The following is a 57,671-nucleotide window of genomic DNA, read 5'->3' on the forward strand; positions in this document are numbered from 1 at the left end:
CCTTACGGGTGGCACGGCGACGGGCACGCGGCGCGGGAGCCGCGGGCTCCTCCACCGGCGCCGCCTCGGCGGGCGACTCGGCGGCGGGCGTCCCTACGACGGCCTCTGCGCTGGTGGTGTCCCCGGTGACCGGGGGTCCGGCCGGCCGGGAGGCTGCGCGGCGCCTGCGGCGCGGCGGCAGCTTGTCACCAGGTGCGTTGTTGTTCTCTTCGTTCGGCTCGAGCATGCGGGGTTTCTCCCGTCACGCTCCCGGGCGCCGCGTCTTGGTCCGGTCCGGCGGCACGATCGCGCGAGGTGCGCGGTGCCGCCGTCCGGGGCGCGGGCGCCGCACGGGAGCTGATGTCTGGCTCGCCGGTTCCCTACGCGTGATGTACGTACGGCCTGGCGAAAGTCTCCTGGTCTGCGCGCTGCCCGACCCAGGTGGCTCCCGAGTGCCAGGGCTGCGCTACAACGACCGCTCCCTACGCGGTACCGGCACCCGGCGCCGTCGCTGAGGCGGTCGCGGCGGCCGTGGGTGGAGCGGCCGTGACTGCCTCGCGGTCGGGCGCGAGCGGGTCGGTCACCGTGCCGGACTCCTCGTCGAAGAGCCCCTGCGCCAGCCTGGTCACCGCAGCGGGGACCGGCGGCGCCAGGTCGGCCACAGCTCGGAGACCGGACAGGACGTCGTCGGGTCGTACGGCAGGTGTCACGTGCCGAACAACCAGCCGCAGTATCGCACAGGCATTGTCCAGTGGCCTATCAGCCAGGGAACGCGCCTGTGGATGATCGGCGACGAGGTCGGCGACGGCGGAACGGGCGTCGAAGGTGCGGATGCCGTTCTTGGTCTTGCGCTGCACTTCCACGGTCTCGGCGGCGAGGAAGGACTCGACGGCCTTCCGCACCTCCTCGACGGTGACGCCGTCGAGCCGCAGCTCCCACACGGAGGCGGTGAGCCGGTCGGCGAGTCCGGAGGTCCGGGCCTCGACGGCATCGGTGATGTCGAGGCCGGCCGGGAGCGACTCGTCGAGCAGCGCCCGCAGCGTCTCCGGATCCCGCGCCTCGGTGAGGGCGATCTCCAGGTACTCGGCCTCGGAGCCCGTACCCGTGGGGGCGGCGTTGGCGTACGACACCTTGGGGTGCGGGGTGAAGCCGGCCGAGTACGCCATGGGCACCTCGGCGCGGCGCAGCGCCCGCTCGAACGCGCGCTGGAAGTCACGGTGGCTGGTGAACCGGAGGCGGCCGCGCTTGGTGTAGCGCAGTCGGATGCGCTGCACCGCCGGTGCGGGCGGCGGGCCTTCGGGCTGTCGCTTGCCCAGTGGTTCTTCTCCTCGGTGCGGGGCGGGCGCGGGTGGCGCACCGCCCACGAAATGCGGGTGGCCTCTGGGGGTGCCGACCGGCTCACCCCCGCTTTCGCGGGGAGATCTCGGGTGCGGGCGCCGCGCCGGAGGCGGTTGTTGTACTACCCAGAGTACGCGTTAGGGCCACCGCCGGTTCCCCAGGCTCGGTCGGCCGGGGTCCGCCGACCAGCGCGTGCCAGGCGTCCCGCCGGGCCTGACGCACGGTCGCGCGCACGGATCCGAGCGCGACGCGGACGGCGCGCCGCGCTTCCAGGGCGGCGTTGCGGGCCGGAGCCCACACGCCGTCCCGCAGCCAGTGCCCCACGGGGACGCACACCGCCCGGTAGATGCGGACGGCCGGCCTGCCGAGCAGATTCCAGGCCACCCAGGCGAGGGCCCGGCCCACGGCCCGGGAGACGAACCCGGCGATCCGCCAGCAGACCAGGAGGGCGGCGACGGTCTCGCGCCCGACCGGCGCGAGCACGTACCGCCAGAGCAGGCCGAGCGGAAGGACGACGCCGTACCGGACGACCGGCACCACCCCGTACCGCCACAGCCCCACCCACGGCCACACGAACACGGCCCTGGCCAGCCAGGTGAGGAGCCGGGCCAGTCCCCGCCCGAGCGGGGTGAGCACGGCGGCGTTTCCATCCACCGACGACGGCCAGACCCCGGAGGAACGGGGCCACGACGGCCCGGCCGATCCACACCAGCGGAACGGCCACCTGCCTGCCGAGCCACCCGAGCCCCCGCCCCAGCGGCCCCAGCACCACCCGCTCGACGCCCCGCCCGCAGGCGGCCAGCACGTCCCGGACCATCCGGACCGGCACGACGACCACGAGAACGACGATCCGCACCGGAACCCTGACGACCACCGCGAGACAGCCCTCGGGCCTGGGCGGCCGAGACTTTTCCATGCTCATGCACACCATGACGCGACGGCCCGGCCAGGGGTTTCCCCCAGGGCCGGGCCGTCGCCGGAGTGTGACCGGAGCTACTTGTTCACGACCGAGAGGGGCAGGAGCTTCTTGCCCGTCGGGCCGATCTGGATGTCCAGGTCGAGCTGCGGGCACACGCCGCAGTCGAAGCACGGCGTCCAGCGGCAGTCCTCGACCTCGGTCTCGTCCAGCGCGTCCTGCCAGTCCTCCCAGAGCCAGTCCTTGTCGAGACCGGAGTCCAGGTGGTCCCAGGGCAGGACCTCCTCGTACGTGCGCTCGCGGGTGGTGTACCAGTCGACGTCGACGCCCCGCTCGGGCAGCGTCTTCTCGGCGCACGCCATCCAGCGGTCGTAGGAGAAGTGCTCGCGCCAGCCGTCGAAGCGGCCGCCGTCCTCGTAGACCGCGCGGATGACCGCGCCGACGCGCCGGTCGCCGCGCGAGAGGAGGCCCTCGACGATGCCGGGCTTGCCGTCGTGGTAGCGGAAGCCGATGGAGCGGCCGTACTTCTTGTCGCCGCGGATCTTGTCGCGCAGCTTCTCCAGGCGGGCGTCGGTCTCCTCGGCGGAGAGCTGCGGCGCCCACTGGAAGGGGGTGTGCGGCTTGGGTACGAAGCCGCCGATCGACACCGTGCAGCGGATGTCGTTCTGGCCCGACACCTTGCGGCCCTCGGCGATGACCTTGACCGCCATGTCGCCGATCTGGAGGACGTCCTCGTCCGTCTCGGTCGGCAGGCCGCACATGAAGTACAGCTTCACCTGGCGCCAGCCGTTGCCGTACGCCGTGGAGACGGTCCGGATCAGGTCCTCCTCCGAGACCATCTTGTTGATGACCTTGCGCATGCGCTCGGAGCCGCCCTCGGGGGCGAAGGTGAGGCCGGAGCGACGGCCGTTGCGGGTCAGCTCGTTGGCGAGGTCGACGTTGAAGGCGTCGACGCGGGTCGAGGGGAGGGACAGACCGATCTTGTCCTCCTCGTACCGGTCGGCCAGGCCCTTCGCGATGTCACCGATCTCGGTGTGGTCCGCCGAGGAGAGCGAGAGCAGGCCGACCTCCTCGAAGCCGGTCGCCTTGAGACCCTTCTCGACCATCTCGCCGATGCCGGTGATGCTTCGCTCCCGCACGGGGCGCGTGATCATGCCGGCCTGGCAGAAGCGGCAGCCGCGGGTGCAGCCGCGGAAGATCTCGACGGACATCCGCTCGTGGACGGTCTCGGCCAGCGGGACCAGCGGCTGCTTGGGGTAGGGCCACTCGTCGAGGTCCATGACCGTGTGCTTGGACACGCGCCACGGCACGCCGGAGCGGTTGGGCACGACGCGGGCGATACGGCCGTCGGGGAGGTACTCGACGTCGTAGAAGCCCGGGATGTAGACCGAGCCGGTCCTGGCCAGCCGGAGGAGGACCTCCTCTCGGCCGCCGGGGCGGCCCTCGGCCTTCCAGCCGCGGATGATCTCGGTCATGTCGAGGACGGCCTGCTCGCCGTCGCCGATGATCGCCGCGTCGATGAAGTCCGCGATCGGCTCGGGGTTGAAGGCCGCGTGGCCGCCCGCGAGCACGATCGGGTGGTCGACGGTCCGGTCCTTCGACTCCAGCGGGATGCCCGCGAGGTCGAGGGCGGTGAGCATGTTGGTGTAGCCCAGCTCGGTGGAGAAACTCAGGCCGAAGACGTCGAACGCGCCGACGGGGCGGTGGCTGTCCACGGTGAACTGCGGGACGCCGTGCTCGCGCATCAGCTCTTCGAGGTCCGGCCAGACGCTGTAGGTGCGCTCGGCGAGGACGCCCTCCCGTTCGTTCAGCACCTCGTAGAGGATCATGACGCCCTGGTTGGGCAGACCGACCTCGTACGCGTCCGGGTACATGAGCGCCCAGCGCACGTCGGCGGACTCCCACGGCTTGACCGTGGAGTTCAGCTCTCCACCGACGTACTGAATCGGCTTCTGCACGTGCGGGAGCAGAGCTTCGAGCTGCGGGAAGACAGACTCGGCAGCAGACATCTCGAACCTTCGTGAGCTGGCAGGGGGCGACTCTCAAGCGTACCCGCTCCTCAGAAGGTGACCGCCGCCCTCAGTCCGGGGTCCGAGGCCCGCTCCCAGACCTCGGGGAACTCGCGTTCCCGGGCCGCGCCGAGCGCTTCCTCCTGGCCGTGCAGCAGCCCCCAGGTGAACGCCGACTCCCCCGCCGCGTGGGCCTGGATCGCCAGCGTGCGAAGGGTCTCCCGGGCGACGACGCTGTCCTGGTGGTCGCCGAGGACGGACTGGACCGCCTTGAGCCGCTTGGCGAGGCGCTGGGCGGGTTTGCCGAGTGCGGGGGTGGCGGCCTCGGCTGCGTAGCGGGCGCGTTTGGCGGCCTTGCGGGCCTCGTGCATGGCGAGGTCGCGCTCGGGTCCGGGCTCCAGGGGGAGCGCGCGGCCGGCCCGCCCGGCGAGGCGGTCGTAGTCCTTGTGGACCGCCTCGGCGAGGACGGAGGCGTCCCGGTGGGCGGCCTTGCGCAGCGGCGGATCGGCGAGCAGGGCGTGGAGGGTCCTCAGGAGCTCCAGGTGGCGGTCGGAGTCGAGGGCGGCGAGGACGGTGCGGCGGGCCTCGGTGCCGAGGGAGGCGTCCCAGATCTGGAGGCGGGCACGGACGGGGCCGAGGAGCAGGGTGTCCGGGACGGCGTCGAGCCGGTCGTTCAGGTGTGCGGCGAGGACTTCCTGGTCGCGGGCCACGCCGAGCTCGCCGGCGAGCCATTTGAGCTCGTCGCCGATGGGGTCGGTGACGGTCCGGTCGAGGACCTTCCGGTACGTCTTGAAGGCGCTGCGGAGCCTGCGGGTGGCGACGCGCATCTTGTGGACGGAGTCGGGCAGGTCGCGCCGGACGGCGGGGTCGTAGCGGACGATCGCCTCGATCTGTTCCCGTACGTACGCGAGGACGCGGGCGCCCGCGGTGTCCTCGGCGGGGGTGCGCTGCCGGGCCGGGCGGGTCTTGTCGCGCGCCGTCTTGTCCGGCGTCCGCTTCGGCCCGGTCCTGGCGGCCTTCCCGTGCGCTTCCTTCGGGGTCGTCTCCTCCAGGGCCCTGGCCAGCTTCGACGGGGCGGTGGAGGGCCGTACGCCCGCCTTCCTCAGGCGTTTCTCGACGGCGTCGAGGAGGTCGGGGTCGGCGCCGTCCGCCAGCTCCACCTCGATCTCCTTCCAGGAGGCCGTGGCTCCCCCGCTCTCGCCGAGCCGCTCGGCGAGGACGGTGTCCACCGAGACCTCGGCCAGCAGGGTGCCCTTGTCGTCCACCAGATGGCGTACGTCGCGGGAGGAGAGCAGCCGGACGGCGGGGACGATGTCCGCGCCGAGGGTCCGGGAGCGCAGGAGGTCGGCCAGCGGCTCCGGCAGGGTGTCCGCCAGCGGGGCCCGGATCTCGTCGCGGACTCCGGGGGCGACGGGCAGTTTGAGGTGCCAGCCGGCGTCGCCGCCGCCGGTGCGGCGGCGCAGGGTGAGGGAGTCCGCGGCCAGGCGCAGGTCGGTGGTGTCGTAGTAGACGGCGTCGAGTTCGTCGACGCCCTTGTCGAGGACGGCCGACACCCCGGGGGCCCGGGTGAGGTCCGGCAGCCTCGTCTCGTCGGTGGCTTCGTACTTCCGCTCGATCTCGCGTTTCGTCTCGGCCATGCTTCGAATCTAGCCGCCGAGAGGGCTTTCATGCGGAACGGCTTGGAGCCTCAGGCGGTCATGGGCCGCTGGACCCTGATCGACTGGAGCAGTCCGATCGCCACCCAGACGGCGAACATCGACGATCCGCCGTAGGAGACGAACGGCAGGGGCAGGCCGGCCACCGGCATGATGCCGAGGGTCATGCCGATGTTCTCGAAGGACTGGAAGGCGAACCAGGCGATGATGCCGGCGGCGACGATGGTGCCGTAGAGCTCGGTGGTCTCGCGCGCGATGCGGCAGGCCCGCCAGAGGATCACGCCGAGGAGGCCGAGGATCAGGGCTCCGCCGAGGAAGCCCAGCTCCTCGCCGGCGACGGTGAAGATGAAGTCGGTCTGCTGTTCGGGCACGAACTGGCCGGTGGTCTGGTGTCCGTTGAACAACCCGGCGCCGTAGAGCCCGCCGGAGCCGATCGCGATGCGGGCCTGGTTGGTGTTGTAGCCGACGCCGGAGGGGTCGAGTTCGGGGTTGGCGAAGGCGGCGAAGCGGTTGAGCTGGTACTCGTCGAGGACGCCGAGTGCGGCGACGAGGAGGGCGCCGGTGATGCCGGCGGCGATGAGGCCGAGGACCCAGCGGTTGGAGGCGCCGGAGGCGAGGAGCACGCCGAGCACGATCACCACCATGACCATCACCGAGCCGAGGTCCGGCATCAGCATGACGATCCCCATGGGGAGCGCGGCCAGGACGAGCGCCTTGGCGACGGTGAGGTGGTCGGGGTGGATCTGGTCGCCCGCGTCGACCTTGGAGGCCAGCAGGACCGCCATCACCAGGATGATAGTGATCTTGACGAACTCGCTGGGCTGAAGCGAGAAGCCGCCGCCGATGACGATCCACGCGTGCGCGCCGTTGATGGTCGCGCCGAGCGGGGTGAGGACGGCGAGGATCAGCAGGATGGAGATGCCGTAGAGGACCGGGACCGCTCCGCGCAGGGTGCGGTGGCCGAGCCAGACGGTGCCGATCATCAGCGCGAGGCCGATGCCAGTGTTCAGGACGTGGCGGAAGAGGAAGTAGTACGGATCGCCCTGGTTGAGCTCCGTGCGACCCCGGGTGGCGGACCAGACGAGCAGGGCGCCGAGGAGGGACAGGGCGATGCTGGAGAGCAGGATCGGCCAGTCGAGCCGGCGCACCACCGAGTCCCGGGCGGTGAGCTTGGCGAGTGTGCCGCGTTCGGGGGCGTACCGGGAGACGGAGAAGCCGTGGGGCGCTGTCATCGGGTCAGTCCCTCCAGGTGGGAGGCGGGCCCGCGAGGGGCTCCTGCCCGCCTTCCCGCTTCTTGTTCGGGTCGACCAGCTGTGACGCGGGGTCGTACGGCTTGATCTCGGGGGTCTCGATGGTGCCGTCGGACTGGATCTTCGGCAGGGCCGCCTGGGGCTTGGGCAGCAGGGCGCGCTTGAGGTCCTGGTTGCCCTCGTCGTCGAGGCCGTAGAGCGCGTCGTAGATGTTGCGCACGGCGGGGCCGGAGGCGCCGGAGCCGGTGCCGCCCTGGGAGATCGTCATGACGATCGTGTAGTCGCGGGTGTAGGTGGCGAACCACGAGGTGGTCTGCTTGCCGTAGACCTGGGCGGTGCCGGTCTTGGCGTGCATGGGGATCTTGTCCTGCGGCCAGCCGCCGAACCGCCAGGCGGCGGTGCCGCCGGGCTCGACGACGGAGCGCAGGCCCTTGTCGAGGTCCTTGATGGTCTGGGCGTCGACCGGCAGCCTGCCGTGGGCCTTCGGCTTGATCTCCGTGATCTTCTTGCCGTCGGGGCTGATCACGGCCTTGCCGATGGTGGGGTTGTAGAGGGTGCCGCCGTTGCTGATGGCGGCGTAGGCGGTGGCGAGCTGGATGGGGGTGATGAGGACGTCACCCTGTCCGATGGCGAAGTTGATGCTGTCGAAGGCCTTCAGCTGGTTGCCTTCGAGGCAGCTCTCGTAGGCGATCTGCTCGACGTACGAGCCGCCCTTCTTGCCCTGCTTGCACCAGGCGTCCTTGTTGGCTTCCCAGAAGCTCTTCTTCCACTGCCGGTCGGGGATGCGGCCGCTGACCTCGTTGGGCAGGTCGATGGAGGTCTCGGAGCCGAAGCCGAACTCGTGGGCGGTGCGGTAGAACCAGTCGTGGGCGTCCTTCTTGGGCTTGATGCCGCCGTCGCGGTTCCACTCCTGGTGGCCGAGACGGTAGAAGACGGTGTTGCAGGAGAACTTGAGGGCGTCTCCGAGGGTGATGGGGCCGTGCCCCTTGGACTCGAAGTTGGCGAAGCTGCGGTTGCCCATGCTGTACGAGCTGCTGCAGTTGTAGGTGTCGTTGAAGGGGTAGCCGGCGCGTACGGCCGCGCTCGCCGAGACCACCTTGAAGACGGAGCCGGCGGGCGCCTGGCCCTGGATGGCCCGGTTGAGCAGGGGGTAGTTGGACTTCTTGTCGGTGAGCCGGGCGTACTCCGTGGCGGAGATGCCGCCGATCCAGGCGTTGGGGTCGTAGTCGGGCTGGGAGGCCATGGCGACGACGCGGCCGGTCCGGGACTCCAGGACGACGACGGCGCCCGCGTCGGCCTCGTAGGGACGGCCGGTGATCTTGTCGGTCTCCTTGCGGACGGTCTCCATGGCCGCGTTGAGCTCGAACTCGGCGACGGCCTGGACGCGGGCGTCGATGCTGGTGACGAGGTTGGAGCCGGGCACGCCGGGGTCGGACTCGCTCTGGCCCATGACCCGGCCGAGCTTGTCGACCTCGTAGGAGGTCACGGCCGCCTTGCCGCGCAGCTGCTTGTCGTAGGTGCGCTCCAGGCCCGAGCGGCCGACCTGGTCGGAGCGCAGGTGCGGCGAGTCGGTGTCCTTGGCCTTCTCGATCTCCTCGTCGGTGACGGGCGAGAGGTAGCCGAGGACCTGGGAGGAGCGGGCCTTGCCGGGGGCGGGGTAGCGGCGTACGGCGGTGGGTTCGGCGGTGATGCCGGGGAAGTCCTCGGCGCTCTCACGGATGGTCAGGGCCTGCTGGGTGGTGGCCTTGAGGGTGACCGGGATCGGCTGGTAGGGCGAGCCGTTCCAGCAGGGCTGGGGCGTCTGGGAGTCGCAGAGCCGGACCTTGTCCATGACGTCCTTGGGCTTCATGCCCAGGACGCCGGCGAGCCGGGTGAGGACGCCCTTGCCGTCGTCCTTCATCTTCATCAGGGCGGTGCGTGACGCCGAGACGACGAGCCGGGTCTCGTTGTCCGCGAGGGGCACGCCGCGGGCGTCGAGGATCGAGCCGCGCACTGCGGGCTGGACGACCCGCTGGACGTGGTTGCTCTTCGCCTCGTCGGTGTACTCCTTGCCGTTGCGGATCTGGAGGTACCAGAGGCGTCCGCCGAGGGTGAGGAGAAGGGAGAAGACGAGGACCTGGATGACGACGAGCCGGATCTGGACCCGCTGTGTCCGTCCGGTCTCCGGGATGTTGCTCATACTGCCGGTGCCCCCTCGGTCACAGTCGCTTGACTCCCTTGATGCGTCCGGCCCGTGAGGCTCTGCCCCGGGCCGCCTTGACGAGCAGCCCTCCTCGCTGGGCGCCGATCCGCAGGCCGGTGCCGGAGGAGAGCCAGCCGGAGGACACGTCGGTGACCGCGCCGCCCGCGTCGGCGAGCGGGTCGTTGTCCACGCGCCGGGCCAGGGCCATGATCAGCGGCACGGTGAAGGGCGCGAGGAGGAGGTCGTAGACGGCCGCCGTGAACAGCAGGTAGCCGAGGCCGACATGGCGGGCGGCCGTGTCGCCGACGAGGGCGCCGACTCCCGCGTACAGCAGGGTGGTGCCGATCGCGGCGGCGACGACCACGGCCATGGGGCCGCTGGCGGACTTGAGCCGGCCGTTGTCGGGGCGGGCGAGTCCGGCGAGGTAGCCGATGACGCAGAGCACGAGGGCGTAGCGGCCGACGGCGTGGTCGGCGGGCGGGGCGAGGTCGGCGAGGAGGCCGGCCCCGAAGCCGATGAGGCAGCCGCCGACGGGTCCGTAGACGAGGGCGAGGCCGAGGACGGTCAGCAGGACGAGGTCCGGGACGGCTCCGGGAAGCTGGAGGCGGGCGAGGACGGAGACCTGGATGACGAGGGCGACCACGACGAGGGCCGTGGAGAGCAGGATGCGGTTGACCTTCATGTCCTCAGTCCCCCTGCTCTTGGTTCTGTCCGTCGGCCGGTTCCTGCGCCGGTGGTTGGCCGTCCTGCGCCTGGTCCTGCTGCTGCCCGTCCTGTTGCTGCCCGTCCTGCGCCTGGCCGTCCTGCTGTTCGCCGGCCGCCTGGCCGGGCTGCTGGCCGGGCGGCGGTGGCGGGGTGATCGTGACCGTGACGGTCGGTGCGGGCTTGGCCTTGGGCGGCAGGACCGTGTCGCGCGGGTCGGTGCGCGGGGCCTGGACGACGACGCCGACGATGTCGAGCTTGGTGAAGCCGACGTACGGGCGGACGTAGACGTTGCGGGTGAGTCCGCCGCCCGGCGGGTCGACGCGGACGACCTCGCCGACGGGCACGCCGGGTACGAAGGGGCGGCTGCCGTGGGAGCCGAAGGTGACCATCCGGTCCCCCGGCTTCACCTTGGCCTTGCCGTTGAGGAGCTGGACGAGGAGCGGGCCGTTGCCCTGGCCGGTGGCGAAGCCGAGTTCGTCGGTCTTCTCCATGCGCGTGCCGACGGTGAAGTCGGGGTCGCTGGCGAGGAGCACGGTCGCCGTGGAGGGGCCGACCGTGGTCACGCGGCCGACGAGGCCCGCGCCGTTGAGGACGGTCATGTCGCGCGTGATGCCGTCGTTGGCGCCGGCGTCGATGGTGACGGTCCAGGAGAAGCCCTGGGCCGACCCTATGGCGATGACCTGCGCACCCTTGATGCCGTACTGCCCGGCACCGGCCGTCTTCAGCATGGTGTCGAGCTCGCGGACGCGGCTGCGGTTGCGGTCGTCGCTGCCGAGCTTGGCCTTGAGGGCGGCGTTCTCGCGTTCCAGGGCGGCGATCCGGGTGTGGCGTTCGCCGGAGTCGCGTACCGCCCCTATGGCGTTGCCGATCGGGTCGACGGCCGCCGCGACGCCGTTCTCCACCGGTCCGAAGACCGCGGCGGCGGCCTGCCGGGCGCCGTCGACCGGTGACTCCTGACCTCCGCGGATGTCCACCGTGATCAGTGCGAACGCGATGGCGATCAGCAGCACCAGGAGCAGCCGGCTCTCTCGTGTGTCCCTCACGTGCGGCGGCCGTGCCTTTCCTCTTGGTTCGGTTGTTCCGTGCGGTCTGTGCCGGTGGACCGACGCTCCGCTGTACGGGTGTTCCTATCACCCGGCCGGCGGTCCCCCAGGCCGCGGGGGGCCTGGGGGGTGTCGGCGCGGACGGTCCCGGAACGGTCAGCGGCGGGGCTGGGCGTCCAGCACCTGCTGGAGCGCCTCGAACTCCTCCACGCACTTGCCCGAGCCGAGCGCCACCGAGTCCAGCGGGTCCTCGGCGATGTGGATCGGCATTCCGGTCTCGCGCCGCAGCCGCTCGTCGAGGCCGCGCAGGAGAGCGCCACCACCCGTGAGAACGATGCCACGGTCCATCACGTCACCGGAGAGCTCCGGCGGGCACTTGTCGAGCGTGGTCTTGACGGCGTCGACGATGGCGTTGACCGGCTCCTCGATGGCCTTGCGGACCTCCGCGGCGGAGATGACCACGGTCTTGGGCAGACCGGAGACGAGGTCACGGCCGCGGATCTCGGTGTGCTCGTCCTTGTCGAGGTCGTACGCCGAGCCGATGGTGATCTTGATCTGTTCGGCGGTGCGCTCACCGAGGAGGAGGGAGTACTCCTTCTTGATGTGCTGGATGATCGCGTTGTCCAGCTCGTCGCCGGCGACCCGGATGGACTGTGCCGTGACGATTCCTCCCAGCGAGATCACGGCGACCTCGGTGGTGCCGCCGCCGATGTCGACGACCATGTTGCCGGTCGCCTCGTGCACGGGGAGTCCGGAGCCGATGGCGGCGGCCATGGGCTCCTCGATGATGTGCACCTGTCGGGCGCCGGCCTGCGTCGACGCCTCGATGACGGCACGGCGCTCGACTCCGGTGATGCCGGAGGGAACGCAGACGACGACTCGCGGGCGGGCGAGGTAGCGGCGCTTGTGGATCTTGAGGATGAAGTAGCGGAGCATGCGCTCGGTGATCTCGAAGTCGGCGATCACGCCGTCCTTCAGAGGCCGGACGGCGACGATGTTGCCGGGGGTCCGGCCGATCATCTTCTTCGCCTCGGCACCGACCGCGAGGATCCCGCCGGTGTTGGTGTTGATCGCGACGACGGACGGCTCGTTCAGAACGATGCCTTTACCCCTGACGTACACCAGCGTGTTGGCGGTCCCGAGGTCGACAGCCATGTCACGGCCGATGAACGACATTGAGTTCCCCTTGTTTCCCATGAGGATGCGTCGGGCCTTCCCAATTGGAGCGTTGACGGCTTCTCAGGTCGGCGAGGTGGTGGGTGCGGGTGGTGCGGCGTGGAGTTTTCCATCGTAGTGCCGCCCGCACGGATACCGCGCGGTGGCCCACCTCTGTATAGGTGACGGTAGGACGCAGCGATGCGTTCCCGGTTGCGTCGTTCATATGCCTGGGGGCGACCGAAATTCCATCGGTCGCCCCAGGTCATTGCTGTGGATGGCTGACATGAAGTCAGCTCCGGGTCACACCAGCCCGGGGAAGAAAAGCTTCAGTTCCCGAATGGCGGACTCCTCGGAGTCCGAGGCGTGGATCAGGTTCTCCCGGACGATGGTGCCGAAATCCCCTCGGATGGACCCGGGGGCCGCGGCGATCGGGTCGGTCGGGCCGGCCAGGGTCCTCACGCCCTCGATGACGCGCTCGCCGTCGACGACCAGGGCGACGACCGGGCCGGACTGCATGAAGCCCATCAGCGGCTCGTAGAAGGGCTTGCCCTTGTGCTCGCCGTAGTGCTGCTCCAGCGTGTCCTGGTCCAGGTGGCGCAGCTCGAGGGCGGCGATGGTCCAGCCGGCCTTCCGCTCGATCCGGCCGATGATCTCGCCGATCAGGCCACGGCGGACGGCGTCGGGCTTGAGCAGGACGAGCGTGCGCTGGCTCACGGTGGAGACTCCTTACGAAATGCGGTGTGCGGACCTCAGAGGCTACAGGGCCCGCACGGCCGTCGATTACGCAGCGTCAAGCCGTACGGATGCCCACCCCGCCGCCACGGGATCCGCCGGAGACCCTCACACTCCGGGGTGTCCGACCGGTCAGGCCGGCTTCGGCTCCGCCGGCTCCTCTTCGCCCTCCGCCTCGGCCTGGGCGGCCCAGCGCGCCTTCGCCTCGTCGATCTTGCGGCCGTAGTGGATGGAGGCCCACCACAGCACCGCGAAGGTCGCGCCGAGGACGAACATCACGGGCACCACGAAGCCACTCGCGATCAGGGCGACCTGCAGCACCCAGCCGAGCTGGAGGCCGCCCGGACGGGTGATCATCCCGCACAGCAGGACCGACAGCAGCATCGCGACGCCGCAGACCGTCCAGACCGTGGTCATGGACAGGCTGTCGTCCTTCATCGCGACGAGCCCGGCGAACCCGATCACGAAGAACTCGCCGATCAGCGTCGAGGCACAGAGCGTACGCATGGGATCAGCGCCTTCCGAGCAGCAGCCGGGCATCCCCGACCGTGAAGATCGAACCGGTGACCAGCACACCCGCGCCGGCGTACTCGTCCTCTTCCTCCGCGAGCGTGATCGCCGCCTCGATGGCGTCGTCCAGGCGCGGCTCGACGACCACCCGGTCGTCACCGAAGACCTCGACGGCGATCGCGGCGAGCGCGTCCACGTCGGTGGCGCGCGGGCTGGAGTTCGCCGTGACGACGACCTCCGCGAGGATCGGCTCGAAGGCTTCCAGCAACCCCCTGGCGTCCTTCTCCGCGCTGGTGGAGATCACGCCGATGAGCCGCGAGAAGCCGAACGCCTCGCTGATGCCGTCCGCCGTCGCCCGCGCGCCGGCGGGGTTGTGCGCGGCGTCCAGGATGACCGTCGGCGAGCTGCGGACGACCTCCAGGCGGCCCGGCGAGGAGACCGAGGCGAAGGCGCGGCGGACCGTGTCGACGTCGAGCGTCCGGGCGTGCTCGGCGCCGATGCCGAAGAACGCCTCCACGGCCGCCAGGGCGACGACCGCGTTGTGCGCCTGGTGGGCGCCGTAGAGCGGGAGGAACACGGCCTCGTATTCGCCGCCCAGTCCGCGCAGGGTCAGCAGCTGGCCGCCGACCGCGACCTCGCGGCTGACGATGCCGAACTCCATGCCCTCGCGGGCCACCGTGGCGTCCACCTCGACGGCCTTCTTGAGCATGACCTGCGCCGCGTCCACCGGCTGCTGGGCCAGGACGACGGTCGCGCCCTGCTTGACGATCCCCGACTTCTCCCCCGCGATCGCGCCGGGCGTCTCGCCGAGCCGGTCGGTGTGGTCGAGGTCGATCGGGGTGACGACGGCGACCGAGGCGTCGATGACGTTGGTCGCGTCCCAGGTGCCGCCCATGCCGACCTCGACGACGGCCACGTCCACCGGCGCGTCGGCGAAGGCGGCGTACGCCATCGCGGTCAGGACCTCGAAGAAGGAGAGCCGGAACTCCTCGCGGGCGTCGACCAGCTCGACGTACGGCTTGATGTCCTCGTACGTCTCGATGAACTTCTGGGCGGAGATCGGGGCGCCGTCCAGGCTGATCCGCTCGGTGATCGTCTGCACGTGCGGCGAGGTGTACCGGCCGGTGCGCAGCTCGAAGGCGGTCAGCAGCGACTCGATCATGCGGGCCGTGGACGTCTTGCCGTTCGTCCCCGTGATGTGGATCGAGGGGTACGCGCGCTGCGGCTCGCCGAGCACGTCCATCAGGGCGGCGATCCGCCTGACCGACGGCTCCAGCTTGGTCTCGCCCCAGCGGGACGCCAGCTCGGTCTCGACGTCGCGCAGCGCCTTGTCCACCTCCGGGTCGGCGGGCCGCGCGGGCACGGGGTCACCCTGGGGCTGACCGGTCTGCGCGCGCAGCGTGCGGCTGCCGGCCTCGATCACCGCCAGGTCGGGGTCACGGTCGGTCTCGGCATCGACGATGTCGTCGAACGGGTCGCGGGGCTCACTCACGACCCCAGTCTACGGAGGGGCACCGACAGGAAGTCGGACCCACCCCTTTCGGGACTTTCGCCCCACCGGCGGCCGATGGGCTACCCCGGCCCGAAGCCCGTGGGCAGCAGCGCCGTCACCCGGTAGGCGTCCCCGTCCGGTCCGGCCTTCAGGGTGCCGCCCATGCTGGTGACGCGCTCCTCCATCGAGAACAGGCCCGTGCCCGCCGAGACGGGGACCCGGTCCGGCGGAGCGGCCGGCAGCGGGTTGACGACCTCGATGCGCAGGTCGCGCCCGGCCACCGTGACGGACACCGTGACGGGCATGCCCGGCGCGTGCTTGGCCGCATTCGTCAGACACTCCTGGACCACCCGGTGGACCGCCGTCTGGCGCAGCGGCGAGAGCGCCTTGGCCTCCTCGGCGACCGTCAGCCCGACCGGCGCCCCCATCCGCTCGCTCTCCCGCGCGAGTTCGCCCAGCCCCTCGAGACCGGGCGTCGCCGCGCCGCCGGCCCGTCGCACGAGCGTCTCGTTCAGCATGTGGTGGGCGCGCCGGGCGGTGTCGGCCAGCTCGTCGAAGTCCTTCCGGTACGGCTCGCCCCCGGCCCGCACGGCCAGCACCTCGGCCCGTACCGCGAGGACGGTCAGCTCGCGGCCCACCAGGTCGTGCACGTCCCGGCCGACCGAGATGCGCTCTTCCTGGACGGCCTGACGGGCGGCCGCCTCGGCACGCTGCGACTCCAGGGCGCGGACCAGGTCCTGCCGGTACGCGGCGATGCCCACGCCCGAGGCGAGGACGCCGATCGGCACCACGAGGCTCAGGAAGTCGCTCAGCGTGTCGCCGTGCCGGGCGGGCCAGCCGGGTGTGTGGAACAGCGCGTAGGCCACGGCCACGTAGAGCGCGGTCGCGAGGACGGCCATCCGGCGGCCGCGGAAGCGGCCCAGCGAGTACAGCGCGAACTGGATCATCGTCAGCTCGTGCAGCCAGCCCATCAGGGCGAGCGCCACGAGGTACGGCACCCAGGGCAGCCGGCGCCGCAGGGCGAGCGTCGAGGCGCCGGCCGCGAGGACCAGCGTGGCGGTGACGCCGGTCAGGGAGTTGTCGGCGCGGGCGAGGCCCGGAACGTCCAGGACCATCAGGGCGAAGGCGCTCAGCGCCGTGACGACGTCGAGGGCTCTCGGCGAGCCGGCCCACCGGTCCACGCGGCGGCGCAGCGCGGGGACGGCGGGGAGGTGGAGCATGCCCTCCATCATGCAAGGTCTTCGGACCCGGAGGTACGGACGTCGGTCACCTGTGGCGTGATGTCGGGCACTGCGGACACACACGAAGGGCCCGGGACCAGCGGGTCCCGGGCCCTTCGTGTGTGCGTCACGCCTGCGGCAGCCGCTCCAGCTGCGCCTGGATGCGGGCGATGTCCTCGTCGGCCTTGGCGAGCCGCGTCCGGATCTTGTCGACCACGTTGTCCGGGGCCTTCGCCAGGAACGCCTCGTTGCCGAGCTTCCCCTGCGCCTGCGCCTTCTCCTTCTCGGCGGCCGCGAGGTCCTTGGCGAGCCGCTTGCGCTCCGCCGCCACGTCGATGGTGCCGGACAGGTCGAGAGCGACCGTGGCGCCGGCGACCGGCAGGGAGGCGGTGGCCGAGAAGCCCTCGCCCTCCGGCTGGAGGCGCAGGAGCTGACGGATGGCCGCCTCGTGCGGGGCGAGCGCGGTGCCGGCCAGGTCCATCCGCGCGGGGACCTTCTGGCCGGGCTGGAGGCCCTGGTCGGAACGGAACCGGCGGACCTCGGTGACGACCCGCTGGACCAGCTCGATCTCCTTCTCGGCCGCGTCGTCGCGGAAGCCGGAGTCGGTGGGCCAGTCGGCGATGACGACGGACTCCTTGCCGGTGAGCGTGGTCCAGAGCGTCTCGGTGACGAACGGGACGATCGGGTGGAGCAGGCGCAGCATCACGTCCAGGACCTCGCCCAGGACCCGGCCGGAGACCTTGGCCTGCTCGCCGCCCGCGAAGAACGTGGTCTTCGACAGCTCGACGTACCAGTCGAAGACCTCGTCCCACGCGAAGTGGTAGAGCGCGTCGGCGAGCTTCGCGAACTGGTAGTCGTCGTAGAACGCGTCGACCTCGGCGACCGTCTTGTTGAGCCGGGAGAGGATCCAGCGGTCCGTCGCGGACATCTCCGAGGCGTCCGGCAGCGGGCCCTCGACCGTCGCGCCGTTCATGAGCGCGAAGCGGGTGGCGTTCCAGATCTTGTTGGCGAAGTTCCGGGAGGCCTTGACCCAGTCCTCGCCGATCGGGACGTCGACGCCCGGGTTGGCGCCGTTGGCCAGCGTGAAGCGGACGGCGTCGGAGCCGTACTCGTCCATCCAGTCCAGCGGGTTGACGGCGTTGCCGAAGGACTTCGACATCTTCTTGCCGAACTGGTCGCGGACCATGCCGTGCAGGGCGATGGTGTGGAACGGCGGGGTGCCGTCCATCGCATAGAGGCCGAACATCATCATCCGGGCGACCCAGAAGAAGAGGATGTCGTAGCCGGTGACCAGGACCGAGTTCGGGTAGAACTTCGCGAGGCTGTCGGTCTGCTCCGGCCAGCCGAGCGTGGAGAACGGCCACAGTCCGGAGGAGAACCAGGTGTCCAGGACGTCGGTGTCCTGGTGCCAGCCCTCGCCCGTCGGCGCCTCGTCGTCCGGTCCGACGCAGACGATCTCGCCGTCGGGGCCGTACCAGACGGGGATGCGGTGGCCCCACCACAGCTGGCGCGAGATGCACCAGTCGTGCAGGTTGTCGACCCAGTCGAAGTACCGCTTCTCCATCTCCTGCGGGTGGATCTTGACCTTGCCGTCGCGGACCGCGTCACCGGCGGCCTTGGCGAGCGGGCCGACCTTGACCCACCACTGCATCGACAGGCGCGGCTCGATGGTCGTCTTGCAGCGCGAGCAGTGGCCGACGGAGTGGACGTACGGACGCTTCTCGGCGACGATCCGGCCCTCGGCGCGCAGGGCGGCGACGATGGCGGAGCGGGCCTCCAGGCGGTCCAGGCCCTGGAAGGGGCCGTGGGCGGTGATGACCGCGCGCTCGTCCATGACGGCGAGGCTCGGCAGACCGTGGCGCTGGCCGATCTCGAAGTCGTTCGGGTCGTGGGCCGGGGTCACCTTGACCGCGCCGGTGCCGAACTCGGGGTCGACGTGCTCGTCGGCGACGACGGGGATGCGGCGGCCGGTGAGCGGCAGCTCGATCTCGGTGCCGACCAGGTGCTTGTACCGCTCGTCGTCGGGGTGGACGGCGACGGCCGTGTCACCGAGCATCGTCTCGGCGCGGGTGGTCGCGACGACGATCTCCGAGTCACCGGAGCCGTAACGGATGGAGACCAGCTCACCGTCGTCGTCCTGGTACTCGACCTCGATGTCCGAGATGGCGGTCAGACAGCGGGGGCACCAGTTGATGATGCGCTCGGCGCGGTAGATCAGCTCGTCGTCGTAGAGCCGCTTGAAGATGGTCTGGACGGCCTGGGACAGGCCCTCGTCCATGGTGAAGCGCTCACGGGACCAGGCGACGCCGTCGCCCAGGCGCTTCATCTGACCGGAGATCTGGCCCCCGGACTCGGCCTTCCACTGCCAGACGCGCTCGACGAACGCCTCGCGCCCCAGGTCGTGGCGGGACTTGCCCTCCTTGGCGAGCTCCCGCTCGACGACGTTCTGGGTGGCGATGCCGGCGTGGTCCATGCCCGGCTGCCACAGCGTCTCGTAACCCTGCATGCGCTTGCGGCGGGTGAGGGCGTCGATCAGCGTGTGCTCGAAGGCGTGGCCCAGGTGGAGCGAGCCGGTGACGTTCGGCGGCGGGATGACGATCGTGTAGGGCGGCTTGTCGCTCTTCTCGTCCGCCTCGAAGTAACCGCGCTCTACCCAGCGCTCGTACAGCTTCCCCTCTACTTCGGCCGGCGCGTACTGGGTCGGCAGTTCGGGGCTGGCTGCTGGCTGCTGCTGAGTGTTCTCGGTCACGGGGCCAGTTTAGGGGTGTGGCGGGGTGCTCCCGAAACTCGATTGTTCGGTAACGGTGTGGGCCCCGCCGCCCCGGGGCGGCGGCCGTTCCGACAGGATGTTCGTTACGCGTAAACATCCTGTGAGGGGAACCTGTCCATGAGCAACAACCAGCCGGGCCCGTACGGCGGCCAGCCCCAGCAGCCCGGGCCGTACGGTCAGCCGGGCCCCTACGGCCAGCAGCCCGGCCCTTACGGCCAGCAGCCGCAGGCGCCCCAGCCCGGTTACGGCTACCCGCAGCAGGCACCGCAGGGCGTCCCCCCGCAGCAGCCGCCGTACGGCTACCCCCAGCAGCCGCAGCAGCCGGGCCCGTACGGCCAGCCGCCCCAGCAGCCCCCCTACGGCCAGGCTCCGGGCGCCTACCCGCCGCCCCCGCCCGGCGGCCCGAAGAAGAAGACCGGTCTGGTCATCGGCGCCGTGGTCGTGGCGCTCGCCGTGGTGGCCGGTGGCGCCTGGTACTTCACGGCGGGCGGGGGCGCCGACAACAGCGCGGTGGGTGACGACACCAAGGGCTACAAGCTTTCCGCGCCCCAGACCGTCGGTGACTACGCGAAGGTTCCCGACACCACCGGCACGCAGAAGACCGGGCCGCTCGACTCCGAGCAGAAGGCGCGCGCCGAGTCCCTGGGCGTGAAGAACCCCTCGCAGGTCGTGGGGCAGTACAAGAACGACACCGACCCGATGAAGGGCAAGCAGCTCACCTTCAGCGGCCTGTGGGGCGAGATCTCGGACCCGGAGGCGGCGGTCGACAACTACTTCGCCAGCATGGACGACAATCCGGAGGCGAAGAAGCTCGGCGTGACGTACGAGGTCGTCGGCGCGGCCGAGACCGTGAAGCCGGCCGGGTTCAAGGGCGCGGTGATGAAGTGCCAGAAGATCAGGATGACGAACGAGAAGAACACCGGCGCGGCCGCCGGCCCCAAGTCGATGGAGATCCCCACCTGCGTGTGGGCCGACTACTCCACGCTGGGCGCGGCCAACCTGATCGATCTGGCGGGCATGATGACCGGCCAGTCCGCCCCGACGTCCGAGGTGGCGGAGCTGAACGCCAAGCTCTATACCTCGGCGCGCACCAAGGCCTGATCCCACCCATGGAACGGGCCCAGTCGAACGAGATCAATCCGCTGGGCCCTGCCCGAAACAGCAGATTCCGCCATAAGCCCAAGGGCACATCGATCCGGCCAACTTCTCGGCGACGCCTGGTACTGCACCTTGACCATGTGATCCCATGCGCGAAATCGAACATAGTTTCGCACCCCATGGAGGCTCACATGGCATACACGAAGACCCGGCGCCTCATCACGGCCCTCGCCCTCACCGGAGCAGCCGCTGCTGCCCCTATGGCGACCGCGGCGCCGGCGTCAGCGAACCAAAGCAGTTGCATTGTCCAGTTGTCCGACTTGGGATATGTCATCGGCCCGAAGATCAGGTCCGCTTGCGGTTGGCCTGCTGACCACTATCCCATCCTGAAGCCCAGCCCTGCCTGTATGGGCATACTTTCTGACATAGGGATCAGCACTTGGAGTCACCGCTACAGCGCATGCATTCTGGCGTAACGACACGCGTATGACGGAGGGGGTGTGCGGCCGGCCGGCCGCACACCCCCTCCGTCATACGCGTGTCGCCTCAGGCCGACTTCTCGTGCCTGCCGTCGTTCTTCACGATCCGCGGCACCAGCGTCGGGTTCACGTTGTTGCGCACCACGTCCGCCGTGATGACCACGCGGGCCACGTCCTTGCGGGACGGGACCTCGTACATCACCGACATCAGGACCTCTTCCATGATGGCCCGCAGGCCACGCGCGCCCGTGCCGCGCAGGATCGCCTGGTCGGCGATGGCCTCCAGGGCCGGGCGGTCGAAGTCCAGCTCGACGCCGTCGAGTTCGAACAGGCGCTGGTACTGCTTGACCAGCGCGTTGCGCGGCTCGACGAGGATCTTGAGCAGGGCCTCGCGGTCGAGGTTGTGGACCGAGGTGATGACCGGGAGACGGCCGATGAACTCCGGGATCATCCCGAACTTCACCAGGTCCTCGGGCATGACCTCCTGGAACTGGTCGCTCGCCTCGATCTCGCGCTTGGAGCGGATGGTCGCCCCGAAGCCGATGCCCTTGGCGCCCGCCCGCGACTCGATGATCTTCTCCAGGCCGGCGAAGGCGCCGCCCACGATGAAGAGCACGTTCGTCGTGTCGATCTGGATGAACTCCTGGTGCGGGTGCTTCCGGCCGCCCTGGGGCGGTACGGAGGCGGTGGTGCCCTCCAGGATCTTCAGCAGCGCCTGCTGGACGCCCTCACCGGAGACATCGCGCGTGATCGACGGGTTTTCGCTCTTCCGGGCGACCTTGTCGATCTCGTCGATGTAGATGATCCCGGTCTCGGCCTTCTTGACGTCGTAGTCGGCCGCCTGGATCAGCTTGAGGAGGATGTTCTCCACGTCCTCGCCGACATAGCCGGCCTCCGTCAGCGCCGTCGCGTCGGCGATGGCGAACGGGACGTTGAGCATCCGGGCCAGCGTCTGCGCCAGCAGCGTCTTGCCGGAGCCCGTGGGCCCCAGCAGCAGGATGTTGGACTTCGCCAGCTCGATGGCGTCGTCACGGCCCGCCCCGCCGCCGTTCTCGCCGGCCTGGACGCGCTTGTAGTGGTTGTACACCGCGACCGAGAGGGCCTTCTTCGCGGGCTCCTGCCCGACGACGTACCCCTCGAGGAACTCGTAGATCTCGCGGGGCTTGGGGAGCTCCTCCCACCGCACCTCGCTCGTCTCGGCGAGTTCCTCCTCGATGATCTCGTTGCAGAGGTCGATGCACTCATCGCAGATGTACACACCGGGTCCTGCGATGAGCTTCTTCACCTGCTTCTGGCTCTTTCCGCAGAACGAGCACTTGAGCAGGTCGCCGCCATCACCGATGCGTGCCACGAGGTGCTTCCCCTTCGCCTGGGAGCGCCTGGTTCAGCGACTCCTGGTGCCTCATATTCGACGGTACCTTGCCGGGCCCCCCGTTCGGGCCCCCCTTGGCACGGTTCACATGGACGGGAATGCGCCATGATCGCCTGCATGCTCCCCGTGCCGAGGGAAGGTCGAGCGTCAGGCTGCCGCGGCGGCCGTGCTCTTGCGGGTCGAGACGATCTGGTCGACGAGGCCGTACGCCAGGGCGTCCTCGGCGGTCAGGATCTTGTCGCGCTCGATGTCGTCGCGGATCTTCTCGATCGGCGTCGACGAGTGCTTGGCCAGCATGTCCTCGAGCTGCGTGCGCATCCGGAGGATCTCGTTGGCCGCGATCTCCAGGTCGGAGAGCTGCTCACGGCCGGTGCCACCGGAGGGCTGGTGGATCAGCACGCGGGCGTTCGGCAGGGCCATCCGCTTGCCGGGGGTGCCCGCGGCGAGCAGCACGGCCGCGGCGGAGGCCGCCTGGCCCATGCAGACCGTCTGGATGTCGGGCTTCACGAACTGCATCGTGTCGTAGATCGCCGTCAGCGCGGTGAAGGAGCCGCCGGGGCTGTTGATGTAGATCGAGATGTCACGGTCGGGGTCCATCGACTCCAGGCACAGCAGCTGCGCCATGACGTCGTTGGCCGACGCGTCGTCGATCTGCACGCCGAGGAAGATCACGCGCTCCTCGAAGAGCTTCGCGTACGGGTCGTACTCGCGCACGCCCTGCGAGGTGCGCTCGACGAAGCGCGGGACGACGTACCGGTTGTCCACCTGGGGGCCGGTGTAGAGGCCGCTCGCGGAGAAGTTCGGGGTCATTGGGGTGTTCACCATCCTGGTGGCGTTCAGCGGGCTGGGGTCGGTGCGGAAGGGCCGCGGGCGCTCAGGCGCCCGTGCCGCCGCCGCCCGGAACGCCCGAAGCGGCAGAGATGATCTCGTCGATGAGGCCGTAGTCCTTGGCCTCTTCCGCGGTGAACCAGCGGTCGCGGTCGCCGTCGCGGATGATGGCCTCGACGGTCTGGCCGGAATGCAGCGCGGTGATCTCGGCCATGCGCTTCTTCGTGCGAAGGAGGTACTCGGCCTGGATCTTGATGTCCGAGGCGGTGCCACCGATGCCGGCGGAGCCCTGGTGCATCAGGATGTCGGTGTTCGGCAGCGCGAAGCGCTTGCCGGAGGCGCCGCCGGTGAGCAGGAACTGGCCCATCGAGGCCGCCATGCCCATACCGATGGTCACGACGTCGTTGGGGATGTACTGCATGGTGTCGTAGATGGCCATGCCGGCCGTCACCGAGCCACCGGGGCTGTTGATGTACAGGAAGATGTCCTTGTCCGGGTCGGCGGCAAGGAGCAGCATCTGCGCGGTGATCTTGTTGGCGATCTCGTCGTCGACCTGCTGGCCGAGGAAGATGATGCGCTCGCCGAGCAGCCGGTTGTAGACATGGTCGCCGAGGCCGCCACCGATGGACGGCTCACCCGCGGCGTAAGGCATCAGATTCGTCACGTATCCACCTGCTCGTCTCTGACGGCTCCGGCCGTCTCAGCGTCTCTCGTACTGGGGGCGGGGTACGACCCTGCCCTCGTATTCATGGACCCTAACGCGCAGGTCGGACAACGCCATCCCGCTTCCCGAACTGTTCGCTGGGAGCGCAAGGTAGTTGGGGCGTCCGCGCGTTCGTACCGCATACGGTCACGGGCCCGGGCGCACCGCAGTGCGCCCGGGCCCGTGGACCGGTTCAGCGTGAGGCTCAGGCCTCGTTCTTCTCGTCGGTCTCGGTCTCGCCGGTGGCGGCCTCGGCCGCGTCCGTGGCGGCGGCCTCGTCCTCGTCGTCCTCGAGGTCGACGGTCTCACCGTTGGTGTCGACGACCTTGGCGGCCTCGACGACGACCGCGAGGGCCTTGCCGCGGGCGACCTCGCCGACGAGCATCGGCACCTGGCCACCCTCGACGACGGCCTGGGCGAACTGGTCGGGGCTCATGCCGGAGGAGGCGGCGCGGCGCATGAGGTGCTCGGTGAGCTCCTCCTGGCTGACGTTGAGCTTCTCCTTGTTGACGAGCTCGTCGAGGACGAACTGCGTCTTGATGCCCTTCTCGGCCTGCTCCTTGGTCTCCGCCAGGAACTCCTCCTCGGTCTTGCCCTGGATCTCCAGGTACTTCTCGAGGGTGAGGCCCATCTGGCCGAGCTGGTGGTGCTCCAGGTTGTGCTTGCGGGTGTTGATCTCGTCCTCGAGGAGCTTCTCGGGGATCGGGACCTCCGCCAGCTTCAGCAGCTCGTCGAGGACGCGCTCCTGGGCCTGGGTGGCCTGGTCGAACTGCTTCATGTTCTCGAGGCGCTTGCGGCTGTCGGCCTTGAGCTCGTCGAGGGTGTCGAACTCCGACGCCATCTGCGCGAAGTCGTCGTCCAGCTCGGGGAGCTCACGGGCGGCGACGGCGGTGACCTTGACGGAGACCTCGGCGTCCTTGCCCTCGGCGGAGCCGCCCTTCAGCTGCGAGGTGAAGGTGGCCTCGCCGCCGGCCTCCAGGCCGGTGACGGCCTCGTCGATGCCGTCGAGGAGCTCGCCGGAACCGATGGTGTACGACACGCCCTCGGCGACACCGTCGGGCAGGACCTCGCCGTCGACCTTGGCCTCGAGGTCGATGGTGACGACGTCACCCTCGGCGGCGGCGCGCTCGACCGGGTTGGTGGAGGCGAAGCGCTCGCGCAGCTGCTGCACGGACTTCTCGACGTCCTCGTCGGTGACCTCGACCGCGTCGACGGTGATCTCGATGCCGGAGTAGTCCGGGATCTCGATCGCCGGACGGATGTCGACCTCTGCGGTGAAGGCCAGCAGCTCGCCGTCCTTCAGCTCCGTGATGTCGACCTCGGGCTGACCCAGCGGGTTGACCTCGGCCTCGTTGACGGCCTCGGTGTAGAACTTCGGGAGGGCGTCGTTGACGGCCTCCTCCAGCACAGCACCACGGCCGAACCGCTGGTCGATCACGCGCGCCGGGATCTTGCCCTTACGGAAGCCCTTGACCGTGACCTGCTGGTTGATCTTCTTGTACGCCGCGTCGAGGCTGTCCTTGAGCTCCTCGAAGGGCACCTCGACAGTGAGCCGAACCCGAGTCGGGTTCAGGGTCTCCACGGCGCTCTTCACGGTTCGGTCTCCTTGGTGGCTGATTCTTGGATTCTGCCGATGCCGCGCGGGGGCGGTTCCGGCCGATCGGCCCGGTCAGAGAGACACACGGGCACGCAGCTTGCATAGTAACCGCAAGCGGGAGGCGGCCCACAACGCGATCTTGTGTTCCGTGATCTTGGTGGTCGGGGTGGCGGGATTTGAACCCACGGCCTTCCGCTCCCAAAGCGGACGCGCTACCAAGCTGCGCCACACCCCGTCGGTGCGACACGTAGGGTACAGGCAAGGAGACAGTACGACGCCCCCTGTGGAAGGGGTGTGCGGGGACCGCCCGGGACCCGCTACGATGCTGTCCGTGCCGCGGCCCTCAGTGACCTGCGGCGCGATCCGTGCGGGCGTAGCTCAATGGTAGAGCCCTAGTCTTCCAAACTAGCTACGCGGGTTCGATTCCCGTCGCCCGCTCCACATGACACCGGCCCGGCCCCTTCCGAGGGGCCGGGCCGGTGTCGTCTCCGCGTCCGCTCAGAACTTGATCGAGCCGACCGTCTGCGTTATCGAGTCCAGGAAGCGCTGGATGTCGTCGGCCATGCCCGTGGAGGCAAGGAAGAAGCCGAAGAGCACCGCGACGACGGCCGGGCCGGCCTTCAGGCTTCCGCCGCGGATCAGCACCACCATGATGATCGCCAACAGCAGCACCACGGACAGTGAAATGGCCACAACTGATCACACCCTCGGTCGGTCCCGCCTTGCCGCCCGGGAGCGCGCGTCACAGAACACCCCCGCTGCACCCATCGTGCCACCAACTTCCTGCCCCGGAACGCCCGGTGGGCAATCGTCGAGCCAACCCGCGAGATTTCGTCTTGATCGTTACGGGGCGGAGAGCCCGAGAAGCTCCCGTACACGGGCGTACTTCGCGGTCAGACGGGCCCGGGTCGGGGCGTCGAGGACGGCGAGGCGGGCCGGGTCGGCGTTGTGGGCGAGGTCGGCCTCTTTGACCAGGAGCGCGCCGGGGGTGGCCAGAACGCGTCGGGTGTAGCTCTCCGGGGCCTCGCCGGGGCGCCGGGTGAGGGCGAGGACCATGTCCTTCACCGCGCGCGGGAGTTCGGCGTCCTCCAGCCAGGCGGCGGAGAGCGCGTCGTCCTCGACGGCGTCGTGCAGCCAGGCCGCGGCGATCTGTTCGTCGCTGCCGCCCCGGGCGCGGACGCCGTCGGCGACCGCCCGCAGGTGTTCGGCGTACGGGCGTCCGGCCTTGTCGGTCTGGCCCTCGTGGGCCGCGACGGCGAGGGATTCGACCTGGGCGAGGGTGAGGTGCGCCATGCGGCGACTGTACGGGCCGGACCCGGCCTGGCGGCGGGGGTTCAGGTCCGGCGGCTGATGAGGAGGAGCGCGCGGTCGTCGTTGACGTCCTTGGCGCAGGCCTCGATCAGGTGCCAGGCGGCTCCTTCGAAGCCGGTGGCGACGTAGCGGTCGGCCTCGCCGGTCAGGCGGTCGATGCCCTCGGCGATGTCGCGGTCCGCGGCCTCGACCAGGCCGTCGGTGAAGAGCATCAGGACGTCGCCGGGCCGCAGGGAGCCCTTGACCGGATGGAACTCGGCTCCGTCGTAGACACCGAGGAGGGGGCCCTCGCCGCTCTTCTCCTCCCAGCGGCCGGTGCCCGCGTGGAGCTGGAGGGCGGGCAGATGGCCGGCGGAGAGGAGTTCGTAGTCCCCGGATTCCAGGTCGAGGACCAGGTGGATGGAGGTGGCGAAGCCCTCGTCCCAGTCCTGGCGCAGGAGGTAGCCGTTGGCGGCGGGGAGGAAGCCGTGCGGGGGCAGGGAGCCGAGGAGCCCGCCGAAGGCGCCGGAGAGCAGCAGGGCGCGGGAGCCCGCGTCCATGCCCTTGCCCGAGACGTCGGTGAGCAGCACTTCGAGCGTGCGGCCGCCGTTGGTGCGGGCGGCGACGACGAAGTCGCCGGAGAAGGACTGGCCGCCGGCCGGGCGGAGCGCCATCTCGCGGTGCCAGCCCTGCGGGAGGCGGGGCAGGGCGCTCTGCACCCGGATCCGTTCGCGCAGGTCGAAGAGCATGGTTCCGCCGCGCCGCCCAGGGCACGCCGACGCGGGCGCGGAACTGGGCGATGAGCAGTCCGAAGAGCCCGCAGGCCGCGACGACCAGGACCGTGCCGGGGGTGACGCGGGCGGGGCCCTCGGTGTACGGGCCGAGGACGACGGACTCGACGATCAGGGCGCCCGCGGCGGCCGCGTACAGGCCGAGCAGGCTCGCGGGGCGCAGCAGCAGTCCGCCCGCCACGATCGGCAGGACGAGGGCGGCGGGCGCGCACCACACGGGGTTGGCGAGGGTGCCGAGGGTGATCGCCGGGATGGTGAGCAGCAGCCCGGCGAGGGCGACCCAGTCGGAGCCGTCGCCGCGGAAGTAGTCGACGCCGGACTTGCGCAGCGCGACGCGGAGCCGGTGGGCGCTCTTGCGCATCCGGGCTCCGTACGCGTCCACTCCCCTGCGACGTCCCATTGGCCTGGACCCTATCCACCCACTCGGACCCCGTGCAGGGGGACCCCGAAGACATCCCGCGGGAAATCGGGTCGCCCCGCGCGCGTGGCCGCTGGTATCGATGGCATATGACGACGGAACCGCGGGTGCTCGACCCGGCCGAGTGGGACGACTGGTACGGCGCGCTGGAGCTTGCGTTCGGGGGTGTGGCCGAGTCACCCGAGGAGGTGGCCCTGTGGCGGGAGCTGACGGAGTTCGACCGCTCGATGGGGGTCTGGGACGGCGAGCGGTGTGTGGGGACGGCGGGGGCGTTCAGCTTCCGTCTGTCCGTTCCCGGCGGGGCTCTCGTGCCCGCGGCGGGCGTCACGATGGTGAGCGTGGACGCGACGTACCGGCGGCGCGGAATCCTCACCTCGATGATGCGGCGTCAGCTTGACGACGTACGGGCGGGCGGCGAGCCGCTGGCCGTGCTGACGGCCTCGGAGCCGGAGATCTACGGGCGGTTCGGCTACGGCATCGCCGCGTTCTCGACACGGGCGACGATCGACACCACGCGGGTACGGATCTCGGTGCCGGAGGGCACGGACGCGGTGACGCTGCGGCGGGCCGACCCGGTGAAGGCGGGCCCGGCGTGCGAGGCGGTCTACGCCCGGCGCGTGACGGCCAGGCCGGGGATGCCGGCGCGGCAGCCGGGGTGGGAGCGGCTGCCGCTGCTCGATCCCCCGGGCGAGCGGGACGGGGCGTCGCCGCGGCAGTGCGTGCTGGCGGAGCGGGACGGGGAGGTCGTGGGGTACGCCCTGTACGCGGTCAAGCCGGAGTGGACGTACGCCGGGGCCGACGGCACGGTCGTGCTGAAGGACCTGGAGGCGCTGGACCCGCAGGCGGAGGCGGCGCTGTGGCGGTTCCTGTGCTCGATCGACCTGACGTCGTCGGTGCGGATCAACAGCCGGCCCGTGGACAGCGCGTGGGAGCACCTGGTGAGCGATGTCCGGCGCTGCGCGCCGACGCGCCGGGACGGCTTGCACGTGCGTCTGGTGGACGTGGGGGCGGCGTTGGAGGCGCGGACGTACCAGGCGCCGGTGGACGTGGTGTTCGAGGTGACGGACGCGTTCTGCCCCTGGAACGCGGGGCGTTGGCGGCTGACGGGAGGCGCGGAGGGGGCCTCGTGCACGCGTACGGAGGAGGCGGCGGATCTGTCGCTCTCGGTACGGGAGCTGGGCGCGGCCTACCTGGGGGGCGTGAGCCTGACCTCGCTGGCGGCGGCGGGGCGGGTGCGGGAGCTGCGGGGCGGGGCCCTGGTGGAGGCGTCCGTGGCGTTCGGGTCACCGGTCGCCCCGTGGCTGCCGCACGGGTTCTAGGGCGTGTTGCGAACGTAGCGTCGTCCGCCCGGACGGCGGGTCAGCGCTGCTGGCAGGTCGGGCACCAGAAGAGGTTGCGTGCCGCCAGGTCGGCCGTGCGGATGTCGGTGGCGCAGATGTGGCAGGGCATGAGGGCCCGGCGGTAGACGTAGACCTCGCCGCCGTGGTCGTCGACGCGCGGGGGGCGGCCCATCGACTCCGGGGTGTGCTCGGGGCGGACGGTGTCGATGCGGTTGTGGCGTACGCCTTCGCGCATCAGTGCCACGAGGTCCGTCCACATCGCATCCCACTCGCGGCGCTCGATGTCCTTGCCGGCGCGGTAGGGGTCGATGCCGTGGCGGAAGAGGACCTCGGCGCGGTAGACGTTGCCGACGCCCGCGATGACCTTCTGGTCCATCAGGAGGGCGGCGATCGTGGTGCGGGACTTCGAGATCCGGTTCCAGGCCTTCTCCGGGTCGTCGCCGTTCCGGAGCGGGTCGGGGCCGAGGCGGTCGTGTATCGCCCGCTTCTCGGGTTCGGTGATCAGTGCGCAGGTGGTCGGGCCGCGCAGGTCGGCGTAGTGCTCGTCGTTGACGAGGCGCAGCCGGACCGTGTCGGTGGGCGGCGGTGCCGGGGCCGTACCGAAGCCGAGCTTGCCGAAGAGGCCGAGGTGCACGTGGACCCAGCCGGTGTCCTCGAAGCCGAGGAAGAGGTGCTTGCCGTGGGCGTCGACGCCGTCGAGGACCCGTCCGTCGAGGAGTGCCGCGCTGTCGGAGAACTTGCCCTGCGGGCTGCTCGCGCGCACGGACCATCCGCCGAAGCGCTCCAGGTGGTCCTGGGCGAGGCGGTGGATCGTATGCCCCTCGGGCACGGCTGCTCTCCTGGCTGAACGGGACGGCGCGGCCGTGCCGCCGGGCTCGGGCCCGGCGGCACGGGTGAAGGGCGGTCGGCCCCCTGGGGGCGGTCAGCCCTGCTGCGGGTGGTGGGCCGGGATCGGGGGCAGCTCGCCGGTCGTCTCGTACGCCGAGAGCATCTCGATGCGGCGGGTGTGACGCTCCTCACCCGAGTACGGGGTGTTGAGGAAGATCTCGACGAACTTGGTCGCCTCTTCCCGGGTGTGCATCCGGCCGCCGATGGAGACGACGTTGGCGTCGTTGTGCTCGCGGCCGAGGGCGGCGGTCTGCTCGCTCCAGGCGAGGGCGGCGCGCACCCCCTTCACCTTGTTCGCGGCGATCTGCTCCCCGTTGCCGGAGCCGCCGATGACGACGCCCAGGCTGTCCGGGTCCGCGGCCGTCCGCTCGGCGGCACGCAGGCAGAACGGCGGGTAGTCGTCGACGGCGTCGTAGATGTGGGGACCGCAGTCGACGGGCTCGTGGCCATGGGCCTTCAGCCACTCGACGAGGTGGTTCTTGAGTTCGAAGCCGGCATGGTCGGAACCGAGGTACACGCGCATGGTTCCGAGTGTGGCATGGCGGGAGCGGGGTAGCGGTCAGCGGGGTCGGGACCTTCACCCCCCGCGGTCCGGACCTTCGGCCCTCGCGCAACGATCCGGAATCGGCTCTTCCGATCAGCCGGGCCCTTGGGTTTCAATGCTCGTTGCTCGCGACCCGAGCGCCCCCCAGACGTAAGGAAGCGTTCATGACCACGCAGCCGACCCTTGCGAAGGAAGGCAATACCACCGGTAACCCCGGTGATTCCCAGCCTTCCGACGGACTCAAGGCCGGTCTCAAGAACCGCCATCTCTCGATGATCGCCATCGGTGGCGTCATCGGCGCCGGCCTGTTCGTCGGCTCCGGTTCCGGCATCGCCGCGGCCGGTCCCGCCATCCTCCTCTCCTACGCACTCGTCGGCACCATGGTCGTCTTCGTGATGCGCATGCTCGGCGAGATGGCGGCGGCGCGGCCGTCGTCCGGCTCCTTCTCGGCCTACGCCGACCAGGCGCTGGGACGTTGGGCCGGATTCACCATCGGCTGGCTGTACTGGTTCTTCTGGGTCGTCGTGCTCGCCGTCGAGGCGACCGCCGGCGCGGTGATCCTGGAGTCGTGGATCCCGGCCGTCCCGCAGTGGGCCTGGGCGCTCATCGTCATGGTGGTGCTGACCGCGACCAACCTCGCCTCCGTCTCCTCCTACGGGGAGTTCGAGTTCTGGTTCGCCGGGATCAAGGTCGTCGCGATCGCCGCCTTCGTCGTGGTCGGTCTCCTCGCGGTCTTCGGCGTGCTGCCGGGGTCGGACAACCCGGGCGCGGGCTTCGCTCACCTCAGCGACGCCGGGGGCTTCCTCCCCATGGGCGCGGGAGCGATCCTCACCGGTGTACTGATGGTCGTCTTCTCCTTCATGGGCAGCGAGATCGTCACCCTGGCCGCCGGCGAGTCCGAGGACCCGCAGAAGGCCGTCACCAAGGCCACCAACAGCGTGATCTGGCGGATCGGCGTCTTCTACCTGGGCTCGATCTTCGTCGTCCTGACGCTGCTGCCGTGGAACGACAAGTCGATCGTCGAGAAGGGCTCGTACGTCGCCGCCCTCGACTCCATCGGCATCCCGCACGCCGGGCAGGTCATGAACGTGATCGTGCTGACCGCCGTCCTGTCCTGCCTGAACTCGGGCCTCTACACCGCCTCGCGCATGGCGTTCTCGCTCGGGCAGCGCGGTGACGCGCCGAAGGCGTTCGCCAAGGCCAACAAGCGGGGCGTGCCGACGGCCGCCATCCTCTCGTCGGTGGTCTTCGGCTTCGTCGCGGTCTTCTTCAACTACCAGTGGCCCGACACGGTCTTCGCCTTCCTGCTGAACTCCTCCGGCGCCGTCGCGCTCTTCGTCTGGCTGGTCATCTGCGTGACCCAGCTGCGGATGCGCGGGATCATCCTGCGCGAGACGCCCGAGAAGCTGGTCGTGCGGATGTGGCTCTTCCCGTACCTGACCTGGGCGACCATCGCGATGATCGTCTTCGTCCTCGGCTACATGATCTACGACGGCGGCAGCGCCCGCGAGCAGGTCGTGCTCTCCCTGCTGGTGGCGGCCCTGGTCCTGGTGATCGCGCTGGTCAAGGACCGGTTCGCGAAGGCCTCCCCGGACGAGATCGCCCGCTGACCGACGGCCGCGCGCCCGCCGACGGGCAGCCGGCGCGCGGCCGACCGCACCCGTGGTCCCCGTCCGACCGACCCCGTCAGGGGCGGGGACACGAAGAAGCTCTCCGTACACCGATCACCTCGGGAACGGAGAGCTTCTTCATGTCGTCGGCAGGAAGGGAGCTGTCAGCCCTTGCGGCCGATGAGCTTCCACGCGGTCGGCAGGAGACCCATCGCGAGAGCCGCCTTGAGGGCGTCGCCGATCAGGAACGGGGTCAGGCCGGCGGCGACCGCCTGCGGCAGCGTCATCCCGGTGGCGAGGGCCAGGTAGGGGACGCCGACCGCGTAGATGATCAGGGAGCCGAGCGCCATCGCGCCCGCCGTGCGGAGCACGGAGCGGTCGGCTCCGCGCCGGGCGAGGGCGCCGACGACGGCGGCGGCGAGCACCATGCCGAGGAGATAGCCGAAGGACGGCATGCCGTACCCGGAGGTGGCCTGGGCGAACCACGGCACGCCCGCCATGCCGACGAGCGTGTACACGGCCAGGGCGAGGAAGCCGCGGCGGGCACCGAGGGCCGTGCCGACCAGCAGCGCCGCGAAGGTCTGCCCGGAGACCGGGACCGGGGAGCCGGGGACCGGGACGGCGATCTGGGCGGCCACGCCGGTGAGGACGGCGCCGCCGGCGACGAGCGCGAGGTCGCGGGTGCGGCCGGCGGCCTCTCCCCGAGCGAGGAGCCTGGGGGACGGCAGGAGGTCGGCCAGCACCGTGCCGGCGCGCAGGGGACGGACGGGGGCGACGGCGGTGGACATCGGTACTCCGCGGGGGGTGAGGTGGGGTCCCCCGCGCCCGCGGGGCGGGGGGAGGACGGACAGCTCGACCGTAGTCGAGGAGTGAACGCTCGATCACCATCAGCCCTGGACAAAGCGGAGGTTGAGGGTTTCGTGGAGATCACACAAAGGTCCGCCTCCCGGCCTCGCGCTACGTGACGCTTGTCACGGGGAAGGCTGCGCGAGAGGTCCCTTTTGCGCCGACGGAGGCTCACCAGGGAGACTGTGCGGTCTCCATAAAACGTTCCGAGAGCACGAGCCCTTCATGCGCGAAGCACCACCCGCCTCCCCGGCGCCCCTCGCTCCCGAACCGGAGCCCCTGTCCCACGGGCTGAAGCAGCGTCATCTGACGATGCTGGGCCTGGGCGGCGTGATCGGCGCCGGCCTCTTCGTCGGCTCCGGCGCGGGAATCGCGGTCGCCGGGCCCGGCATCGTGCTCTCGTACCTGATCGCGGGCGTCCTCGCCCTGCTGATCATGCGGATGCTCGGGGAGATGTCGGCGGCGATGCCCGCCTCGGGCGCCTTCTCCGTGCACGCCGAGCGGGCGCTCGGCTGGTGGGCGGGCTTCTCCGTGGGCTGGCTGTACTGGTTCCTGCTGGTGGTGGTGCTCGCCGTGGAGGCGACCGGCGCGGCCCGGATCGCCCACGGCTGGGTGCCGGGGATTCCGCAGTGGGGCTGGGTGCTGCTGTTCATGATCGTGTTCACCGTCGCCAATCTCGCGGCGGTGCGGAACTTCGGCGAATTCGAGTTCTGGTTCGCCGCGCTCAAGGTCGGGGCGATCGTCCTCTTCCTCGCCCTGGGCGTCCTCGCGGTCGTCGGATGGCTGCCGGACACGGACCCGGTGGGGATGAGGAACCTGTCGGGGCAGGGCGGTTTCCTGCCGGCCGGGTGGGAGGGCGTGGTCTCCGGCGTCCTCGCCGTCGTCTTCGCCTTCGGCGGCCTGGAGGTCGTCACGATCGCGGCCGCGGAGTCGGACGACCCGGCGCGCAACGTGGCGCGGGCGGTACGCAGCGCGGTCTGGCGGATCCTCCTCTTCTACGTCGGTTCGATGCTGGTGATCGTGACCCTGCTGCCGTGGACCTCGATCGTGCCGGGGCAGTCGCCCTACGTCGCCGTCCTGGACGCGATCGGGGTCCCGGCGGCCGGCCAGATCATGAACATCGTGGTGTTCGTGGCGTTGCTCTCCGCGCTCAACGCGAACCTCTACGGCTCGTCCCGGATGGTCTTCTCGCTCGCCGAGCGCGGTGAGGCGCCCCGGGGCCTGCTGGAGGTCTCGGGCGGAGGGGTGCCGCGGCGCGCCGTGCTCGCCTCGGTCGCCTTCGGCTTCGTCTCGGTGCTGCTCAATCTGAAGTGGCCGGATTCGGTGTTCCTCTACATGCTCAACGCGGTGGGGGCCGTACTCCTCTTCGTGTGGGCCCTGATCGCGGTCTCGCAGCTGAGGCTGCGCCCCCGGATCGAGCGCGCGGCGCCGCAGACCCTCACCTTGCGGATGTGGGGGTTCCCCTGGCTGACCTGGACGGCGCTGGCCGCGATGGGAGCCGTCCTGGTGCTGATGCTGGCCGACGAGGGCTCGCGGCCGCAGGTGCTGTGGTCGGGCGCGGCCACCGGGGCCGTGCTGCTGGTGGCCTGGGTGCGGGAGCTGCGCACGAAGCGGAGATGAATCTTCACCTTGTGTGAAGCTCGTGCCCGTATAGCGGACATCTGTTCCCTGTGAGCGGTGCCCCCGCCCAGACTGTGGCGCGTTCCCCCGCTACCGGCCAATGAACAGGGCGGCCCATGTCCCGGACCACCGCGCCCGCGCCCGTCGACCGCAAGGACGACGGCCCGACTCCCTCCTCCGGCCTCACCCACGGCCTCAAGCAGCGCCATCTCTCGATGATCGCCCTCGGGGGCGTCATCGGGGCGGGCCTCTTCGTCGGCTCCGGGGCGGGCATCGCCGCCGCCGGCCCCTCGATCGTCGTCGCGTACGCGATCTCCGGGCTGCTCGTGATGCTCGTGATGCGGATGCTCGGGGAGATGTCGGCGGCCAACCCGGCCTCCGGCTCCTTCTCCGTCCACGCGGAACGGGCCATCGGCCCGTGGGCCGGATTCACCGCGGGCTGGGCCTTCTGGTTCCTGCTCTGCGTGGCCGTCGGCCTGGAGGGCATCGGCGCCGCGAAGATCATGACCGGCTGGTTCCCCGGCACCCCGGAGTGGGCGTGGGTGGCCCTTTTCATGCTGGTGTTCTGCGGCACCAACCTGGCGGCCGTGAAGAACTTCGGCGAGTTCGAGTTCTGGTTCGCCGCGCTCAAGGTGGGCGCGATCGTCCTCTTCCTCGGCATCGGCGTGCTCGCTATCGTCGGGGCCCTGCCCGGCTCGGAGGCCCCCGGCGCGACGAACCTCACCGGCGAGGGCGGGTTCTTCCCGAACGGCTCCGAGGGGCTGATCGTCGGTCTGCTCGCCTCCGTCTTCGCGTACGGCGGTCTGGAGACCGTCACCATCGCCGCGGCCGAGTCCGAGCACCCCGTCCAGGGCGTCGCCAAGGCGGTCCGTACGGCGATGTGGCGCATCGCGCTCTTCTATATCGGCTCGATGGCGGTCATCGTCACCCTCGTCCCGTGGGGCGACAAGGCGGTCGTCGAGAAGGGTCCGTACGTCGCGACCCTCGACCACCTGGGCATCCCCGCCGCCGGCCAGATCATGAACGTGGTCGTCCTGATCGCGCTGCTGTCGGCGATGAACGCCAACATCTACGGCGCGTCCCGGATGGCCACCTCCCTGGTCGCCCGCGGCCAGGGCCCGAAGGCGCTGGGCCGTACGTTCGGCGGCGTGCCGCGCCCGGCCGTGCTGGTCTCCTCGGTCTTCGGCTTCGCGTGCGTGCTGCTCAGCTACTGGCGGCCGAACGACATCTTCATCTGGCTGCTGAACACCATCGGCGCGATCATCCTCGTCGTCTGGTTCTTCATCGCCGTATCGCAGCTGCTGCTGCGCCGCAGGACCGAGCGGGAGGCGCCGGAGAAGCTGGTCGTGAAGATGTGGGCGTACCCGGTGCTGACCTGGGTGGCCCTGGTGGGCATGGCGGCGATCTTCTTCCTGATGGCGCGCGACGAGGGCACCCGCGTGCAGCTGTACTGGACGGGCGGGCTGACCCTGCTGCTCGCCGTCGCCGGCTTCGCCCTGCAGAAGGCGCGCGGGCGGGCACCGCAGGACGCCTGACCCCGCCCCTCGTACGGCGAAGAGCCCCCGGACGCGTCGCTCCGGGGGCTCTTCGCGTTTCTCCGGCGCTCTCCCGGCGCCGTCCGGGCCGGGGAGTGCGACGCGAGTCCTAGGGCGAAGGACTGATCACTTCCGGGCACTGCTGCTGTTAGCCTGCACTTGCACATTGGTTGCAATAAGAACCGGCGGCGAGAGGCTCGGCCCATGGCGATCTACACCCTTCCGGAACTGCCGTACGACTACGCGGCGCTGGAGCCGGTGATCAACCCGCAGATCATCGAGCTGCACCACGACAAGCACCACGCCGCTTACGTCAAGGGGGCGAACGACACCCTGGAGCAGCTGGAAGAGGCGCGCGACAAGGAGCAGTGGGGCTCGCTCAACGGCCTGGAGAAGAACCTCGCGTTCCACCTCTCCGGCCACATCCTGCACAGCATCTACTGGAACAACATGAACAGCCCGAAGGAGGGCGGGGGTGGCGAGCCGCTCGCCGCCGACGGTGTCGGTGAGCTCGCGGACGCGATCACCGAGTCCTTCGGCTCCTTCGCCGCGTTCAAGGCGCAGCTGACCAAGGCGTCCGCGACCACCCAGGGCTCCGGCTGGGGTGTGCTCGCCTACGAGCCGATCAGCGGCCGGCTGATCGTCGAGCAGGTTTACGACCACCAGGGCAACGTCGGCCAGGGCTCGGTCCCGGTCCTCGTCTTCGACGCCTGGGAGCACGCCTTCTACCTGCAGTACAAGAACCAGAAGGTGGACTTCATCGAGGCCATGTGGCAGGTCGTCAACTGGCAGGACGTGAACAGGCGCTACCAGGCGGCCCGGAGCTCCGTGCCGCTGATCTCCTTCTGATCCCTCCGGGATCGGAACCCCCGTCGTCCTGCTCGTGAGCGTCTTCTCAGCCTTCGCGTGCGGACGGATGAAAGAGGAACCCCCGTGACGACGTGCGTCACGGGGGTTCTTCCCTGGAGCGGGCACGACGGCCCGGGGGCGGCTACTCGAAGCTCGGCGCCGCCGTCCGCGTGCGCTTGATCTCGTAGAAGCCGGGCGTCGCCGCGACGAGCAGCGTGCCGTCCCACAGCCGGGCCGCCGCCTCGCCGCGCGGCGTGGGCGTGACCACGGGGCCGAAGAAGGCGACCTCGTCGCCGTCCGCGCCCGGGACGGAGATGACCGGCGTGCCGACGTCCTGGCCGACCTTCTCGATGCCCTCCTTGTGGGAGGCGCGCAGCTCGCTGTCGTACGTGTCCTTGTCGGCGTACTCGACCAGGTCGGCCGGCAGGCCCACGTCGGCGAGGGCGGCGGCGATGGCCTCGCGGGTGGGGCCCTCGCCGTTGTTGTGGAAGCGGTTGCCGAGCGCGGTGTAGAGCTTGCCGACGACCTCGTCGCCGTGCAGCTGCTGGGCCGCCGTCACCACGCGGACCGGGCCCCACGCCTTGGTCTCCAGCATGTCGCGGTACTCCGCCGGAAGCTCGTCGAGGCGGTTCTCGTTGAGGACGGCCAGGCTCATGACCTTCCAGCGGACGTCGACCGGGCGCACCTTCTCCACCTCCAGCATCCAACGGGAGGTCATCCAGGCCCAAGGGCACAGCGGGTCGAACCAGAAGTCGGCGGTGGTCCTGCTCTCGGACATGTCACTCCTCGTGAATCGCTCGCGCATGGCTGTCTGACGGATATCCGTACGCCAGAGGGAGCAACGCCACCGCGCGGCGGACGCATTCCCCGCGTGCCCGGCGACAGTGGCACATGGGAGGATCGGTGCTGTTTCGAACGAGCCACGAAGGAGTGACCGTGCCCGGAGAGAATCTGTCCCGCGACGAGGCCCGCGAGCGGGCCGAGCTGCTGACCGTCGACGGGTACCAGGTCGCCCTCGATCTGCGGTCGGCGGTCGGCGAGCCCGGGGACGGCGGTGCCGCCGTCGAGGGCGGGGCGAGGGTGCGGACCTTCCGCTCGGTGACGACGATCCGCTTCCGCCGGACGGGCACGGGCTCGGCCACGTTCGTCGACCTGATCGCCCCCGCCGTGACGTCGGTGGAGCTGAACGGCCGGGCGCTGGACCCCGCCGTCGTGTTCGACGGCTCGCGGATCGCGCTGGACGGACTGGCCGACGAGAACGTCCTGGTCGTGGACGCCCAGTGCGCCTACAGCCGGACCGGCGAGGGCATGCACCGCTTCGTCGACCCCGAGGACGACGAGGTCTACCTCTATACGCAGTACGAGCCGGCCGACTCCCGGCGGGTGTACGCGAACTTCGAGCAGCCCGACCTGAAGGCGCCTTACCGCTTCGAGGTGACCGCGCCCGACGACTGGACGGTCTGGTCGAACGGAGCGGGCGAGAAGGGCGCGGACGGCGTGTGGCGGTTCGCGGAGACCGCGCCGATCTCCACGTACATCACCTGCGTCGTCGCGGGGCCGTACCACTACGTGACGGACACCTACCGGCGCGGGGACGTCGAGATCCCGCTCGGCGCGATGTGCCGCAAGGGGCTCGCGAAGCACTTCGACGCGGACGACGTCTTCCTGATCACCAAGCAGGGCTTCGACTTCTTCCACGACAACTTCGACTTCCCCTACCCCTTCGGGAAGTACGACCAGGCCTTCGTCCCCGAGTACAACCTCGGCGCGATGGAGAACCCCGGCATGGTGACCTTCCGCGAGGAGTACATCTACCGGGGCAAGGTGACGCAGGCGGCGTACGAGCGCCGGGCGAACGTCATCCTGCACGAGATGGCGCACATGTGGTTCGGCGACCTGGTCACCATGGTGTGGTGGGACGACCTGTGGCTGAAGGAGTCCTTCGCCGACTTCATGGGCTCGTTCTCGCTGGCGGAGGCGACCCGCTTCACCAACAGCTGGGTGACGTTCGCCAACAACCGCAAGGCGTGGGCCTACCGCGCCGACCAGCTGCCGTCCACCCATCCGATCACGGCCGACATCCGTGACCTGGAGGACGCCAAGCTGAACTTCGACGGGATCACCTACGCCAAGGGCGCCTCGGTCCTCAAGCAGCTGGTGGCCTACGCCGGACGGGACGCCTTCCTGGAGGGCGCGCGCCGCTACTTCAAGCGCCACGCGTACGGCAACACGCGCCTGACGGACCTCCTGTCCGTCCTGGAGGAGACCTCCGGCCGGGACATGAAGGTGTGGTCGCGCTCCTGGCTCCAGACCTCCGGGGTCAACACGCTGACGCCGGTGCTGACGTACGACGCCGAGGGCCGGATCACCGAGCTGGCCGTCGTCCAGGACGGCGAGGAGCTGCGCCCGCACCGGGTGCGGGTGGGCCTGTACGGGCTGTCGCCTGAGGGCGCACTGGTGCGGTACGCCCAGACCGAGACGGACGTCACCGGCGTCCGGACGGTGGTGCCGGAGCTGGCGGGCGAGGCGCGGCCGGCGCTGACCCTCGTCAACGACGACGACCTCACGTACTGCAAGATCCGCTTCGACGAGGGGTCGCTGGCCACCCTGCGGGCGCACCTGGGGGACATCACCGACCCGCTGGCGCGCGCGCTGTGCTGGTCGGCGCTGTGGAACCTGACGCGGGACGGTCTGATGCCGGCCCGGGACTTCGTGGCGATCGTGCTGGAGTTCGCGGGCCGCGAGACGGACATCGGCGTGCTGCAGATGGTGCACGCCTGGGCCCAGTCGGCGGTCACCCACTACGCGGCGCCGGCCTGGCGCGCGGCGGGCGGGCGGCTGCTCGCCGAGGGCGGTCTGCGCGAGCTGCGGCTGGCCGAGCCGGGCAGCGAGCACCAGCTGACCTGGGCGCGGTTCTTCGCGGCGGCCTCCTCGTCGGACGCGGACTTCCAGCTGCTGGAGGGGCTGATCGACGGCACCGCGAAGATCGACGGTCTCGACGTCGACCAGGAGCTGCGCTGGTCGTTCCTCACGCCGCTCGCCACGCACGGCCGGGCCGACGAGGCGCGGATCGACGCGGAGCTGGCCCGGGACGACACGGCGACCGGCAAGCGGCACCAGGTGCGCTGTCTGGCGGCCCGGCCCTCGGCCGCGGTCAAGGCGCAGGCCTGGGCTCAGGTCGTCGAGTCGGACGCGCTGTCGAACGCGCTCGTCGAGGCGACGATCGCGGGGTTCGTCCAGCCCTCCCAGCGCGAGCTGATCGCGCCGTACGCGGACAAGTACTTCGCGGCGATCGAGCGGCTGTGGGCGGACCGGTCGATCCAGATCGGGATGGACGTGGTGCGGGGACTCTTCCCGGGCCTGCGGGACAGCGAGGAGACCCTGGCGGCGACGGACGCGTGGCTCGACGCGCACGCGACGGCCGCGCCGGCCCTGCGCCGGCTCGTCATCGAGTCCCGGGACGACCTGGCGAGGGCGCTGCGCGCCCAGGCCTGCGACGGTCTGGCCGGCTGAGGAACGGCGGGCCCCGGCCCCGGTGGCGAGCGGTGCTCGCGGCCGGGGCCGGGTGCTGTCCGGGGTCCCGCGAGGGCGGGCTCTGATCGGCACTCGAACGCGCGTACTTTAGGGCGAGCTTGTCCCTAAATGTCGACGGCCTTGTAACAGCGGTTAGCGGACGGTCCGGCGGCGGAAGACCCCCGGCATGAACCACAACACCCCCATCACCCCCCGCCCCCTCCCCCTCACCGGCCACGACCGGCTCCAGGAGGCGCTGCGGTACGCCCGGCACCGCGGCTGCCTGCCGCCCCAGACGCCCGAGGCGATGATCACCGGGCTCGCCGCGCTCGCGCTGCACCGCTTCGACTCCGCTCCCCCGCTGCCCTCCGTCGACCGGATCGACGTGCTGGTGCCCCGCACCCGCCGGCTGCGCTCCACCGCCTCGGTGCGGGTCGTGCGCACCCAGGAGCTCCCCGCGCCGCTGGAGATCGACGCGGTGCCCGTGGCGCCGGTCGCCCGGGCGCTCGCCGACGCGGTCGCCGCCATGAGCGACCCGGCGGAGGTACGCCTGCTGCTCACCGAGGCGGTACGCGGCGGGCACTGCGAACCGGGCACGGTGGTCAGGGAGTTGAACCGGGAGCGGCTGCTGACCCGGCCCCATGTGGTGGACGCGGTGGATTCGCTGCTCGCCGAGGGCCGGTCCCTCGCCGAGGAGCGTCTCTACGAGATGGTGCGGGAGTTCGCGCTGCCCGACCCGCTGTGGAACGTGGACCTGCGCCTGCCCGGCGGCCCGCACCTGGGCGGTCTCGACGCCTACTGGCCGGACCAGGCGGTGGCGGTGGAGCTGGACACCCGGGCGCCGCGGCAGGACGACGACGCGCTGTGGTCGGAGTACACCCGCAAGCGCGAGCACCTGGAGCGGCTGGGGATCACGGTGGTCCATATCACTCCCCGCAAGCTGCGGGAGGCGATGGACCAGCAGGCCACCGTCATCCGCACGGCCCTGATGGCCGCCTCGGACCGGCAGCCCGCCGCCTACGTCGTCGTCCTGCCCCGTTAGCGGCTACTTCTTCGGCGGGGTGCCGCAGAACTCGGCCTCGACGACCGCCTGGCTGTCACCCGTCCAGTCGGCGTTCAGGTTCAGGGCGAGCGAGTGCGTGCCGTCCCGCGTGACGTGGGCCTCGGACACGGAGCCGTGGATGCCTCCGCCGTGGCCCCAGATCTCCTTGTCGCAGCTGAGCTTCTGCCGCATCAGCCCGAGTCCGTACGCCATGCCCGGCGCCTCGGCGCCGACCGCCACGGCGTCCGTCATCTCGCGCAGTTCGGCCTTCGGCAGCAGCTTGCCCCTGAGCAGGGCACGGTAGAAGGTCTGCAGGTCGTTGGAGTCGGAGATCATCTCACCCGCCGCGTAGGCGAGGGACGGGTTCAGCTCGGTGACGTCGTGGACCGTCGTGGCGTCGGGATCGATCGAGAGCGTCGAGTAGGCGCGTGAACTCGGCTGGGGCATCGTGGCCCTCGTGCCGGGGACGCTGGTGGCGCGCAGCTTCAGCGGCTTGAGGATCCGCCGCTCGACCTCCTTTCCGTACGGACGGCCGGTCGCCTTCTCCACCACCATGCCGGCCAGGACGTAGTTGGTATTGGAGTAGTTCCAGGCGGTACCGGGGGCGAAGTCCGGCGCGTGGTTCATGGCGACGGCGACGAGCTGCCGGGGGGTCCAGGTGTCGTAGCGGTGCTCGAGGAAGGCCGGGCCGAAGACCTTCTCCTGGAAGCCCGGGTCGCTGGTGACGCTGTAGACGCCGCTGGTGTGGTTGAGGAGCTGACGGACGGTGATCTTCCGGCCGTCGTGGCCGTTGCCGCGGACGACGCCGGGCAGCCACTTCTCGACGGTGTCGTCGAGGTCGAGGCGGCCCTCCGCCTGGAGCTGGAGGAGGACCGTGGCGACGAACGTCTTGGTGATGGAGCCGACCCGGTAGCGGTCCTGACCCCCGCGCTCCCCGGCCGTGCCCGTCCAGCCGGCCCGTCCGACACGGGCCTGGGCAACGGCTCCGGGCACTCCCGCCTCGGCCGCCGCGTCCAGGGCCTGCTGTGTGGCGGCGTGCCGGTCCCGCTGCTGGGGGCTCGTGGCCGCGGCGGCGGGCGCCGCGAGCGCGGTGGCGGTGAGCGCGGCCACGGCGGTGGCCGCGAGGACGGTGCGGGTGGTGGTGCGTATGACTGACATGTGCGGGGCTCCCCTGGTGTGTGTGCTGCGGTCGGGGGAGGGGACCGCGGGACGCACGGGAGGGTTGAGCGGGCCGGGACGGTTGAGCGGGTTTCAGCCGTTCCCGGGACCGGTGAGCCGGGAGCGTCCGACCGGGGGGCGTTCCCGCCACAAGTCCAGTCCGATGTCGACCAGTTCGACGCGGACGAGGCCGGGAACGTCGGTGAGGGGGTGCCAGGCGGCGAGGTCGGTGGAGCCGCCGGTCTCGTGGCGCAGGGAGCCGCCGGTGACGCGGGCCTCGTAGAGGATCCGCAGCCCCTGGAAGTCGCCGGGCCCGGCGAGTCGGCGCGACCAGGACCGGCGGATCGAGTCGATGCCGAGGAGGGCCGTGGGTTCCGTGAGGTACCCGGTCTCCTCCTCGACCTCCCGGACGACAGTCTGGACCGGCTCCTCGCCGTGGTCCATGCCGCCGCCGGGCAGAGTCCACTTCCTGCTGCCGTCGCCGGCCACCCAGCGGGCGAGCAGGATCTCCTCGTCACGGACGCACACGGCGTAGGCCGCCACCCTCAACTCCGTCTTCATACGGCGAGGTTAGAGGGGGCGGGGGCGGTGGAGGGGTCAGAACCAGTACGTCGGATAGGCGCGCCCTGAGACGCGGGCGCCGACCACGCCGACGGCGACGAGGAGGAGGGCGGCGAGGGCGAGAAGGGCGAGGAAGAGGAGGAAGGGAGGGTCCTGGAGGGCGACGATCACGGCGGTCGCCGCGGCGGGCGAGTGCGGTGTGCGGGCCAGCATCATCACGCCGAGCGCGAGGCCGCCGGCGACGGCGGCGCCCCAGATGCCGGGGCCGGCGACGGCGAGGACGGCGAAGCCGGTCAGCGCGGAGAAGAGCTGGCCGCCGACGACCGAGCGCGGCTGGGAGAGCGGCAGGTCGGGCGCGCCGGCCACGAGGGCCATGCTCGCGGCGAGCGGGGGGATGAGCAGGGGCTCGTGCAGGACGGCGCCGACGGCGACGAGGACGAGGAGCGCGGTGACGCTGACGGCGGTGGCCAGGGCGACCACCCGCACCCGGGGCCGGGCGGGCGGCCGGGGGCGGGCGGGAGCGGGGGCCGGGACGGCGGGGGACGCGGCGGGATCGGGGGCCGGAACGGAGGCCGAGGCGGAGCCGGAGGGCGGGGCAGTCGTCATGAAGGGTCCTGGGTCAGGGGCGGATTGGCCGTGACGGGCTCCCGCGACGCCGGGGGTAACCCCTCACTGAGACTTTAGGGGTTAGTCCGGGCGAGCGTCAACCGGTCACGTACCCTTGAGGGGTTAGCTCGACGAGGAAGGTGCCCGCCATGACCGCTTCGGATCCCCGGCCGCTCATCGGTGAGCCGGTCTCCCTCGACCTGCTCAACACCCGCTGGAACGAGGACGGGGTACGCCAGGACCTGCTCACCGGCACCGAAGGGCTCGCGATCTGGCTCGCGGCCAACGGGCTCGGCGACCGCTTCCGCGCCGACGCGGCCACCCTGCGGCACACGCTGGCCGCCCGCGACGCCCTCGCCGGGCTCGTGGACCGTCCCGGCGACCCCGCCGCGACCGCCCGCGTCGACGCCGTCCTCGACCACGGCCGGATCCGCGCCACCCTCACCCCGGAAGGGCCGGGCGAGGAGGCCGAATTCGAGGAGGCCGCCTGGGGCCCCGGCTGGACGGCCGCCCGCGACTACCTCGACCTGCTGCGCGCCGCCCCCGACCGCATCCGGGCCTGCGCCCACGAGGCCTGCATCCTGCACTTCTTCGACACCTCCCGGAACGGCACCCGGCGGTGGTGCTCCATGGCGATCTGCGGAAACCGGGCCAAGGCATCGCGGCACTATGCTCGTACAAAAGACAACTAGTCCCCCTACCGGGGTCGGCAACTCGCCCCGGTTCAGGGCGATTCATCCCTCGTGGCGCATGTCCCGCAGTGGCGGATGTGCGCCACCAGCGCATCCCGCCACCGGTTAGCTCTCCCCAAACCCCTGTGCGGTACGAAAGGCTGAGCGGTCATCCGGTACCGAAATCCGGACCCTCTTCTTTCACAACCAGGGATGTAAATGACCACCCCCGAAACTCAGAGCTCCATACCCGGGCGCTCGACCTCCGGGCACAGACGTGCGGCGCGCATCGCCGCCGCCGCCGGACTGGTGACCGCGCTCATCGCGGCCGGCGCTGCTCCGGTCCTGGCCGCCGAGGACCCGGCGACCACTCCCCCGGTCAAGGCCTCCGACTCCGCGGACAAGCTCGGCGCGACCGACGCCCAGCGGCTGTCCGAGGCCGAGGCCACCGGCGAGAAGAACGTCACCCTCCTCGTCGCCACCGCCCCCGGCGCCACCGAGCAGGTCGCGGGCCAGCTCGACGCCGTCCCGGGCGCCTCGGTCGGACGGCAGGACGACAAGCTCGGCTACGTCCGCGCCACCCTGCCGACCGGCAAGGCGGACGCCGCCATCACGGCGGCCACCAAGCTCTCCTCCGTCCAGTCGATCGACCTCCAGGCCGAGATCAAGCTGGACGACCCGACCCCCGACGCGGGCACCACGGGCGCCGTCGAGGGCACGACCGTCACCACGACGTACCCGGCCCCCGGCAAGAACACCCCGGCGAAGAACCCGTACAACCCGTCCCACGAGACGGGCGCGGTCGAGTTCGTCGAGGACAACCCCAAGGCCGACGGCCGCGGCGTGACCATCGGCATCCTCGACTCCGGTGTCGACCTCGGTCACCCGGCGCTGCAGAAGACCACCACCGGCGAGCGCAAGATCGTCGACTGGGTCACCGCCACCGACCCGCTGACCGAGGGCGACGCCACCTGGCGCGCCCAGAACGCCCCGGTCACCGGCCCCGTCTTCACCGCCTCGGCGCAGTCCTGGAAGGCGCCCGAGGGCTCCTACCAGTTCAGCCGCTTCACCGAGTCGATCACCGCGGGCGGCGACCCGGCCGGTGACATCAACCGCGACGGCGACACCACCGACGTCTTCGGCATGCTGTACGACCCGGCCGCCGGCACCGTCCGCGTGGACACCGACCAGAACAACGACTTCACGGACAACGCGCCGATGAAGCCGTACAAGGACGGGTACCAGGTCGGCTACTTCGGTACCGACAACCCGGCCACCGGCGTCGTCGAGAAGACCCCCTTCGTCGTGGAGATCCGCAAGGACGTCGCGATGGACCCGCTCGGCGGGACCTGGGTCGGCCAGAAGCGCGACTTCGTCAACATCGGCATCGTCGAGTCCTCGCACGGCACGCACGTCGCCGGCATCACCGCCGCGCACAGCCTCTTCGGCGGCAGGATGAACGGCGCCGCCCCCGGCGCGAAGATCGTCTCCTCGCGGGCCTGCACCTGGACCGGCGGCTGCACCAACACCGCGCTGACCGAGGGCATGACCGACCTCGTCGTCAACCGCGGCGTCGACATCGTCAACATGTCGATCGGCGGCCTGCCCGCGCAGAACGACGGCGACAACGTCCGCTCCCGCCTCTACACCCGTCTGATCGACGAGTACGGCGTGCAGCTGGTCATCTCGGCCGGCAACTCCGGCCCGGGCATCAACACGATCGGCGACCCCGGCCTGGCCGACAAGGTCGTCTCGGTCGGCGCGGCCATCTCCAAGGAGACCTGGGCCGCCAACTACGGCTCGGCCGTCACCAAGTCGTACGCCATGTTCCCCTTCTCCTCGCGCGGCCCGCGTGAGGACGGCGGCTTCACCCCGACCATCACCGGTCCGGGCTCGGCCGTGAACACCATCCCGACCTGGCAGGACGGGGCGGGCGTTCCCGAGTCCGGCTACGTGCTGCCCGCGGGCTACGGGATGCTCAACGGCACCTCGATGTCCTCCCCGCAGGTCGCCGGCGCGAGCGCGCTGCTGCTCTCCGCCGCGAAGCAGAAGCGCATCGAGCTCGACCCGCTGACCCTGCGCACGGCGCTCACCTCGACCGCCGAGCGGATCCCCGGTGTCGCCGCGCACGAGCAGGGCTCGGGCCGCATCGACATCGAGGACGCCTGGGACTCGATCGAGGACGGCGCCACGGCGCACGCCTACAAGGTCGAGGCCCCGGTCGACACCGCGATCTTCCCGGCCCCGCACACCGGCACCGGTGTGTACGACCGTGAGGGCGGCCTCAAGACGGGCCAGAAGAAGACGTACAACGTCACCGTCACCCGTACCTCGGGCCCGGCGTGGGGCGTGCGTCACGAGCTGAACTGGAAGTACAACGACGGCACCTTCCGGGCCGCCACCGCGTACGACCACATCACACTGCCGCTGAACAAGCCGGTGACCGTGAAGGTCGAGGCGCTGCCGCGCACGGCCGGCGTCCACAGCGCCATCCTGGAGCTGGACGACGAGCGCACCGAGGGCGTGGACAAGCAGATCCTGTCCACCGTCGTCGTCGCGAGCGACCTGGCCGCCCCCGGTTACGGCTTCGCCGCCGCCGGCTCGGTCCAGCGCAACAGCCACAAGTCGTACTTCGTGAACGTGCCGGAGGGCGCCAAGACCCTGGAGGTCGCCATCGGCGGTCTCAAGGAGAAGAGCCAGACCCGGTTCATCGCGATCCACCCGTACGGCGTGGCCATCGAGTCGACCGCCTCCAACGTGTGCTACCCGCACTACAACCCGGGCAACGGCTGCCGTGCGGACCTCCGCTCGTACGCCAACCCGACGCCGGGCGTCTGGGAGATCGAGGTCGAGGCGCGCCGCACCTCGCCCGACCTCGACAACCCGTACAAGCTGGACGTCTCGGTGCTGGGCGCCGACTTCGACCCGGCCGTGCAGACCGTCGCCGAGGCGAAGGTCGGCACCCCGGCCGCCGTCGAGTGGAAGGTCACCAACAAGTTCGCCGCGATCGACGGCCGGCTGAAGGGCGGCTCGCTGGGCTCGGCCAAGGTCGAGACCCCCACCATCGGGCACCACGAGCAGCAGACCAGGACCGTCACCATCGGTGAGGGCGTGGAGCGGCTCGACGTGGCCATCGGCAACACCTCCGACAAGGCCGCCGACCTCGACCTGACCGTCCTCCTGAACGGCGTGCAGGTCGGCCAGGCGGCGGACGGCGACTCGGAGGAGGCCGTCTCGCTGGTCAAGCCGGCGCCGGGCACCTACACGATCGTGATCGACGGGTACTCGGTCCAGGCGGAGGGTGGCACGACCTTCGACTACAAGGACGTCTACTACTCGGCCTCGCTCGGCAGCGTCCAGGTCGACGCGGCCCAGCAGGTCAAGCTGGCGAACGGCGCGAGCGCCCAGGCCGGCGCCTCGGTGCTGGTCGCCGGTGCCGCGCCCGAGGGCCGGCAGTTCTTCGGCGAGGTCCAGCTGGTGAACGCGCGCGGCACGGTCGCGGGCTCCGGCAGCGTCGTGATCGGCAAGGTCACGCCGTAACAACCGGTGAAACCCCGCTGAGCGGGTAGGAGGGCGGGCGCCGGAACCGGCGTCCGCCCTTCGTATGTCCCGACCCTTGGACAATGGATTGGACAAGGCGCCCGGTGCCATACGCATCATGGACCGGCAGCACCCTGCACAAACGTACGGAGGAGTCCCCGTGAAGGTCGGAATCGTCGGAGCCACCGGTCAGGTCGGCACAGTCATGCGCAGGATCCTGGCCGAGCGGAACTTCCCGCTCGACGAGCTGCGGCTCTTCGCCTCCTCCCGCTCCGCCGGCACGGTCCTCGACGGGGTCACCGTCGAGGACGCGTCCACCGCCGACTACACCGGCCTGGACATCGTGCTCTTCTCCGCCGGTGGCGCGACCTCCAAGGCGCTCGCCGAGAAGGTCGCCTCCCAGGGCGCGGTCGTGATCGACAACTCCTCCGCCTGGCGGCGCGACCCCGAGGTCCCGCTGGTCGTCTCCGAGGTCAACCCGCACGCGATCAAGGACCGCCCCAAGGGGATCATCGCCAACCCGAACTGCACCACGATGGCCGCGATGCCGGTCCTCAAGCCGCTCCACCAGGAGGCCGGCCTGGCCGCCCTCGTCGCCACCACCTACCAGGCCGTCTCCGGCTCGGGCGTGGCCGGTGTCGCCGAGCTGGACGGCCAGGTCAAGGCCGTCGTCGACCGCGCCACCGAGCTCACCCACGACGGCGAGGCCGTCTCGTACCCCGAGCCCGGCGTCTACAAGCGCCCCATCGCCTTCAACGTCCTGCCGCTCGCGGGCAACCTCGTCGACGACGGCTCGCACGAGACCGACGAGGAGCAGAAGCTCCGCAACGAGTCCCGCAAGATCCTGGAGATCCCGGAGCTCAAGGTCTCCGGCACCTGCGTCCGGGTCCCGGTCTTCTCCGGCCACTCCCTCCAGGTGAACGCCCGCTTCGACCGTCCGATCAGCGTCGAGCGCGCCTACGAGCTGCTGAAGGACGCCGAGGGCGTCGAGCTCTCGGAGATCCCGACCCCGCTGCAGGCGGCCGGCAAGGACGCGTCGTACGTCGGCCGCATCCGCGTGGACGAGACCGTCGAGAACGGACTGGCGCTCTTCGTCTCCAACGACAACCTCCGCAAGGGTGCCGCGCTGAACGCGGTGCAGATCGCGGAGCTGGTGGCGGCCGAGCTGAAGGGCTGACCCCCACCGCCGTACGCGAGGGGCGGCCGTCCGGGAGGACGGCCGCCCCTCCGGCGTTCCCCGGCCACCGTCCGGCGGTCGCCGTTCCCTGGCCACCGATCCCCCTGGCCACCGGTTCCCGGTCGCCGTCCGGCGGTCGCCGTTCCCTGGTCACCGTCCGGCGGGATTCGGACAACGCGTTCGGACCCGGGGCGTCCGGTGACAGGATCCGACCATGACCCACATACCGAAGGGTGCCGCCGTCCCGGTGCCCACCCGGGCCCTCCAGGTCGCCGTCGCCTGGCGGACCGGACACGGCGTGCCTGACGTGGACGTGTCGGCGCTGCTGCTGGACGCGGCCGGGCGGGTGCGGGGCGACGCCGACCTCGTCTTCTACAACCACGGCGAGCACCCTTCGGGCGCCGTACGGCACCTGGGCCGGTCGGCGCCGGGCGAGCCGGGTTCGATGGCGGCCGACTGGCTGTGGCTCGACCTGGCACGGCTGGAGCCGGCCGTCGCCCGCGTGGTGATCGCCGCCTCGGCGGACGGGGGCGCGTTCGGCCGGGTCCCGTCCCCGGATCTCCGGATCACGGACACGACGGGCGCCCCGGCGGCGTACTTCGCCTTCGGGGAGGCGACGACGGAGACGGCGTTCGTCGTCGGCGAGTTCCACCGGCGGGATGGCGACTGGACGTTCCATGCCGTGGGCCGGGGCTACGGCTCGGGCCTGGCGGGTCTGGCGACGGAGTTCGGCATCGTGGTCGAGGCCCCGCCGGCCCCCATCCCGGGCCCCGGGTACGTCCCCCCGGCCCGCTTCACGGCCCCGGGGCACCTCCCGGCGGGCACCGGCCCCGACCCGGGGTACGGCCGGTCGACGGCCACGCTCTTCGCGCCGGGCACTCCGCCCGCCCACGCCGTCCCCGCCACCGCCCTCCTCGATCCGTCCCCGGACGGCTTCCGGCCCTCCGTCCACCAGGGCCGGGGCAAGGAGACCGTGGTCTGCGACCCCGCCCTCCCGCCGGGGTGGGCGCTCCTGGAGATCATGTCGTACCACTCCCTCTCGACCACCATCGAGTCCTGCGACGCGCACGGCCGGGCCGAGGGCTTCCTGCTCACGGCCTACGAGGACGACGTCCACGCCCGGACCGTGGCCGTCGTCCCCCGCGGCCGGCCGCTGACCCTGCGGGTCGAGGCCGACACGCCCTGGACCCTGCGGGTCCTGCCGCTGGCCCGGGCCCGCCGTTTCGACAGCCAGATCGAGGGCGTCGCCCACGATCTCGTCGTCTACGACGGGCCGGCCGCCGTCCTCGACTTCGTCCACGACGGCCAGTCCCCCTTCACCGTCCACCGGCACACCCCGCCGCTCGAGCCCGCCTACGACGCGGAGGACCAGGAGCTCCTCGTCGACCGGACCGGCGAGGTGCGGGTGAGCGCGGCCGTGTCCGGCCCCGGGCTGCTGCGGATCGGCGCTGACGGGCCGTGGAAATGCTCGGTGCGCCGCTGAGGTACGCCGTGGAAGGATGAGCCAAACGTCACGAAACCGAGGAGTTGACCGGGTGCCTGGCACAAACCTGACCCGTGAAGAGGCGCAGCAGCGGGCAAAGCTGCTGACCGTGGACGCGTACGAGGTCGAACTGGACCTCTCCGGTGCGCAGGAGGGCGGCACCTACCGGTCCGTCACCACCGTCCGCTTCGATTCCGCCGAGGCCGGCGCGGAGACCTTCATCGACCTCGTCGCCCCCGCCGTGCACGAGGTCGTGCTGAACGGCCACGCGCTCGACGTCGCCGCGGTCTTCCGGGACTCGCGCATCGCGCTGGCCCATCTCCACCAGGGTCCGAACGAGCTGAAGGTCGTCGCCGACTGCGCGTACACCAACACCGGGGAGGGCCTGCACCGGTTCGTCGACCCGGTCGACGACCAGGCGTACCTGTACACGCAGTTCGAGGTGCCGGACGCCCGCCGCGTCTTCGCCTCCTTCGAGCAGCCGGACCTCAAGGCGACCTTCCAGTTCACCGTGAAGGCGCCGAGCGGCTGGACGGTGATCTCGAACTCGCCGACGCCGGAGCCCAAGGACGACCTGTGGGTCTTCGAGCCCACGCCGCGGATCTCGACGTACATCACGGCCCTCATCGTCGGCCCGTACCACGCGGTGCACTCCTCCTACGAGAAGGACGGGCAGACGGTCCCGCTCGGCATCTACTGCCGTCCCTCGCTGGCCGAGTACCTCGACGCGGACCACATCTTCGACGTCACGCGCCAGGGCTTCGACTGGTTCCAGGAGAAGTTCGCGTACGACTACCCCTTCGCGAAGTACGACCAGCTCTTCGTGCCGGAGTTCAACGCGGGCGCGATGGAGAACGCGGGCGCGGTCACCATCCGCGACCAGTACGTCTTCCGCTCGAAGGTGACGGACGCGGCGTACGAGCGCCGGGCCGAGACGATCCTGCACGAGCTCGCGCACATGTGGTTCGGCGACCTGGTCACCATGGAGTGGTGGAACGACCTGTGGCTGAACGAGTCGTTCGCCACCTTTACCTCGGTTGCCTGCCAGGCCTCCGTGGAGGGCACCCGCTGGCCGCACGCCTGGACCACCTTCGCCAACGCGGAGAAGACCTGGGCGTACCGCCAGGACCAGCTGCCGTCCACGCACCCGATCATGGCCGAGATCAACGATCTCGAGGACGTGCTGGTCAACTTCGACGGCATCACGTACGCCAAGGGTGCCAGCGTGCTGAAGCAGCTGGTCGCGTACGTCGGCGAGGAGGAGTTCTTCAAGGGCGTCCAGGCGTACTTCAAGGCGCACGCCTTCGGCAACACGCGCCTGTCCGACCTGCTCGGCGCCCTGGAGGAGACCTCGAGGCGTGACCTCAAGGCCTGGTCGAAGGCGTGGCTGGAGACGGCCGGCATCAACATCCTCCGCCCGGTCGTCGAGACCGGCGAGGACGGTGTCATCACGTCGTTCGCCGTCCGGCAGGAGGCTCCGGCGCTGCCCGCGGGCGCCAAGGGCGAGTCGATCCTGCGCCCGCACCGGATCGCGATCGGCTTCTACGACCTGGACGCGTCCGGCAAGCTGGTGCGGACCGAGCGGGTCGAGCTGGACGTCACCGCGACCGAGCTGACGCCCGTCCCGCAGCTGGAGGGCAAGGCCCGTCCGGCGGTCGTGCTGCTCAACGACGACGACCTGTCGTACGCCAAGATCCGGCTGGACGAGGTGTCGCTGCGGAACGTCACGGAGCACCTCGGGGACTTCACCGAGTCGCTGCCGCGCGCGCTGTGCTGGTCCTCGGCCTGGGACATGACCCGTGACGGCGAGCTGGCCACCCGGGACTACCTGGAGCTGGTGCTCTCCGGCATCGGCAAGGAGTCCGACATCGGCGTCGTCCAGTCGCTCCAGGGGCAGGCGAAGGCGGCTCTGGAGCTGTACGCGGCTCCGGAGTGGCGTGAGACGGGCCTGAACCGCTGGACCGAGGCGACGCTGGCGCACCTGCGGGCGGCCGAGCCGGGCAGCGACCACCAGCTGGCCTGGGCGCGGGCGTTCGCCGCGGCAGCCCGCACGCCGCAGCAGCTTGACCTGCTCGCCGCGCTCCTCGAGGGCAACGAGTCGATCGAGGGCCTGGCCGTCGACACCGAGCTGCGCTGGGCGTTCGTGCAGCGCCTCGCGGCGACCGGGGTCTACGACGAGCCGGAGATCGCCGGCGAGCTGGAGCGCGACCGGACGGCGGCGGGCGAGCGCCACGCGGCGACCGCCCGGGCGGCGCGTCCGTCGGAGACGGCGAAGGCCGAGGCGTGGGCGTCGGTCGTCGAGTCCGACAAGCTGGCGAACGCCGTACAGGAGGCGGTGATCGGCGGCTTCGTCCAGACCGACCAGCGCGAGCTGCTCGCTCCGTACACGGAGAAGTACTTCGCCTCGATCAAGGGTGTGGCGGAGACGCGCAGCCACGAGATGATCCAGCAGATCGTGGTGGGGCTCTACCCGACGATCCAGGTCTCCCAGGAGACCCTGGACGCCACCGACGCGTGGATCGCGGAGAACGACCCGGCTCCGGCGCTGCGCCGCCTGGTGACCGAGTCCCGCGCGGGTGTGGAGCGCGCCCTGAGGGCACAGGCGGCGGACGCGGCCGCCGCGCGCTAGCCGCAAGCGCGCGAAGGGGCCCCGACTCCGGTCGGGGCCCCTTCGCGTGATGCCGGCCGCGCGCGGACGCGGTCGGGGGTCAGCCCAGCGACCGCATCCACTGCCAGCCGCCGGTGCCGATGGTGACCGGCGCCCCGAGGCCCGTGACCGCGCCGGTCGTGCCGGCCGTGCCGGGCAGGAACTCCAGGTTCTCGGCCGTGCCCGCGGTGCGGGTGGTCCACAGGTCGGGGGTGCCGTCGCCGTTCACGTCCCCCGCCGAGACCGCGAGCCGACGGTCGGCGACCGTCCACGGCCCTCCGTCGAGCGCCCGGGGCGTGCCGAGGGGCTGGGTGCCCTGGCCCGCGTAGTGCCTGACCGTCCCCGTGGCCCGGTCACGGCCCCAGACGTCGGCCCGGCCGTCGTGGTCGGCGTCGCCGGGCAGGAGCACGTCGTGTCCGGCCCACTCGGGCTCGCCGATCCTGAGGGCGGCGCGGGGCGCGAAGCCGGGCTTGCCGTCGACGGCGGGCGCGCCGCGGTGCAGCCACAGGCCGGTGGTGCTGCGGGCGAGGACGTCCGGCAGGCCGTCACCGTCGAAGTCCCCGGCGCTCACCGGGGTGGTGCCCGACCAGCCGGTGGGCCGGCCGCCCATGGCGATACGGGTGCCGAGCTCGCCGCTTCCGGTGGTGGGGTAGACCCAGAGGTCGTCGCCGATGCGGGCGACCACGTCCTCGCGGCCGTCGCCGGTCCAGTCGCCGCGGTGGCTGACGACGGCGTCGCCCCAGCCTCCGGTGCCGATCCGGCGCTGGACGCCGATCCGGCCGTCGCCGGTGCCGGAGTAGAGGCGCAGGTCGCCGTCGTCCTTGACCGCCAGGAAGTCGGGCCGGCCGTCGCCGGTCAGGTCCCCGGGGACGCCGGAGCCCGCACGGGGTTCGGGGTGGGCGGCCGCCCGCAGGAGCAGGTGGTCGGAGAGCGGGGCCGTGCCGGCGGGCTCGGGCTCGAAGGCGTCGGCCCGCACGGTGTGGAAGTCCCCGGCGGTGAGGAAGACGTGGTCGAACTTCTTGCCCGAGGCGACGGTGGCCTCGCCCGACTCGCACTCACCGGCGCCGGCGTCGAGGCACTGCTGGGTGAAGTGGTCGCGGTCGTTCTCGTCCGCCTCGGCGAACCGGCCGGTGCCGGGCAGTCCGGCGCGCACGGGGTCGAGGGCCGCGTAGACGGGGCCGGCGTTGAAGTCGCCGCCGAGGATCACGGGGAGGCCGGCGGCCCAGGTGTCGATGTGGGCCAGGGCCTGGGCGGAGCCGTTGTCCGGCTGGATGTACTGCGCCAGGTGGGTCGTGCACGCCAGGGTCGTGCGTCCGTCCACGGGGCCGCGGGCGCAGAGGACCGCACGGGGCTCCTCTCCGGCCGGGACGGTCAGGGCGGCGACGTACCGCTCGACCGCGGGCGCCTTGACGAAGACGCCGAGCCCGAAGCGGTCGTCGCCGCTGGAGGACCACTTGGCGCAGCCGGGCGTGGTGGTGGTGCTCGTCCATACGGCGCTGTAGCCGGGCAGGGCGTCACGGAGCGAGGCCCACTGGCCGACGCACAGCTCCTGGAGCATGACGGTGTCGGCGTCCCACGAGGTGACCTGGTCGCGGAGCTTGGCGGTCCAGGTGGGCAGGTCGAGCGCGCTCTGGCAGGTGTAGCCGCCGCAGACGTTGTAGGTCAGGGTGCGCACGGGCGGCGCGGTGGCCGGGTCGACGGTGTCGGCCGCGGCCGACGTCACCGTGCCGGTGAGGAGCGCGAGGGCGGCGGTGAGCCCGACTCCCCAGCGCAGCAGCGTTCTTCGCAGGTGTTGCATGGTTCGTTTCCCCCCAGGGGTCGGCAGGTCCGGTCAGCCTAGTGATCACCCGGCCGGGTTCGTGGAGGCGTGGGGTCCGCCCGGTGGGCGGGCGTCGGCGCGCGGCCGCCCACCGGGCGGAGAGGGGGCGCCGGCCGGAGGCCGGGCGGTCGGGTCAGCCGCTCAGCTCCTGGTGGCGGCGGCGCAGTGCGGCCGCGCCCTGCTCCGTGAACGTGCCGTGCAGGCGCATCCGGGCGACGCCGCCGTCCGGGAAGGCGTCGAGGCGGACGTGGGTGACGACGGCCTGCGCGGGGAGGGCGAAGCGGTGCGGGGTGTCGGGCTGCAGACGGGTCCGGGGGATGATCTCGAACCACTCGCCGGTCTCGCCGTCGCGGCCCTGGAGGGCGATCCAGCCCGCCGAGTTGCCCTTGAGGTAGGCGGTGTCGATCTCCACGGCGCGGACCGCGCCCTGGGCGGCGAGCCGGAAGCGGACCCAGTCGTGGGTGCCGCGGACGCGGCGGCGCCGGTTCTCCCAGCCGTCGTCCATCTTGCGGGAGGTACCGGGCAGGATGATCTGCGTGGGCGAGGAGTAGAACCTGTCGGACGCGTCCTCGTACGTCCCTCCGTTGAGTACGGAGAGGAGGTCGAGGGTGCCGAGGAGCTCCAGCCATTCGGGGTCGGGCACGACCTCGCCGTGGACGCGGAGGCGGGCGATGCCGCCGTCGGGGTGCTGGCAGAGGCGGACGTGCGTGAAGCGCCGTTCGCCGCTGATCTCGAAGCCGTTGGCGGCGTGGCCGCGGACGGGGGTGGGCGGGACGATCTCCTCCCACTTCACGTCGTCGGCGAGGAGCTGTTCGGGGCCGGGCGAGCCGTGGACGGCGGTGGCCTGGACGGAGACCCGCTGAGGGTAGTTGCCCCGGAAGTGGGCGGTGTCGACGACGATCCCGCGGATGACGCCGGGGGCGCCGAGGCGGACGATCGCCCAGTCATGGTCGTCGGGGGCGGGGAAGACGTTCCCGGCGTCGGCGCCGCGGCGGCGGCGGGTCTCCCAGCCGTCCATGCTCTTGCCCTTGTGGCCGAAGCGCTCCGGGTCGAAGACGGCGCGCTCGCGGACGAGGAGGTTCTCGCGCTCGGCGAAGAACTCGTCGTTGGCGGCGACGACACCGGCGCCGAGGCGGCGGTCGGCCAGGTCGACCAGCTCGGTGAAGGGGAAGTCACCGGCGCGGTAGTCGGCGTACGGGTCGCCAGTGCCGTAGGGGGCGGCGTCGTTGGCGTGCGGGTCCTGGTCCTGGTGCGTCTCGAAGGTCATGTCCCGACCTTCCCGCGCACGCAGCCCCGGGTCCATCGAATGTTTGCGACGGTCCTGTTCAGTTCTGCTGAACGGTTTCGCGGGCGGCCGCCGCCTGCCGCAGGGCGGCGAGGACACGGGCGACCGCGGGCCCCCGCTCCGCGCCGCGCCGTACCGCTGCGACGACGTGACGGCGCGGCTGGTCGGCGGAGAGGACCCGCATCACGACGCCGGAGCGGCGTTCGGCGGAGGCCATGCGGGGCACCAGGGCGACGCCCATGCCGGCCTCCACCATGGCGAGGATCGCGGTCCAGCCCGAGGCGCTGTGGGCCTGTTCGGGGACGAACCCGGCGGCCTCGCAGGCGGTGGTGGTGATCTCGGACCAGGGGCCGGACCCGCCGAAGATCCAGGGTTCGGCGGACAGGTCGGCGAGGCGCAGCCCGGGGGCCCGGGCGAGCCGGTGCGCGCTGGGCAGGGCGACGTCGAGGGGGTCGGCGAGGAGGGTGACCCGGCTGAACTTGGGGTCGCGGGCGGAGGGCGCGTGGGCGGCGAGGGAGAGCGCCAGGCCGACCTCTCCGGCGGTGAGCAGTTCGTACGCCTCCGCCGCCTCGGCCTCGCGGACGCGGATGCCGAGGCCGGGGTGGGCGGCCCGCAGGTGCCGCACGGCGGGGACGACGAGCGCGGGCACGGCCGTCGGGAAGGCCGCCACCCGCACCTCGCCGGCCTCGCCGCGCAGATAGCCGTCGAGTTCGGCGTCGGCGCGTTCCAGTTGGGCGAAGACGGCCTCGGCGTGGCGCAGGACGAGGTGCGCGGCGTCGGTGAGCCGGACCCGGCGGCCGTGTGCCTCCAGGAGCGTGACGCCGAGTTGCCGGGCGAGGTTGGTGAGCTGCTGGGAGACGGCCGAGGGGGTCATGAGCAGTGCCTCCGCGGTGGCGGTGACGGTGCCGCGGTCTCGGAGGGTGCGGAGGATATGGAGCTTCTTGATGTCCCACTCGGTCATGGGGCGCAACCTATCGGGCGGTTCGCTTCCCCCGGGCCGAGGCCAGGGCCACTCCGCCCAGGATGAGGGCCGTGCAGGCGGCGCCGAGGACGCCGAGCTCCTCGCCGAGGAGGACGGCGGAGAGCAGGGCCACGCAGACCGGCTGGAGGTAGTAGACGACTCCGGCGCGGGCGGCGCCGATCAGGGCGATGGCCTTGTTCCAGGCGAAGAAGGCGACGGCGGAGGAGAGGACGCCGACGTAGACCAGGGGCCCGACGGTGGCGACGGTGGGGTCGAAGCCGCCCTGGACGGCGAGGCTGATCCCGTGGGCGGGGAGCAGCATCAGGGCGCCGAGCGCGAAGGTGGTGAAGAGGAAGGCGAGTCCGCCGAGTTCGGCGGGGCGGCGCTTGAGCAGGGCGCTGTACGAGGCGAAGCTGACGGCGGCGGCGAGCATCCACAGGT

The 57,671-nt window shown here is 71.1% G+C and carries 45 protein-coding genes, 2 tRNA genes and 1 pseudogene (1 of these 48 running past the window's edge); 14 read left to right on the plus strand and 34 right to left on the minus strand.

The window, feature by feature from the left end:
* The 15 genes from ACZ68P_RS03880 to ACZ68P_RS03950 form a co-directional block, all read right to left on the minus strand.
* Window positions 1-226, minus strand: a 226-nt coding sequence (locus ACZ68P_RS03880) for a hypothetical protein (protein WP_471002080.1), incomplete at its 3' end; no start/stop codon positions are given.
* Between the two features lie 235 nt (window positions 227-461).
* A complete protein-coding gene (locus ACZ68P_RS03885) occupies window positions 462-1,253 on the minus strand; it encodes a TIGR03936 family radical SAM-associated protein (protein WP_471002083.1) in 792 nt (263 codons plus the stop codon).
* A 124-nt stretch (window positions 1,254-1,377) separates the two neighbouring features.
* Window positions 1,378-1,953: a hypothetical protein gene (locus tag ACZ68P_RS03890; RefSeq protein ID WP_471002085.1), complete on the minus strand. Its 576-nt coding sequence runs from the start codon at window positions 1,951-1,953 to the stop codon at window positions 1,378-1,380.
* Window positions 1,954-2,310: 357 nt separating this feature from the next.
* Window positions 2,311-4,242 (minus strand): TIGR03960 family B12-binding radical SAM protein, encoded by a 1,932-nt coding sequence (locus tag ACZ68P_RS03895; RefSeq protein ID WP_471002088.1) that lies wholly within the window; start codon window positions 4,240-4,242, stop codon window positions 2,311-2,313.
* A 50-nt stretch (window positions 4,243-4,292) separates the two neighbouring features.
* Complete coding sequence (locus ACZ68P_RS03900; RefSeq protein ID WP_471002090.1) at window positions 4,293-5,879, minus strand: CYTH and CHAD domain-containing protein; 1,587 nt, start codon at window positions 5,877-5,879, stop codon at window positions 4,293-4,295.
* A gap of 50 nt (window positions 5,880-5,929) precedes the next feature.
* Window positions 5,930-7,129: a rod shape-determining protein RodA gene (gene rodA, locus ACZ68P_RS03905; RefSeq protein ID WP_471002092.1), complete on the minus strand. Its 1,200-nt coding sequence runs from the start codon at window positions 7,127-7,129 to the stop codon at window positions 5,930-5,932.
* Between the two features lie 4 nt (window positions 7,130-7,133).
* Window positions 7,134-9,326: a penicillin-binding protein 2 gene (gene mrdA / locus ACZ68P_RS03910; protein ID WP_471002095.1), complete on the minus strand. Its 2,193-nt coding sequence runs from the start codon at window positions 9,324-9,326 to the stop codon at window positions 7,134-7,136.
* A gap of 19 nt (window positions 9,327-9,345) precedes the next feature.
* Window positions 9,346-10,011 carry a rod shape-determining protein MreD gene (mreD, locus tag ACZ68P_RS03915; protein WP_471002098.1) on the minus strand — a complete coding sequence of 222 codons (666 nt, stop codon included), beginning with the start codon at window positions 10,009-10,011 and terminating at the stop codon, window positions 9,346-9,348.
* Window positions 10,012-10,015: 4 nt separating this feature from the next.
* Window positions 10,016-11,077, minus strand: a complete 1,062-nt coding sequence (gene mreC, locus ACZ68P_RS03920) for a rod shape-determining protein MreC (protein WP_471002101.1) — start codon at window positions 11,075-11,077, stop codon at window positions 10,016-10,018.
* Window positions 11,078-11,233: 156 nt separating this feature from the next.
* Window positions 11,234-12,253 carry a rod shape-determining protein gene (locus ACZ68P_RS03925; RefSeq protein ID WP_189824232.1) on the minus strand — a complete coding sequence of 340 codons (1,020 nt, stop codon included), beginning with the start codon at window positions 12,251-12,253 and terminating at the stop codon, window positions 11,234-11,236.
* Window positions 12,254-12,535: 282 nt separating this feature from the next.
* On the minus strand, window positions 12,536-12,949 hold the full coding sequence (gene ndk, locus ACZ68P_RS03930; protein ID WP_471002105.1) for a nucleoside-diphosphate kinase: 414 nt from the start codon (window positions 12,947-12,949) through the stop codon (window positions 12,536-12,538).
* 150 nt (window positions 12,950-13,099) lie between these two features.
* The gene (locus ACZ68P_RS03935; protein ID WP_471002108.1) at window positions 13,100-13,474 is read right to left on the minus strand and encodes a DUF4233 domain-containing protein; all 375 of its coding nucleotides are present in this window, start codon (window positions 13,472-13,474) and stop codon (window positions 13,100-13,102) included.
* A gap of 4 nt (window positions 13,475-13,478) precedes the next feature.
* On the minus strand, window positions 13,479-14,969 hold the full coding sequence (folC, locus tag ACZ68P_RS03940) for a bifunctional tetrahydrofolate synthase/dihydrofolate synthase (RefSeq protein ID WP_471002111.1): 1,491 nt from the start codon (window positions 14,967-14,969) through the stop codon (window positions 13,479-13,481).
* 80 nt (window positions 14,970-15,049) lie between these two features.
* Entirely contained in the window at window positions 15,050-16,189 is a 1,140-nt protein-coding gene (locus tag ACZ68P_RS03945) for a sensor histidine kinase (RefSeq protein ID WP_471002114.1), read from the minus strand.
* Between the two features lie 127 nt (window positions 16,190-16,316).
* Entirely contained in the window at window positions 16,317-18,938 is a 2,622-nt protein-coding gene (locus ACZ68P_RS03950) for a valine--tRNA ligase (RefSeq protein WP_471002117.1), read from the minus strand.
* A gap of 138 nt (window positions 18,939-19,076) precedes the next feature.
* Between ACZ68P_RS03950 and ACZ68P_RS03955 the strand changes: the two genes are divergently transcribed.
* On the plus strand, window positions 19,077-20,060 hold the full coding sequence (locus tag ACZ68P_RS03955) for a hypothetical protein (protein ID WP_471002120.1): 984 nt from the start codon (window positions 19,077-19,079) through the stop codon (window positions 20,058-20,060).
* A gap of 543 nt (window positions 20,061-20,603) precedes the next feature.
* Here the strand turns inward: ACZ68P_RS03955 and clpX are convergent.
* The 5 genes from clpX to ACZ68P_RS03980 form a co-directional block, all read right to left on the minus strand.
* Window positions 20,604-21,887 (minus strand): ATP-dependent Clp protease ATP-binding subunit ClpX, encoded by a 1,284-nt coding sequence (clpX, locus tag ACZ68P_RS03960; protein ID WP_158987286.1) that lies wholly within the window; start codon window positions 21,885-21,887, stop codon window positions 20,604-20,606.
* 168 nt (window positions 21,888-22,055) lie between these two features.
* Complete coding sequence (locus tag ACZ68P_RS03965) at window positions 22,056-22,733, minus strand: ATP-dependent Clp protease proteolytic subunit (RefSeq protein ID WP_365720846.1); 678 nt, start codon at window positions 22,731-22,733, stop codon at window positions 22,056-22,058.
* Window positions 22,734-22,782: 49 nt separating this feature from the next.
* Window positions 22,783-23,388 (minus strand): ATP-dependent Clp protease proteolytic subunit, encoded by a 606-nt coding sequence (locus ACZ68P_RS03970; RefSeq protein ID WP_365720890.1) that lies wholly within the window; start codon window positions 23,386-23,388, stop codon window positions 22,783-22,785.
* 256 nt (window positions 23,389-23,644) lie between these two features.
* Entirely contained in the window at window positions 23,645-25,033 is a 1,389-nt protein-coding gene (gene tig, locus ACZ68P_RS03975) for a trigger factor (RefSeq protein ID WP_471002123.1), read from the minus strand.
* 161 nt (window positions 25,034-25,194) lie between these two features.
* Window positions 25,195-25,271, minus strand: a tRNA-Pro gene (locus ACZ68P_RS03980).
* Window positions 25,272-25,403: 132 nt separating this feature from the next.
* On the opposite strand from ACZ68P_RS03980, the gene ACZ68P_RS03985 reads away from it, so the two are divergent.
* Window positions 25,404-25,477 (plus strand) — tRNA-Gly (locus tag ACZ68P_RS03985).
* A 57-nt stretch (window positions 25,478-25,534) separates the two neighbouring features.
* Here the strand turns inward: ACZ68P_RS03985 and ACZ68P_RS03990 are convergent.
* The 3 genes and pseudogenes from ACZ68P_RS03990 to ACZ68P_RS04000 all read right to left on the minus strand — a co-directional run bounded on the left by ACZ68P_RS03990 (window position 25,535) and on the right by ACZ68P_RS04000 (window position 27,517).
* Window positions 25,535-25,729 carry a hypothetical protein gene (locus tag ACZ68P_RS03990; RefSeq protein ID WP_365720842.1) on the minus strand — a complete coding sequence of 65 codons (195 nt, stop codon included), beginning with the start codon at window positions 25,727-25,729 and terminating at the stop codon, window positions 25,535-25,537.
* Between the two features lie 150 nt (window positions 25,730-25,879).
* Window positions 25,880-26,329 carry an HD domain-containing protein gene (locus tag ACZ68P_RS03995; RefSeq protein ID WP_471002126.1) on the minus strand — a complete coding sequence of 150 codons (450 nt, stop codon included), beginning with the start codon at window positions 26,327-26,329 and terminating at the stop codon, window positions 25,880-25,882.
* 41 nt (window positions 26,330-26,370) lie between these two features.
* A pseudogene (locus ACZ68P_RS04000) lies at window positions 26,371-27,517 on the minus strand (PP2C family protein-serine/threonine phosphatase).
* 107 nt (window positions 27,518-27,624) lie between these two features.
* Between ACZ68P_RS04000 and ACZ68P_RS04005 the strand changes: the two are divergent.
* Window positions 27,625-28,854 carry a GNAT family N-acetyltransferase gene (locus ACZ68P_RS04005; protein ID WP_471002129.1) on the plus strand — a complete coding sequence of 410 codons (1,230 nt, stop codon included), beginning with the start codon at window positions 27,625-27,627 and terminating at the stop codon, window positions 28,852-28,854.
* A 40-nt stretch (window positions 28,855-28,894) separates the two neighbouring features.
* Here the strand turns inward: ACZ68P_RS04005 and ACZ68P_RS04010 are convergent, their stop codons facing one another.
* Complete coding sequence (locus tag ACZ68P_RS04010; protein ID WP_471002132.1) at window positions 28,895-29,704, minus strand: Fpg/Nei family DNA glycosylase; 810 nt, start codon at window positions 29,702-29,704, stop codon at window positions 28,895-28,897.
* Window positions 29,705-29,797: 93 nt separating this feature from the next.
* A complete protein-coding gene (locus ACZ68P_RS04015) occupies window positions 29,798-30,286 on the minus strand; it encodes a ribose-5-phosphate isomerase (protein WP_471002135.1) in 489 nt (162 codons plus the stop codon).
* Between the two features lie 185 nt (window positions 30,287-30,471).
* On the opposite strand from ACZ68P_RS04015, the gene ACZ68P_RS04020 reads away from it, so the two are divergent.
* Window positions 30,472-31,917, plus strand: coding sequence for an amino acid permease (locus ACZ68P_RS04020; RefSeq protein WP_471002137.1), 1,446 nt, complete (start codon window positions 30,472-30,474; stop codon window positions 31,915-31,917).
* 164 nt (window positions 31,918-32,081) lie between these two features.
* Here the strand turns inward: ACZ68P_RS04020 and ACZ68P_RS04025 are convergent, their stop codons facing one another.
* Entirely contained in the window at window positions 32,082-32,705 is a 624-nt protein-coding gene (locus ACZ68P_RS04025; RefSeq protein WP_471002139.1) for a biotin transporter BioY, read from the minus strand.
* Between the two features lie 283 nt (window positions 32,706-32,988).
* Between ACZ68P_RS04025 and ACZ68P_RS04030 the strand changes: the two genes are divergently transcribed.
* The 3 genes from ACZ68P_RS04030 (at window position 32,989) to ACZ68P_RS04040 (ending at window position 36,767) form a co-directional block, all read left to right on the plus strand.
* Complete coding sequence (locus ACZ68P_RS04030; protein ID WP_471002142.1) at window positions 32,989-34,383, plus strand: amino acid permease; 1,395 nt, start codon at window positions 32,989-32,991, stop codon at window positions 34,381-34,383.
* 116 nt (window positions 34,384-34,499) lie between these two features.
* Complete coding sequence (locus ACZ68P_RS04035) at window positions 34,500-35,918, plus strand: amino acid permease (RefSeq protein ID WP_471002145.1); 1,419 nt, start codon at window positions 34,500-34,502, stop codon at window positions 35,916-35,918.
* Between the two features lie 204 nt (window positions 35,919-36,122).
* Window positions 36,123-36,767, plus strand: a complete 645-nt coding sequence (locus ACZ68P_RS04040; protein ID WP_471002148.1) for a superoxide dismutase — start codon at window positions 36,123-36,125, stop codon at window positions 36,765-36,767.
* Between the two features lie 142 nt (window positions 36,768-36,909).
* Here ACZ68P_RS04040 and ACZ68P_RS04045 read toward each other — a convergent pair whose 3' ends face one another.
* A complete protein-coding gene (locus tag ACZ68P_RS04045) occupies window positions 36,910-37,545 on the minus strand; it encodes a mycothiol-dependent nitroreductase Rv2466c family protein (RefSeq protein WP_471002151.1) in 636 nt (211 codons plus the stop codon).
* Window positions 37,546-37,703: 158 nt separating this feature from the next.
* On the opposite strand from ACZ68P_RS04045, the gene pepN (ACZ68P_RS04050) reads away from it, so the two are divergent.
* Window positions 37,704-40,280 carry an aminopeptidase N gene (pepN, locus tag ACZ68P_RS04050; protein ID WP_471002154.1) on the plus strand — a complete coding sequence of 859 codons (2,577 nt, stop codon included), beginning with the start codon at window positions 37,704-37,706 and terminating at the stop codon, window positions 40,278-40,280.
* 187 nt (window positions 40,281-40,467) lie between these two features.
* The gene (locus tag ACZ68P_RS04055) at window positions 40,468-41,322 is read left to right on the plus strand and encodes a hypothetical protein (protein WP_471002157.1); all 855 of its coding nucleotides are present in this window, start codon (window positions 40,468-40,470) and stop codon (window positions 41,320-41,322) included.
* Between the two features lie 3 nt (window positions 41,323-41,325).
* Here ACZ68P_RS04055 and ACZ68P_RS04060 read toward each other — a convergent pair whose 3' ends face one another.
* The 3 genes from ACZ68P_RS04060 to ACZ68P_RS04070 all read right to left on the minus strand — a co-directional run bounded on the left by ACZ68P_RS04060 (window position 41,326) and on the right by ACZ68P_RS04070 (window position 43,647).
* A complete protein-coding gene (locus tag ACZ68P_RS04060) occupies window positions 41,326-42,480 on the minus strand; it encodes a serine hydrolase domain-containing protein (protein WP_471002160.1) in 1,155 nt (384 codons plus the stop codon).
* A 93-nt stretch (window positions 42,481-42,573) separates the two neighbouring features.
* Window positions 42,574-43,041, minus strand: a complete 468-nt coding sequence (locus tag ACZ68P_RS04065; RefSeq protein ID WP_471002163.1) for an NUDIX hydrolase — start codon at window positions 43,039-43,041, stop codon at window positions 42,574-42,576.
* 36 nt (window positions 43,042-43,077) lie between these two features.
* A complete protein-coding gene (locus tag ACZ68P_RS04070) occupies window positions 43,078-43,647 on the minus strand; it encodes an HPP family protein (RefSeq protein ID WP_471002166.1) in 570 nt (189 codons plus the stop codon).
* Window positions 43,648-43,796: 149 nt separating this feature from the next.
* Here ACZ68P_RS04070 and ACZ68P_RS04075 point away from each other — a divergent pair, with 149 nt between their 5' ends.
* The 5 genes from ACZ68P_RS04075 to pepN (ACZ68P_RS04095) all read left to right on the plus strand — a co-directional run bounded on the left by ACZ68P_RS04075 (window position 43,797) and on the right by pepN (ACZ68P_RS04095) (window position 53,147).
* A complete protein-coding gene (locus tag ACZ68P_RS04075; RefSeq protein ID WP_471002169.1) occupies window positions 43,797-44,339 on the plus strand; it encodes a CGNR zinc finger domain-containing protein in 543 nt (180 codons plus the stop codon).
* 198 nt (window positions 44,340-44,537) lie between these two features.
* Window positions 44,538-47,858 (plus strand): S8 family serine peptidase, encoded by a 3,321-nt coding sequence (locus tag ACZ68P_RS04080; RefSeq protein ID WP_471002171.1) that lies wholly within the window; start codon window positions 44,538-44,540, stop codon window positions 47,856-47,858.
* Window positions 47,859-48,018: 160 nt separating this feature from the next.
* A complete protein-coding gene (locus tag ACZ68P_RS04085) occupies window positions 48,019-49,035 on the plus strand; it encodes an aspartate-semialdehyde dehydrogenase (protein WP_471002174.1) in 1,017 nt (338 codons plus the stop codon).
* 214 nt (window positions 49,036-49,249) lie between these two features.
* Window positions 49,250-50,518, plus strand: a complete 1,269-nt coding sequence (locus ACZ68P_RS04090) for a TerD family protein (RefSeq protein WP_471002177.1) — start codon at window positions 49,250-49,252, stop codon at window positions 50,516-50,518.
* A 52-nt stretch (window positions 50,519-50,570) separates the two neighbouring features.
* Window positions 50,571-53,147 carry an aminopeptidase N gene (gene pepN / locus ACZ68P_RS04095; RefSeq protein ID WP_471002180.1) on the plus strand — a complete coding sequence of 859 codons (2,577 nt, stop codon included), beginning with the start codon at window positions 50,571-50,573 and terminating at the stop codon, window positions 53,145-53,147.
* 79 nt (window positions 53,148-53,226) lie between these two features.
* On the opposite strand, the gene ACZ68P_RS04100 is transcribed toward pepN (ACZ68P_RS04095), so the two are convergent.
* The 4 genes from ACZ68P_RS04100 to ACZ68P_RS04115 all read right to left on the minus strand — a co-directional run.
* Complete coding sequence (locus ACZ68P_RS04100) at window positions 53,227-54,963, minus strand: FG-GAP-like repeat-containing protein (protein ID WP_471002183.1); 1,737 nt, start codon at window positions 54,961-54,963, stop codon at window positions 53,227-53,229.
* Between the two features lie 154 nt (window positions 54,964-55,117).
* Window positions 55,118-56,251 carry an allantoicase gene (gene alc, locus ACZ68P_RS04105; RefSeq protein ID WP_471002185.1) on the minus strand — a complete coding sequence of 378 codons (1,134 nt, stop codon included), beginning with the start codon at window positions 56,249-56,251 and terminating at the stop codon, window positions 55,118-55,120.
* A gap of 58 nt (window positions 56,252-56,309) precedes the next feature.
* On the minus strand, window positions 56,310-57,230 hold the full coding sequence (locus ACZ68P_RS04110) for a LysR substrate-binding domain-containing protein (RefSeq protein ID WP_471002188.1): 921 nt from the start codon (window positions 57,228-57,230) through the stop codon (window positions 56,310-56,312).
* A 10-nt stretch (window positions 57,231-57,240) separates the two neighbouring features.
* Window positions 57,241-57,671, minus strand: the end of a protein-coding gene (locus tag ACZ68P_RS04115) for a DMT family transporter (protein ID WP_471002191.1). 526 nt of this gene lie beyond the right edge of the window; 431 of the gene's 957 nt are visible here — the last part of the coding sequence; the start codon falls outside the window, past its right edge; the stop codon is at window positions 57,241-57,243.

The organism is Streptomyces sp. NPDC036822, assembly GCF_055609145.1.

Coding starts and splice junctions, on each gene's coding strand:
- ACZ68P_RS03895 (WP_471002088.1), bottom strand. CDS start 4,242: ATGTCTGCTGCCGAGTCTGTCTTCCCGCAGCTCGAAGCTCTGCTCCCG.
- ACZ68P_RS03900 (WP_471002090.1), bottom strand. CDS start 5,879: ATGGCCGAGACGAAACGCGAGATCGAGCGGAAGTACGAAGCCACCGAC.
- rodA (WP_471002092.1), bottom strand. CDS start 7,129: ATGACAGCGCCCCACGGCTTCTCCGTCTCCCGGTACGCCCCCGAACGC.
- mrdA (WP_471002095.1), bottom strand. CDS start 9,326: ATGAGCAACATCCCGGAGACCGGACGGACACAGCGGGTCCAGATCCGG.
- mreD (WP_471002098.1), bottom strand. CDS start 10,011: ATGAAGGTCAACCGCATCCTGCTCTCCACGGCCCTCGTCGTGGTCGCC.
- ACZ68P_RS03925 (WP_189824232.1), bottom strand. CDS start 12,253: ATGTCGTTCATCGGCCGTGACATGGCTGTCGACCTCGGGACCGCCAAC.
- ACZ68P_RS03935 (WP_471002108.1), bottom strand. CDS start 13,474: ATGCGTACGCTCTGTGCCTCGACGCTGATCGGCGAGTTCTTCGTGATC.
- ACZ68P_RS03945 (WP_471002114.1), bottom strand. CDS start 16,189: ATGCTCCACCTCCCCGCCGTCCCCGCGCTGCGCCGCCGCGTGGACCGG.
- ACZ68P_RS03955 (WP_471002120.1), top strand. CDS start 19,077: ATGAGCAACAACCAGCCGGGCCCGTACGGCGGCCAGCCCCAGCAGCCC.
- ACZ68P_RS03965 (WP_365720846.1), bottom strand. CDS start 22,733: ATGGTGAACACCCCAATGACCCCGAACTTCTCCGCGAGCGGCCTCTAC.
- ACZ68P_RS03970 (WP_365720890.1), bottom strand. CDS start 23,388: ATGCCTTACGCCGCGGGTGAGCCGTCCATCGGTGGCGGCCTCGGCGAC.
- ACZ68P_RS03995 (WP_471002126.1), bottom strand. CDS start 26,329: ATGGCGCACCTCACCCTCGCCCAGGTCGAATCCCTCGCCGTCGCGGCC.
- ACZ68P_RS04005 (WP_471002129.1), top strand. CDS start 27,625: ATGACGACGGAACCGCGGGTGCTCGACCCGGCCGAGTGGGACGACTGG.
- ACZ68P_RS04015 (WP_471002135.1), bottom strand. CDS start 30,286: ATGCGCGTGTACCTCGGTTCCGACCATGCCGGCTTCGAACTCAAGAAC.
- ACZ68P_RS04020 (WP_471002137.1), top strand. CDS start 30,472: ATGACCACGCAGCCGACCCTTGCGAAGGAAGGCAATACCACCGGTAAC.
- ACZ68P_RS04025 (WP_471002139.1), bottom strand. CDS start 32,705: ATGTCCACCGCCGTCGCCCCCGTCCGTCCCCTGCGCGCCGGCACGGTG.
- ACZ68P_RS04030 (WP_471002142.1), top strand. CDS start 32,989: ATGCGCGAAGCACCACCCGCCTCCCCGGCGCCCCTCGCTCCCGAACCG.
- ACZ68P_RS04035 (WP_471002145.1), top strand. CDS start 34,500: ATGTCCCGGACCACCGCGCCCGCGCCCGTCGACCGCAAGGACGACGGC.
- ACZ68P_RS04040 (WP_471002148.1), top strand. CDS start 36,123: ATGGCGATCTACACCCTTCCGGAACTGCCGTACGACTACGCGGCGCTG.
- ACZ68P_RS04045 (WP_471002151.1), bottom strand. CDS start 37,545: ATGTCCGAGAGCAGGACCACCGCCGACTTCTGGTTCGACCCGCTGTGC.
- ACZ68P_RS04055 (WP_471002157.1), top strand. CDS start 40,468: ATGAACCACAACACCCCCATCACCCCCCGCCCCCTCCCCCTCACCGGC.
- ACZ68P_RS04060 (WP_471002160.1), bottom strand. CDS start 42,480: ATGTCAGTCATACGCACCACCACCCGCACCGTCCTCGCGGCCACCGCC.
- ACZ68P_RS04065 (WP_471002163.1), bottom strand. CDS start 43,041: ATGAAGACGGAGTTGAGGGTGGCGGCCTACGCCGTGTGCGTCCGTGAC.
- ACZ68P_RS04070 (WP_471002166.1), bottom strand. CDS start 43,647: ATGACGACTGCCCCGCCCTCCGGCTCCGCCTCGGCCTCCGTTCCGGCC.
- ACZ68P_RS04075 (WP_471002169.1), top strand. CDS start 43,797: ATGACCGCTTCGGATCCCCGGCCGCTCATCGGTGAGCCGGTCTCCCTC.
- ACZ68P_RS04080 (WP_471002171.1), top strand. CDS start 44,538: ATGACCACCCCCGAAACTCAGAGCTCCATACCCGGGCGCTCGACCTCC.
- ACZ68P_RS04090 (WP_471002177.1), top strand. CDS start 49,250: ATGACCCACATACCGAAGGGTGCCGCCGTCCCGGTGCCCACCCGGGCC.
- ACZ68P_RS04100 (WP_471002183.1), bottom strand. CDS start 54,963: ATGCAACACCTGCGAAGAACGCTGCTGCGCTGGGGAGTCGGGCTCACC.
- alc (WP_471002185.1), bottom strand. CDS start 56,251: ATGACCTTCGAGACGCACCAGGACCAGGACCCGCACGCCAACGACGCC.
- ACZ68P_RS04110 (WP_471002188.1), bottom strand. CDS start 57,230: ATGACCGAGTGGGACATCAAGAAGCTCCATATCCTCCGCACCCTCCGA.